We start from the raw sequence: 57,671 nt of genomic DNA on the forward strand, positions 1-57,671 counted from the left end.
CCTATTAAAACATCACATTTATTGATGAGCAAACTACCCGCCTCGTTCATTGAGGCCCCTGTAGTGTACACATCATCTATAATAATAATATTCTTAGGAGGAGTTTGTAGTAATTTTATCTTATTTTTAACGTTTTCATTTCTCTTTCGATAATTCAATTGGGCTTGCCTTTTATGAGTTTTTGAGGAAAAGAGATTTATTAAAGGGAAACCTAAAAGGTCAGAAAAATGCTGACCAATTAAGCGGGCTGGTACAAAGCCTTTTTCATAAATACTTGAGTAATTTGAAGGCACGTATGAAACGGTATAATTTAGTTCAGGAAATTTTAAATCTATAAAAAACTTTGCGAGCATATTCCCCAAAAGTCGGGCAATCTTAGGATGTGAATGATATTTGAACTCTTTTATTAAGTTGGATAGAGGATACTCATATTTTCCATAATGATAAACTTTAAAATCACCTTCTGAGAGAGAAGGTGAGTAAAATTTTTCTGTGCAATTGCCGCAAATAATTTCTCCAAAAGCTATAGGTTTTTCACAAACCATGCAATGAGGTTCAAAAATTGTTGTCATTATTTTTTTAAAAATTGACTACCATCTCCGCATTTAAACGTAGAAGTGCATTTAACGCAGCGAGTTTTAAATTCCCGTTTTCATAAGGGTCTTTTAATATCTGATTTGGGATTTCCCAATAATCTTTAGCTTTAAAAAATTTCAGTAGGTTGACGGCAGCTTTTCTTATGGATATAGGATACATTTTGTTGAGAGCGATTAATGATATCTCTTCTATAAAATTATCCAATTTTAATTTTCTTATTATTTTTAATCCTTCCCTTATTCGTTTGGAGGATAATGAATTGAGAAAGTTAGGCACGTAATCTTTAAGCATATAGTCTTGAAAATAAATGAGATAGTCACTTGCTCCGATTACTAAGTCATCATCTATAGCAGACAACAAATCCCTACAAAAGTCTACATAACTCATGTCTTCCTTTTCGGTGGCTAATTTCAATCCAAACTTTACAACTTTTGCCTCTTCACTGTTCACCAATTGGTCGATCAACCAGGTAGGAATAGAATCGATCCCACATACTTTCTTTGAGGTATTTGCAGCCAGTTGAAGAATGTGGATATCTTTTTCTTCTTGAATGATTTTTTCTATGAATTTATTAATAATTTCACACGGTAACCCTGAGAAAAATTTTATTATTATTCCTTTAGTTTCATTGCTGCAATCAAAATAAGTTTCTTTTAAGGAATTAAAAAAGGTATAGGCATCTTCCCTTTCATAGAATCTTCTTAAAGCCATAACTTTAACGCTTTTATCTACTTGCTCGAATTTTAAAGTTTCAGAGATGTTATCCAAAGCAGAAATCAGCTGTTTTATCTTAACGTAGGGGTCATTTTTCATTTTACTAATAATCTTTTCTGAATCTTCTGGGTAGAATTCCAAAAATGTGGATATCAGTTGATACCTAACCACAGGATCAGGATCTTCGGTAAACTCCAAAATGAATTCTATCGGTTTTATACCCATTTGAATATAACTGATAATTGCTTCTTTTCTAATGTTTGCTGATATGTCTTTCAAAGCCACTTTTATAGAATTTTCATCCAAAACACCCATTTTATCTAAGTACCTATATGCAGAAAACCTAACGTTTTTATCCGGATCTTTTAAAAATTCTTTTATTTTTGGAACATCAATTTTTTGCTTTGTTAATTCTTGAATAGCCTTCGATTTAAAAGAAGGATAAGGAGAATCCAACATGTCAAAGTATATTTGAATATTCTCTGATTTTATTCTTTCTTCTAAAATCTTATAGGTTTCGATTATTTCATTGGCCATTTATTAATGATTTCCTCCTAAGTTTTGTCTGTGTTTAGCGCCATTCGCTCCGCTCCCCACCCATTTAAGTATCTTTTTTTAGAAACTTTAAAAAGGGATAAAAAGTTTTAAATTATGTTCCTCATTCCATATTACATTTAAAAATTTTCCATCGTATGAAAAAGTTGTTATGTTTCCTGAAATTAATGTGGATCCTTTATCCCATCCGGAATCTTTATAACGGTTAATCTTTTGTGTTAATTTATTGTACGAAAAACCAACTAGTTTGCCATCAGATGAATTCCCAAGGACAGTTGAAGAATCATAGGAGGTCACATTTTTCATTTCGTTCTTAGCAACAATTATCACTTCTATAACGGCGTTGGAAATAAGATTTAGATTAACCATTTCATCTAACGAACTTTTTAAAATGTTGAGTGTACCCGACAAAGTACCTATTACGATCAGCATTGATAAAGAAACAATAAAAATTTCAAAAACACTTTCTATCATTAGAAACCCTTGATTTTTATTCATTTTACAAAGGTTCTACTAAAAATATTGAAAAATCAATTCTTCCATTTACTACCCTTAAATCTAACTTTAAATCATCGATGAAATCAGCAGGTTTTGGAACGACATAACCTATTTTTAGTGCAAAATAGTTCAAAGGGTTGTCAGTATTGTTGAATGGGTAACCTACGTACAATTTTCCAAGGATGTTGTTAAAATTCAAATTAAAGCCACCGTATGCCAATGTACCTGGAAAGTTTTCACCATAAACCCATAACAAACCGGCATCTAAAAAAAGGTTTGGGTATATATCAAAAATTTTAGCAGATACATCAGTAATGGTAATTAAAGAGAACGTTTCTCCAAAATTTGGACTAAGATCGAAATCAAGATTGAAAGAATCTGATTCCAACCCCCCCCTTAGAGCAAATTTGAAACCGTCGGGATAATTCAGCAAAGAGAAACCAGCGTCGTAATACGTTTGAGAATAAATACAAACAAAAAGAGAAAGTACAAAAAAAACAACAAAATTCTTTTTCATGGTTATTCCTCCTCTGATACTTCCAAAATTAAATTAACCGTCTGTGCTTCTATTTCGTTGGTCTGGGTATTGAAAGTGGCATATGTTGAAGTCATATCAATTTTTTTTACAGAATTTATGATATGAACATTTTGGGAAAGGGTGAGCATGTTTTCGCTTTCGACAAAAACGAAGGTTTTTGCATTTATTATATAATCTTCTTTTTTTATCAAAACTAAATCTTTAGAACTTCCCTCGTATTTTTTGTTATTGTTATCTATTTGAAGTTGGTCAGAATTTATCTCAATCTCTGATTCTTCCATAAAAATCTTAGCTAAAACATTCCCCAAAAGTGTTCCCTTTTCAGTTTGAAGGTCAAAGTCCATAGATGTAGATGTAGCTTCAAAAGTGTCACCAGTAATATAAACATTGTTGGTGTTGACTTTTCGCCATTCATCGTTAATAAGGGTTATGGTGGCAAAATCAGTTAAAATAGTAAGGTCATCTTTTTGTATAAGAACATTGTTTTTCAATATGTACCTACTTTCTTCCCCTTTAACTTCATCTGCTTTTACATTTATTTGTTCAGAATAAATGATCAAATTTGTTAATATGAGCATTAAAAAAAATACAGTAAAACGCTTCATACTTTGGCCTCCAAAAAATTATTAGCTTGATTTTGACCATCAAAAAAAGCGGACATATTAAAATAATCTTTCAATTGTTTTTGTGGCTCGATAGTATTAAAACCTTCAGTTAATAAACGATAGTTTTTTAACGTTCTGGAATAAGAGACTTTTAAAAGAATTTCAACGGTATTTTTTGGATATGGATAAGTTAAAATAGGATCAAAAGAAATTATTACAGCATCTTTTGGAAATTTTTGAGGAACAAAAGAAATATATGAAGTTGGAATAAAAAATCCGCCTTGATATTCATAATAACTATAATAAGGTGGAAACGCTAATTCCATCATTAACATATCAACGATTCTTGTTTCTTTTTTCAGTATAATTACTTCTTTATTTTTTAGCTCGAAGACTTCGAAACTTACGTTTGCTGCAAGTGAAGAAAGTGTTTGGTTGCCAAAATAACCTTCCAAAAATTTTTTTAAATTATCAGGGTTGTAAAGGGACATTTTCCCTCTTCCCAATTTTATCAATGCCGTTGTTTGAGCATATCTACTGTTGTATAATTCTGTATTGGTTATTACCTCGCGTAGAGGATTATTTTTTTCGTATATGAAATCTTTTAAACGGCCAAAGAAATTTACTCCGTACAGTGAATAGAATAATCCTCTTAAACTTCCTAGACTAGAAGTATATAGATTTAAGGCTTTTTCTTTTTTTGCTATAGACTCTAAAACTCCAGACTCCCAATAAAAGCCTTCAAAAAAGCCGCCCATTACTAAGTTCAAAGTTGTTCCCTCACTTTATTTTGTATAGATTTTAAAAATTTTTTAGCATCTTGGTATATTTCATTAAAATAAGAAAAACCTTCCCACGAATATTCTATCGGGAATGTGTAAACTTCTTCTGCTTTATTTATTTCATAGTTAACCATCAGATCATTTTTAAAATCTTCTATGGAAATGATATAATCTAATCCGTCGTTAAATTTAAAATCATTCTTAACCTCACCATTTAAATTACTTGCTATTACATAATCTGCTCCTAGTTTTTTAGTTAACTCTACTGGAACGGGTGTTAATACTCCTCCGTCCAAGAGGCTCATACCCCCTAACCTTAAGGGAGGGAAAACCCCAGGAACACTTGAAGAAGCCATAACAGCATCGATTATGTACCCTTCGGTGATCTCAACTTCTTCACCGCTTTCTAAATCATATGAAACGATTCCTAATTTTATCTTACAATCGGAAAAACGTTTGCGTCCATACAATTGCTTGTAAATATCGTAAACGAAATCACTTTTTAAAAAGCTTTTACCTGCAACCATTTTAGGGACATTAGTAATTCTGTTGTTTAGAGTTCTAAACTGTGAATCTATTGTCTTTTTCTTTTTAAGTGTCAAGTCTTTGAATATTTTAAATAGATCCACATCAGGATTTAAAGCGTAGAGGCCACCAACTAAAGCACCTACGCTCGATCCTGTTACTACTTCAATTTTTACGGCTCTTTCTTTCAGTTCATCTATTAAGGCAACGTGAGCGGCTCCTCTTGCGCCACCACTTCCTAAAGCTATTCCGTAAACCATTGTTCCCTCCAGAAATTATTGGAATAATAAAACAATTCCTGCACCAACCAATACTCCAATAAGCCCTACAATTATTGATGAAATATAATTTTGTTTGGGTTTTTCTATCTCTTGTATAAAACTTTCTAAATTATTTATTTTTTTTACGTTCGCATCCGTTTTTTGAGAGAGTGTGGAAATACTTTCATCGTGAAAAAAAACGGTTTTTTCAATATTAGAAAGCCTTGATTCAACACTTGAAAGTTTATCTTCGATATTTTTTAATTCTTTTTTAAAGGAAACTAACTCTGTAGCTAACTGCTGAGATAATTCTGCTTTGAGATCGTTTTTTAACACCATAGGATCGTCCAAATATTCAGACTCACTTTTTATCTCATAATATTTATCAAGTAACGAATTATAAGTGTTTTTAAGCTCTTCTATTTCAGAGGAAGTTATTTGAAAATTGTTCAAAGTATTTTCAATATTGGATAATCTGTTCTCTACTTGTATTAGATCATTCTGTAATTGCGCATTTGTTCTATTCAAATTTTGGTAGTTGTCATTCAAATAACCAACAGTTTCAGCTAGTTTTGTAATATCCCCTATTTGAGCTAAAGTATCTTTATTTAAATTAGTTAAAGTTGCTAAAGATGATATTTGAGCATTCAATGTTTCTGTTTTTTTCTTTAAAGTTTGGATATCCCCGTTATTTTTTTCTAATGCAAAATAAAGTTCATTCAAATTATTTTTAAATTCTTCGAACATAGTAGCATATACAGTCATTTCACCAATTTGATCATAATAAACACCAATCGTTCTTTCTAAACTTGTAACTCTTTCTTGAAGATTTTTTATATCCACAGTGTATTGAGGAGCAACCATCTCTGATGGAGTTGGAGTGAGTTTTGATAATTCAAAAATTATGTTATCCAATTTTTTGTTCTGAATTATTATTTGGTCAGAAAGGGTGTTGTATTTATTTTGCATATCTAATATTTTGGAGTTGTAGTAGGTATGTCTTGCATCGAAAGTTTCAATGTAAGATTGGTTTGAAGCTACTTGGTCATACAATACAGATATATCATTAGCGAGATTATCAGTTTTTACTTTTAACCCTTCGATATCAGTTCTTGCTCCAAACAACAGTTCATAGCTTAATGTTTCTGTTGAAATACTTGTTGAAACGTTTGAGAGAATGAAATTCAACTTTGCCTCGTTTTCATTAATCTTTTTACTCAGTTCATTATAACTGTTTTCATATGGAACTATCTCACTTTCTACCCTTGCAATCCTTTGATCAAGATTATTTAATGTAACCGACAACGTTTCGTTAAAAAGAGAAACTTCGTTTTTAGCGATGTTTGTCAAAGAAATTTTCAACCCATCTATTTCGAAATTTAATCTCATGTCTATATAATTTTTTAATTCTTCCTTATTCGACTCGGTTGAATCGACTAATACAGATTTCAAACTCTCAATGCTGTTATCGTATTTATTGTTTAAGTTTATTACCTCTTGTTCGAAACTATTAAGTCGTTCTTGATAAATTGTCAAGGATGCCATTGAAGAATCGGCAATTCGTTGAACTTCATCTTGTGAAGTTTTTTTTGCAATGTCAATCGCTCCTTGAGCAATCTCTTGGAAAATAATGTTGTCTTCGTTAATTGGTTGACTGGGGTCAATTACTTCTAAAATATCTGATACATATCTCCCTAAATTTTGGATAGTGGAGTCCAGATAAGATAGTCGGTCATCGTGGGCAAAAACAGTACTTTCTAAATTGTACAATCTTTTTTCAGCATTTAAATTTTCGAGGTTGAGCAATCTATTACTTATTTCTTCGAGTTCTTGACCATAAAGTCCATCTACATAATCAAGCATATTTGAACCAAACTCTGCCAAATCATATCTTAGAACCTGCTGAGAGCCTCTGAAACGGCCTTGATTGTCAAGAAACATAATTCCTGATTCGACCATCCTCACCACTTGAGGATAGATCGGTGAGGATGGTTGTAAATCTACTATGTTGGTTTGGGATAACAAACTTAATGAAATAAAAGTAACAAGCAAAAATAAAATTATTTTTTTCTTCACGGTTATAACCCCCTAAAAAGCTTATCTAAGTCAATGTACATAGGTTCGTGTATAAAAAGCACTACTGAAGCTTCTCCATTTGAAAACAAAGTTGGTCCTGTGGGTAAATAGAATGCTTTCTTCGTGTTAGTATATTTTTCGCCATTGATAGTATACTTCTCCCCCGTAAAATCGACCTTTACAGGTACCCGGGAGTCAAATTCAAAATGCACGAAACTCTTTTCACCTGAACTTATAGTCACTTTTTGTTGTTGAATTTCATTAAACTTTCTAACCTCTACAGTATGAACTCCTGGTTTTAACGGGTAACCAAAGCACTCCTTAGAATTTAAATATTGGCCATTAATGTATACAAGAGGATCTTTAACGTTTGTAGTAATAAATAGACTGCCAAAACTACTTTCAGTATAAATATCAACACTGTTAGAAGGTTCCACAAGGGCACGGTAAGTTCTATTTAATGTCCTTACGTTTACAAACTGCGGATTGTTTAACATATTGTAAAGAAAAAATGCAGGAGTCTTTTGAGCTTTTCCTAGAAAGCTTACAAGCGTATTATGCGGTGAATAAACATTTACTGTACTCAGTTTATTTAAATCTATACTTTCCGTTCCATCATAAAAATCTCTATAAATTGGAAATTCTAAACTATTTTTTCCCGATATAATTCTAACAAAATGTGGCAGATCATCCAAAATAATCTTATCAATTTTTTTTCCTAGGTATTTGCCATCGATATTGAATTCGTAATTTTCAGAATTTAGAAAACTTATTGTATTTAAACTTGGGTTCAGTTCAACATAGTATTCGTTCAAACCGTTTTGGGTTAATTCAATCATCAAATCTTTGGATTCGTATCCCAGTTTCGATAACGTTAAATTATATGTCCCCGTGGGGAATAAACCTCGTATTGGGGTACTTCCTACATATTCATTATCCAAAAATACCCCCACATCTTTTGGCTCACTATCAACAAAAAGTTCTATTCCTTTTTCTAATTCAACGACTATTCTTTCATCTTGAGGTAAATTTTTTAATGTCTTAACTAAATAACCCTCTTTTTCCACCAAAATTATATTGAAATTACTTCTTTTTACAGTAATCGGTGTTTTACCAATTAACTTTCCATCTACAAAAACGTTTGCTTGAGAAGGATTTGATTCGATAAGTATTTCATCAATTGGGATTAACGTGACACTTAAATTTTCCCTGTCAAATGGTTTCAATTCAAGGTCTAATTCTTTAGCAAAAAAACCATCTTTTTCTATAATTAACTTTTCTATGTTGTAGGGGATATCAACTTCATTAGATGTTGGTAGGAGTATATTGTAATTTTGGTTTAAAAAGCTGTATTTTATATTAGCAGAATCAACGTTGATATCAAAAATAAGTTTAGCTAAAGGTACTTGTTCGGCTGTTATTTGTGATTCGATTCCTAAAAGCTCTACATGAGTAATAAAATTGCTGTATCCAGGTTTTATTATTTTTAAATAACCGGGCTTATCATCAGGTATTTCGATTGTAAAAGGTGTTTCAGTAACGGTTCCCATAAATTTCGAATCAAAATAAACCTCGCTACCACTCAATGCTATTATATTTACTTCGTAAGCAAAAAGAAATGTGCCAAAAATTAGTAAGAGAAGCAATATCAACTTCCTATTCACTGTTAAATCTCACCTCGTTTTTCATTCAAAATCTTATTGATCTCGTTTAATATTTCTATACTTTTTTCTTTTTCTCCCAATTTTTCATATACTTTTTCCATCAATTTTACCCTGTTTTTTATCACGTTTTCTATTATATTAGTTCCTTCTTGAGTTATTTGAACAACGTATACTCTTTTATCCTTCTTGGATTTTTCCCTAACTAAATATCCTGCAACCTCTAATCTTCTAATGAGGCCGGTTGTTGTGCTTTTTGTTATCCCTAATTTTTTGCTGATATCACTGAGCATTTTAGGGCCTTTGAAATAAACAGTTTGCAAAACATCAAACTGAGCCGGAGAAATGTTGAACTCTTTTAAAACTTTCCTTCCTTCACTTTTAACTTTTGAACAAATTTCTCTAATCAACTTTTCCATTTGAATTGAAGGATTATTTTCCATTTTATTCCTCCTGAAATTATGAAATAATACTCTAGTTCCCTGACTTCATCATAATCAAAATGAAATATAAATATATAATATAGTATATCATATTCTTGAAAAATCAATCAGACAATTTTCCAACTTGAGTTATTTCAATATCAATGGTAAAATAATCGAAGGCTCTTAAAAAGGTTTTTTGGGCGAAGAGGTGCTATTACTCAATTTTAGAATTTCTAAAGCCAGGATTTTTAATGATTGTGGGAGGAATGTATGGAAAAAGATTTAACAAAAGGTAGTATAATAAAGAATATTTTGGTGATGGCATTACCCACAATGATTGGTATGGCAGCCCAAATGGTTTATGATTTGGTGGATATCTTTTGGATAGGTATGATTTCCAGTGAAGCGATAGCTGGGGTGACAGTTTTTTCCACTATATTTTGGATGGTTGATGCATTAAATGAGATTATTGGTGTGAGTTCAATTTCTTTGGTGTCTCAAGCTTACGGTAAAAAAGATTATCACCAAACTACAAGATCAATTGAACAAACGATAAGTTTCAAATTTTTGGTTGCATTGATAGCAGCAACTTTCATGGCAATATTTTTGAAACCATTAATGTCTCTTTTTGCAGATGAAACGGTAGTAGGCTACGGTTTAGATTATGGTTATTTAAGATTATTCTTTTTGCCGATAATGTTTTCTTCTTACTCAATAAACACTGTTTTTAGATGTTTAGGCGATGCTAAAACTCCTATGATTATAATGATAGCTGTGAGCATACTGAACCTTTTTCTTGATCCAATTTTTATCTTTGAGACAGTTCCTTTTATGAACATAAATGGGTTGGGTTTTGGCGTTTTTGGTGCAGCAATTGCAACTGTGGTTTCCCAAACCATAGCTTTTTTTATTGGTTTTTTAATACTTTTTACCAGGACTCACGAAGTAAAACCTCATATAAAAGGTTTGTTTAGACTAAATAAAGATATTGATATAAAGTTAATAACTATAGGGTTACCCAACGGTATAGAAATATTTTTTAGAAATCTTTCAAATGTAGTTCTATTAGGTTTTGTCTCACTTTTTGGTAATGAGGCTATCGCAGCAAATGGGATCGCTGGCAGGATATTTGGCTTTGCCTTTGTTCCTTTGTTTGGCCTTACTATGGGAGCATCTTCTGTTGTTGGTCAAACCATAGGAGCCGGAGATATACCACGATCGGAAAAAGCGGCAAATATTACAGGAATACTCGGATCAGTTGTAATGTTATTTTTTATTCTAATCGCTTTTGGATTTGGTGAAAATGTGATTTCTCTATTCACAAACGATCCTATAGTGATTAAATATGGGACAGAATTTTTAAAGTATGGATCAGTAGGTTTAGTAGTACTAGGTTATGGACTGGGTCTCACAAGCGCTTTTTCTGGGTCCGGATACAACTTTCCGTTTCTTTTTTCCAGTATTATTTCAAGGTGGGGTATACAATTATGTGTTTTAATAGTAGCTATTAATATTTTTAATCAGTCCTTAACATGGGTATGGCTCTCTTATATGTTCGGAGATATTGCAGAATCTCTTATTCTCCTTTATTTTTATAAAAAAGGAAAATGGAAAAAGAAAAGAGCTTGGTAGTAAAATATAAAACCAGAAAATATTAGTTGCACATTCAACCAAATCTTAACGGGGAAATGGTTGTATATGCAACAATTTTTTTTTATAATTATTTTTGTTCCCTTTCCTTTCTTATGGACGTTTTTAAAAGGAGGCGAAAATCAAAAATTGTTTAATTCTGAACAAGATCCATCGGTTATTAGCAGGATATCATGTTTATTCAGAACGATGAATTCAATGATGAAAAAAGAACTTGAAAAGTATGACATTGGAAGGGGTCAATTTCACTTTCTTATGTATTTACTTAAAAATGGAGATGGAATAAGTCAAGAAGAATTAAATGAACATCTAAATTTCGACAAAGCTACCACTGCCAGAGCGATAAAAAAACTTATGAAAAATGGTTATCTCACCAAAAAAACCGATGAAAAGGATCATAGAATCAATAGGATATTCTTGACTAATAAAGCTTACAATATTTATAATGAAATGGAAAAAATGAATAACTATTGGGAGAAAATTTTAACAGACAATCTATCAATTGAAGAAAAAGAAATGGTTCGGGATATATTGAATAAAATGCTAGATAATATACTAAGATACAAAGCCAAAGTTCATCAGGAGGTGTCGTAATTGGAAGAAAATACCAAAAAGCTTGAAAACGAGAAGATAGGGAAGTTATTAATGGAACTATCATTACCAGCTATAGCTGCCATGCTGATACAAGCTTTATATAATTTCGTTGATACTATATACATTGCAAGAGGTGTTGGCACACTTGGAATAGCTGGAGTATCTGTTGCCTTTCCAATTCAAATGATCATTATGGCTTTTGGCGGAATGATAGGAATCGGCGGGGGGACTTTAATATCCCGAAGTTTAGGAGCTAAAGATGTTAAGCGTGCAGAAAAGGCTTTAGGGAATATTTTTTCTACTATATTTGTTTTAAGCATAAGTCTTACTATTCTTGGTACCATTTTTTTAGATCCTATTTTAATTCTCTTTGGTGCTACCCCTGATATTCTTTCATACTCGGAGGATTACATGAGTGTAATCCTTTATGGAGCAATGTTCTTTTCAATTGCAATGGCAGGTCACAACGTTATGAGAGCAGAAGGTAATGCAAAATATGCAATGATATCTATGATCATTCCTGGAATATTAAACATTATTCTTGATCCTATTTTTATATTTGGATTAAATATGGGAGTAAAAGGAGCAGCAGTAGCTACAGTGCTTTCTCAGTTTGTAGGTGTTGTTTATATAGGATATTATTTTTTCAGTGGGAAAAGTTCTTTGAAATTTCACACGAAGAATTTCATATTAGATAGACATATCATGTCTGAGACGCTAGCGGTAGGATCTTCTGCTTTTGTTAGGCAAGTTGCTGGAAGTTTACTAGCAATAGTTTTAAATAATTTGTTAGGGACGTATGGGAGTTCTCTGCATATAGCAATTTTTGGAGTAATAAATAGACTGTTTATGTTCTTTTTTATGCCTATGTTCGGTATTGCACAAGGTTTTTTACCAATCGCTGGTTATAACTATGGAGCCAAAAGATTTGATAGGGTAAAAGAAGTTCTCAAAAGAGCAGCAATCGCTGCTATTATATGGTCAACAGTCTCGTTTGTGTTAGTTCAATTGTTTCCAAGTTTTCTACTTTCTATATTTTCAACGGATCCATCTTTGATTAACGAAGGAATTACGGCTTTAAGGATAGACGCGATGTTTATATGGATCGTAGGTTTTCAAGTTGTAGGGTCTTCTTTATTTCAAGCCATTGGTAGAGCTGGTCCTGCGCTACTTTTATCAATTTCAAGACAAATATTGATATTTATTCCGATGGTTTTTGTTATGTCGCACTTTTTTGGATTAATGGGCATATGGTACACATTCCCTATTTCTGATGTTTTATCAGTGTTGTTGACATTATTTTTTGTGATCAGGGAGATAAAAATTCTGAATTCTCTGCAGAAAAAACAAATTCAAATTATCTATAAAAGAAATGAAATTGAAGAATCTTATATGCCTGAAGATAAACATGAATACCAGCCTCAAGAAAAATAATAAGGCTCGATAAAAATATATCGAGCCTTTAATATATGCATTTTCTATGCTCTTTCTAGGTATTCCCCTGTACGGGTGTCTACTTTTATTTTTTGACCTCTTTCCACAAAAAAAGGAACAGAGGTTTTCAATCCTGTTTCTAACGTCGCTGGTTTGCCTCCACCGGACACTGTGTTTCCTTTAAAGTTAGGCTCAGTGTCTGTAACGGTTAGAACCACAACGGTAGGAAGTTGAATAAAAATAGGATTCCCGTTAAAAAAGATTAGATCAACTTCCATATTTTCGGTTAAATAATATTTTTCATCTTCTAAATCTTGGGCAGGCAAAGAATATTGTTCATAGGTATCAAGTAACATAAAATAAAAATGGTCACCATCGTTGTATAAATACTGGGCTTTCCTAAAACTTATATCCGCTTCTTGAACCTTTTCACCACTAGAAAAACTAATCTCTTTTATCAAGCCTGTCATGACATTTTTTAAACGAGTTCTAATTAATCCGCTACCTCTTCCCATAAAATGCTTATTGGATTCAACTACACGATATACTTCGTTTTGATAAACGATAAAATCTCCTTTTCTTAAGTCTCCTACGTCGATCATTCACGTTCCTCCTTGGTTTTTCAGTTGTTAATCTTAGTTAGGGCAATAATAAGAATCTACAGCTGGGATATCATTATAGCCTAATGAGCTTAAAAATAGACAGAACTTTATTACACAATAAATTTAGCAATTATTTCTTAACTTGTCAAGTATTTTCTTGTATATTTGTTTAAAAACTTGTACCTAATTATCTTTGCAGGAAGTTTACTTATAATTCATCTAATGTTTATTAAAAATTAACTTGCATTCCCTTTCTTTTTGTATTATAATGATTTTGGAACACATTCCGTATGCTGCAATGGGTGGCACGGTAGAAATTTGGAGGTAACAAAGTGAAAGGTAAAGTAAAGTGGTTTGATTCAAAGAAAGGTTATGGCTTCATCACTGGGGAAGATGGGAACGATGTATTTGTACACTTCTCAGCTGTTCAAATGGATGGCTACAGAAAGTTAGAAGAGGATGAGGAAGTTGAATTTGAAGTAGTCGAAGGCGACAAAGGTCCTCAAGCTTCTAATGTAAGACCCTTATAAGTGTATACCATAATCTAAACCCAAAATACACTAAGGAGCGCCGAAAGCGCTCCTTTGTTTATATTCTCCCCTGAATTATCTTTAGTCCCGAACTCGTTCCTATCCTATCTGCTCCACAGCCTATCATTTTTAAGGCTGTTTCTAAGTCTCTGATACCACCAGATGCTTTTACTCGCATATCCATTCCTGCAAGAAACTTCATCAAAGCCACGTCCTCCAATTCGGCACCCCCACTCCCAAATCCAGTAGAGGTTTTAACAAAATCAGCCCTGGCTAATTTTGAAATTACAACGGCAGCTATCTTTTCTTCCTTCGAAAGATAGCAGGTTTCAATAATAACTTTTAAAAGTTTTTTAGAATCTTTAGTTAAAGAAGAAATAGCTTGTATTTCATCGTAAATATAATCATATTGTTGTGCTTTAAGTCTTCCTATATTTAAAACCATATCTAATTCATCTGCACTATTTTTAATCGCATTTTCAGATTCATAAACTTTTGTTTCTATAGTATTAGCTCCCAAAGGGAATCCGATTACTGTTGCCACTTTCACATTACTATCTGTAAGAATTTCTTTTGATAAATTTACGTAAGTTGGATTAACACAAACTGCATAGAAACTGTTATCTTTCGCTTCTTTGCAAAGTTTTTCTACATCTGAAGGTGTTGAGGTTGCTTTAAGCAATGTGTGATCAATATATTTTGCCACTTCTTGGGGTTTTAAATTTGCCCGTCTTTCCTCAAAAGTGAATTCCTTTTCAACTCTTCTTATTTCATTTTTTATGATCTTTTTTAATTCTGCAATTTCCATTCTTATTGCTCCTTTCATTAAAATTAATAATATTGTTTTCAAAAATAATTACTAAAATATTTTACCATATTTGAAAAAATATGATATAATAAGTATAAAAGTTAATAATAAATGGCCAGGGGAGCTGTAAGGCTGAGAGGATGCCAAAAAGGCATCGACCCTGACTACCTGATCTGGATAATACCAGCGAAGGGAGGCTAAAATATGTATTTAATTTGATCCTGTTCTCACTTTGTTGGTGAAGAACAGGATTTTTATTTTGCATAACAGGAGGTGAGTATTATAAAACTAGGATTAACGATAGCCGGTTCTGATTCAGGTGGAGGTGCCGGTATACAAGCAGATATTAAAACTTTTTCTGCCCATGGCGTTTTTGGAATGAGTGTTATTACTTCTGTAACCGCTCAAAACACGATGGCTGTTTTGGGCATAGAAGATTTAACTCCTAAAATGGTATTGTTGCAAATGAAGGCTGTTTTTGAAGATCTCTTTCCCGATGCAGTGAAAATAGGAATGGTTTCCAATGAAAAGATAATCAAAACTATAGCAAATGGATTAAGAGAGTACAAGCCTAAAAACATTGTTTTGGACCCAGTAATGGTTTCCAAAAGTGGAGTTCATTTGTTAAAAGAGGATGCTATTAATGCTTTAAAAAGAGAACTCATTCCGTTGAGCTTGGTAGTAACTCCAAACTTGATGGAAGCCGAAGTATTAACGGAGATAAAAGTTGATTCTGTAAAGGATATGAGAAACGCTGCAAAGAAAATTGTGGAGCTTGGAGCTCAAAGTGTGGTAGTAAAGGGAGGACATTTGATAGAAGACGCCATCGATGTATATTATGATGGAAAGGATTTTTTTGAAGTTTCTTCCGAAAGGATACAAACCAAAAATACTCATGGCACAGGCTGCACTTTCTCTTCCGCAATTGCTGCTAACTTAGCTTTAGGATATGAACTTTTTGATTCTATTAAAAGAGCTAAAGAATACATCACGAGTGCAATTAGAAATTCACTATCTATAGGTCATGGGGTAGGACCAACAAATCATTTCTGGAGGTGGAATTTGTGAATGTGGAATTTGTGAATAGGGATATCCAATCTGTAAAAACATTGATTAATAATCCAAAATACTGTGATGAAGAGATTGAAGAACCCATTCCAGGTTATAAGAAGGTAGCTATGTAGTATTTAAAGGAGTTAAATGAAATGGATTTTTCTCATATTAAAGATCACACAAAAAAAGAATTAGAGAAATTAATTAACCATCCTTTTATGGAAGAACTCTATACTGGAGAATTATCTTTTGAGAAATTCGTATTCTTTTTAAAACAAGATTTTCATTATCTAGAGCAATCAATGAAAAACATGGGGATTTTGATAGCAAAAGCGGAAGATCTGACCGCCAGGAGGATGTTAATAAATATTTTATATAACGAATCAGAAATAGAATTTAAAAATTATTTAAATTTGCTCGATTTCTTGAATATAGATTCCTCAAAATTAAAAAGTATAGATCTTACTAGAGCGAATATTGCTTATAGTAATTATCTTATTTCTCAAAGTGCACAAAAATCTTTTGTAGTTGGTATAGCAGCCCTTTTGCCTTGTTATTATAGTTACTTAGAGATATATCAATATCACAAAGACAAGCTTAAAAATAATGAAAATGAAATATATTTAAAATGGGCATCGACTTATAACGAAGCAAAATACAAGAAGTTAGTTGAAGATTTAATTTGTATTTTTGAATTATATCTAAATTCAGAAAAAGAAGAAGAAATAACCCAGACATATAAAAACTCTCTTAAATTCGAATACGAATTTCTTGAAGATGCCTATTATCGAAAGATTTGGAGGCTTTAGAGAGATGAAAAATATGAATGTGAAGTTCTATGGAATAACTGACAGATCATATCTAAAGGATCATAATTTGATTGACGCAATAGAAAAAGCAATAAAAGGGGGCATAACTGTACTTCAACTCAGAGAAAAAGGTTTAAATTCAAGGGATTTTTACTATCAAGCATTGAAGGTTAAAGAAGTAACGGATCATCATGGTATTCCGCTGATAGTAAATGATAGAGTGGACATTGCTTTAGCTGTAGTAGCTGACGGTGTACACGTTGGGCAAGAGGATCTTCCTACAAAAATAGCTCGAAAGATCATAGGAAAAGAAAAAATATTAGGAGTATCGGTTGAAAATGTTGAACAGGCTATTCAAGCACAAAAGGATGGAGCTGATTATTTAGGAGTAGGTCCGGTGTTTCCATCTCCTACTAAACCAGAAGCGAAAACAATTAGCATCTCTGAAGTTAAAAAAATCAAGGAGTCTGTCAACATTCCTGTAGTAGCGATTGGGGGAATAACTGCTGAAAATTTATATGATCTCATGAGAGAAACAAATGTGGATGGCGTTGCTGTTATATCGGCACTTTTTTCAGGTGATGTTGAAGAAAATGCCACACGTATACGCAAGGTAATTGAAAAAGTTGAAATAGTTAAAATAGTTAACGAAAGGAGCCAATAAGATGGTAAATAACATTTTAGATACAGTAAAAGTGAAAAAACCTCTGATACATCATATTACAAATATGGTAACAATAAATGATTGCGCCAATGTAACTTTAGCGGTAGGAGGGCTTCCAGTGATGGCCCATGCCATAGAGGAAGTCGAAGAGATGGTATCTAATTCCCAAGCGCTCGTACTTAATATCGGTACGTTAACTTTAGAACAAGTAAAGGCCATGATAAAAGCTGGGAAGAAAGCCAATTCACTTAATATTCCAGTCATCTTTGATCCTGTTGGTGCAGGAGCAACAAAAATAAGAACAGAGACTTCAAAAAAAATATTAAATGAAGTACAAATATCCGTTATAAAAGGGAACAAAGCAGAGATTGGTATTCTAACGGGTTCTGGTGGAAAAATCAGAGGTGTAGAAGCAGAAAGTAACGATGAAAATATAGAGTCATATAAAAACTTTGCAAAAGAATATAATTGTATAGTTGCAGCTTCAGGTGTTACAGATGTTGTTACAGACGGTAATTCAGTCTATAAAGTTGATAATGGACATTCTATGTTAGGGAAAATCTCAGGTACAGGTTGCATGTTAACGTCTATTATTGCTAATTTTTGTGCTGTGGAAAGTAATCATTTACAGGCAACCGTTTCAGCAATGGTTGCATTTGGACTAGCTGGTGAATTAGCTGCTTCACGTTCAGAGGTGAAAGGCCCTGCTTCTTTTAAAGAAGCGTTCTTTGATGAAATATTTAACTTAACAGACGAAAAATTAAATAGGGGTATAAAGGTACGAGGAGAAGTTAACTAAATAAATTTTTAAAAGAGGTGAGTTAAGGTGAAGAAGTTTTTAGCGATGTTGGGTATTATAGTTGTTTTGTTATCTTTTGCTTTTTCTAAGGAATTGACTGTCTATGTTTACGAAAGTCTTAGTTGGATTGAAGAAGGAACGATTCAAAAGTTCGAAGAGATGAACGACTGTGAAGTAAAAGTGGTAAAATTGGGTGATGCAGGTAACGTTCTTACACGGCTAGTTTTGGAAAAGAAAAATCCTCGAGCGGATGTCGTCATTGGTCTTGATCAGTCTTTAGCTGCAAAAGCTGTTGGAGAAGATTTATTGATCCCTTACAAACCAAAAAATATTGAAAATGTTAGAGACAAAGCGTTGTTATTTGATCCGGAATGTTATGTAATTCCTTATGACTATGGAGCTATAGCCATTATTTACGATCCAGAAAAGATACAAGATGAATTAGAATCTTTTGAAGATCTAACTAAATATAAAAACTCATTGATAATACAAGATCCAAGAGCATCAAGTACTGGTCAAGCCTTTTTACTATGGACAATAGCCGTGTATGAAAATGAGTGGAAAGACTTTTGGGAAAGACTTATGCCTGCAATATTAACAGTAAGTCCTGGCTGGAGCGATTCCTTTGCAAAATTTGAAATCGGTGAGGCACCCATGATGGTCAGCTATGCAACTGATAGTGCATACTCACAATATTATTATGGATCTAGTAAGTACAAGGTTTTCATACCCAAAGAAGGTGCTTATGTTCAGATAGAAGGTGCCGGTATCGTTAAAGGAACTGATAATTTAGTTTTAGCTGAGAAATTTATAGAATTTATGTTGACAGAAGATTTTCAAAAAGAAATACCTTTAAAACAATGGATGTTCCCAGTAATTGATGTTGGACTCCCTGAGGTTTACCAATATGCAGTGGTTCCCGAAAAAATCCTGACGATTCCAGCCCAAGAAATTTCAAACAATCTAGAAAGATGGTTGAAAGAATGGGAGGCTCTATTATACTGATCTTATGAACAATATAAGAAGCAAGAATTTACTATTTATTTTATTTTTGTGTTTGTGGTTAATACCTTTTTCTTTTTTATTTAAAGATTTTTTTCGTTTAGAAGGTTTAGTGAATTTCTTGGATCCGCGTACGTGGCGGATCCTTGGTTTTACTTTTTATCAAGCTATTCTTTCATCTGTGTTGTCATTGGTGATAACTTTAATTCCCGCGTATTTTGCTTCAAGAAATGAAGGGATCATATCTAAATTATTAGACAATACTATTTTTATCCCTTTCTTTTTCCCACCGATCTCGGCAGTTATGGCTTTCACTCTTGTTTATTCTTCAGTAGGTATTCTTTCAAAATTGGGTTTTAGTTTTGATATTATGTACACCTTGAAAGCAATAATATTAGCCCATGTATTTTATAACTCTCCCATATTTGTTCGTTACATATCGGAAGCTCTTAGAAGGGTACCTGCAAGTTTTACAGAAACAGCCAGTATTGAAGGAGCCAGTAAATTTAAAACTTTTATTAACGTAGAATTACCTTTGATAATTCCGTCTATTTCAAGGGCTTTATTCTTAGTATTTACATATAACTTCACAAGTTTTGCGATTGTTTTAAGTTTAGGTGGTGTAAAATATTCGACTTTGGAAGTGGCTATTTCTAAGACATTGAGAAGTACCTTGGACTTTCCCAAGGCATTATCTTATGCTTTAATTCAACTTATAATCCTCACGATGCTTAATATCGTTATATCAAAATTTGAACCTATCTCTTTTGAATATGAACCATTCTCTCAAAAAAAATCCGGATATTTAAGTAGAACAATATCCGCCTTTTACTTGATCTTTGAATATTCAATTGTCTTGGTAGGCATTGCAGCTTCTTTTTTTGATTTTATAAACATGAAATTCGATATATCTTCATTTCTGCATTTATTCTCTAAAGAGTTGAATCGTGTATATCCCGTGGTTAGATCAATCATAAATTCTTTTTTAGTCTCGGCAATTGCAGCTTTATTTGCTGTAATAACAGCATATTTTCTATTGAAAAATTACAGTAAACTCATCAATGTTAGCGTAATGGCTACTTTAGGAATATCATCTGCTTTTTTGGGTATGGCTCTGCTTTATTTAAATATATTGTTTGATATTCCATTCGTATTGTTATTGATTCTGGGATATTTCTTAATAACCATACCTATCGCGTATTCATTTTTGTTCCAACCGGTACGTGGATTTGACGATAAAATAATTGAAGCTGCAAAAATAGATGGGGCAAACAACCTAATCATCTTTCTAAAAATAGAATTGCCCCTTCTGTTTTCTTCGTTTATAAGTGCGTTTCTGCAAATATTTGCAATGATTTTTGGTGAATTCACCATCAGTTATACGATGCAAGTGAGGGATTACTTTCCCCTTGCAAGTGTTGTTAATTATTCTCTTTCCTCAGGGAGATTATACCAAGAAGCAAATGCTTTAAGCGGACTGAACATACTTTTAATCTTCTTTATCTTTTATATAAGCAATAAGTTTGTAAAAAAATCAGAAATTTAAATACCATCTTTTTCAACTACAGCAATAGCGAATTCCGTAATAAAATATGCTTTCATCATATAATATTTTTCGCTTTCCTCGTCACTTAAAATTTCTTCAAACAATTTACTGTTGGGAATACTAAGTTTGTTTCTCAATACAACTAACATATTGAATTCTCTGATCTCACCTATTTCAAAATATTTCACGAGCCCCGTAGCCTTTAAATAATTATTTACAGCAGTTTTTATGTAATTGTATATCTTTTGTTTTATTGGTAAAAATTTAAAAAAGTTGTTTCTCATCAAACTAGCGATCTTCATTGCGCCGATTTTTCTAATAGATAAAAGTTCAAAAATGTTGTCGTATTTAAAATTGATGTACATACCAAAAAATTTTCCACTCAATCTCCCTTTGATATCTTTTTCTTTTAACATCTCACTGTTGATAGTCAGTGCGAACGGAAATATAGTTATTGTTTCTAAAAAGTTATCGAAATTAATTTCTAAATCATCAATACCGTAGTTTAATTTTTCCTCAACTTCAGATCTTACACTGATTTCTGCTTCTTTGAATTTATAAGCAGCTTCCTTTAAATTTTCTATAATTTCGTTCATTTCACTTGGATCAGCATTTTTTAAAAATTCAAGATTAAACTTTTGAAGCTCAGGGTGTTCCTTAAACAATCTATTTAAAAATTCTCTGAATTCTTCACCATCGTGATCGCTCATAATAAATTCCTCCAAGCAAAGTTTCGGTGAAAATATTTCTTTTTCATATTAATTATAACATATTTTGTGATTTCTACAGAATTTTTTGAAGCCAAATAAAAAAGTGATATAATTTTAAAGGTAAAAGTAATTTTGTGGGGTGCAATATATAGAGTTTCTAAGGAAGAGAGTAAAATCAAAAATAAAAAGGAGTGAAACTAAATGCAAGATTACCATGAACCTTATGAAGAACTAAGTGACAAAGATCGTTCTTATGTCTATGCATTAAACAGTTTAAAAGAAGAGATTGAAGCAATAGATTGGTACAACCAAAGGGCAGCTGTTTCTAAAGATCCAACCATCAAAGAAATTATGGAACACAATAGAGATGAAGAAATTGAACATGCGGTAATGCTTATCGAATGGTTAAGAAGAAACATGGATGGATGGGATGAAGAACTGAGAACATATCTTTTCACAGATAAACCGTTGTTGGAAGTAGAGGAAGAAGCTGTAGAAGGAGAAAGCAAAGAAGAGACTTCTTCAAAGAAAAAAGGCGATTTAGGCCTAAAAGGATTGAAGTAGAAAAAATTTCAAAGATGAAGGAGGGTAAAAAATGGATTTTCTTAAAAGAGATTTAGCTCCAATAACGGAAGAAGCATGGGAAGAATTAGACAACAGGTCTAAAGAGATTTTTAAGAATAAATTAAAAATAAGACCAATTATCGATGTAGAAGGCCCTTATGGCTTGAATTATTCTTCATACAATTTAGGCACAAACGAACTTGTTGAAAACCCAAGAGATGGATTAGGATGGGGAATAAGGCAAGTTTTACCTCTAGTAGAAATTAGAAACCCATTTGTTTTGAAACAATGGGAGCTCGATAATATCGAAAGGGGTTTAAAAACTCCGGATTTGGAAGGGTTAGAAACCGCTGCTAAACAGTTGGCTTCATTTGAAAATAAATTGATTTTAAAAGGTATAGAAAAAGCAAATATAACTGGCTTACAAACTTTAGCTAAGCAGAATTCTGTAGAAAGCTCCAAAGAAAGCGTAAAAGATTTTGTTAAATCATTATTTGAAGTAAAAAAGCGATTCATGGATCAAGGTATTGAAGGACCATATACATTGGTTATTAACAAAGAAATATGGCAAGATTTATTTGCCATGAATCTATCTTATCCTTTGGATTTAGTTGTAAAAGAAATTATAGATGCCAAAGTGAAACCTGTACATGAAGTGGATGAAAGTTTTGTAATTTCTAATCGTGGGGGAGACTTTAAATTAATTTTAGGCCAAGATATTTCCTTAGGTTATGATAGTAAGTTTGATGAGCAGCTTAAATTTTTCTTCACTGAAAGCTTAACTTTCCATGTAGTAACTCCAGAAGCTATTGTTGGGTTAGAAATATAAGTCACTTTTAAAAATCATTTGTTGCACCAATCTGTATAGTAAAAAAAAATCGGCCTCGATTTGTTTTTATCTAAATCGTAATTTGAGGCCGATTTCTTCTGTTTTTAGATTGTAAGAATCCCTTTTTCATCTTCTAATTTATTTTTGATATTATTGATTTTATTTTTTATCATTTCATTTCCCATCAACAAAGAATGTTCTATTTTTTTTACGGAATGAATAATAGTGGAATGATTTTTATCTAATTTCTCGGAGATATCTTTAGTTTTCAACTTCATAGTAGTCTTAAAAAGATAAGCTAAAACTTGACGAGCTAAAGCTATTTCTTTTTTTCTCGATGACGAGAAGATATCCTTACGATTTATATTAAATTCAGTGGCGACCAGATCTATAACGGTATCTATTTTCACTGTTTCAAGAACTTGGGGTGATTGGAGCCTAACTTTGTTTGTGTTCATCCTGATCATTGAATTGACTATCGTTTTTGCAGATTCAATATTTACTGGTGTACCCGAAATTTGGCTTTGTAAGAGAAGGTTCATTATGGCTCCCCGAAGTTTTCTTAAGTTTGTATCTACATGTTCGGCTAAATAATAAGCGACGTCATCGGTTAGTTGAAGTGAAATCATTTGTGCCATTTTCTTTGCTATTAAATACTTTGTGGTTTTATCGGGTGCTTGTATGTCAGTTATCAAACCCATCTCAAATCTACTAATCAATCTAGGATGAAAGGTGGCCAGTTCATCAGGTGTTCTATCAGAACAAATTACTATCTGTTTTCTCGAGTTAAAAAGAGAATTAAATGTATGGAAGAGTTCACTTTGTACGGTATTTTTTCCGATTAAAAATTGAACATCATCTATCAATAAAAAATCAACATTTCTTCTAAAGCGTTCTCGAAAGTTCTCCATTTCACTTGCTCTTATTCCATCCATCATTTGATTCATAAATTCCTCAGCAGTTACATACTTCACCTTCAAATCAGGGGCGTTTTCCATCAAAAAGTTTCCTATTGCATGTAAAAGATGGGTTTTACCTAGTCCTACATCTCCATATATGAATAAAGGATTATATTTGCCAGGATTTTTGCAAACTTCCAGGGCTGAATAATAAGCTATTCTATTGGAATTTCCAGTAACAAAGCTATCAAAAGTGAACTCAGGATTAAACTCTGATAGTTTCAAAGGCCGGTTTTTTATTATTGGACCATTTACTGCATTTTTCTGTTCTTTACTAATGGGTATTTCCTTGAAAACTACCTCTAGAGGCTTACCAGCGATATTATTTATAGTTTCTTTTATTATCGAACCAAACCTTTTCTCGACGGCCTCTTTAATAAATAGATTTCCCAATCCAACGATGACCTTTTTGTCGTCTAATTCTAAAATTTGAGCCGTCGAAAGCCAGTTATTCCAGGTATCTCTAGACATGTTGGAACGTAGTTTTTCTATTAGTTCGTGCTTTTCCATTATTTTCACCCCTTGGAATAAAAACCACTATATACTTTATCATAAGGGGGCAACTTAATCAAGAAAATTTTTGATTAAAAATCTGGTTAAACGCTATTTATGCTTGATATAGAACTTATCTTTTTTAGATCCCTCATTTTAAAGTGATTTAAGAACAAAATTGAGGAATTAAAATTGTTAAATCTTTGTTGTAAAAAATAGAAATGTATAATATACAAACGTATTAATTTTAGAATAATAAATAATGTTAATATTTAATTATGTTAATTTAAAATAACTTAATTTAAGCATAGATCTATCGATAACTATAAAAATGTTCAACGCTTAAATCCAATCTTATGATATTTTTTATTCCTTCTCTCGCTAGTTATGGTTTTTTTGTTACTTGACTCTCAAAGATATTAATTATATAATAGAGATAATTAAAATAATTTTAATTAAGTTACCAAATATCGCTTTATTTTTGAAATTTTTGTCAATAAAAGAATCTCTATGAAATTCTTTTCATGTTTTTGTAAAACTAGTTATGGTTTTAATAAGTAATCATCATAAGGTATTGTTGGAGAACGACTGTTTAAGTGTTACATATCAGCACATTTTACGAGGAGGGATTTTATGAAAAGGTATTTGGTGAGTTTATTTGTTGTGTTGGTTTTATTTGTTGGAGTTTGGGCACAATCTACCATTGTTGTTGGGACAACAGACAAGATTAGAACCCTAGATCCAGCTTTGTGTTATGACTACTTTTCTAGTAACATATTACAAAATGTTTTAGCTGGACCAGTAGACTACAAGGTTAATTCTACGGAAATTGTGCCCAATTTATTCGAAAGTTGGGAAGTATCTGAAGATGGATTAGAGTATCTTTTCCATGTAAAAAAAGGTGTTGTTTTCGAAGATGGTACCCCTATAGATGCATCTGTTTTTAAATTCTCCTTCGATAGGGTGATAAAACTTGGAGGAGATCCTGCGTTCTTACTCTCAGATATAGTTGAATCAACCGAAGTGGTCGATGATTATACCTTCAAAGTAACTCTTCAGTATCCTTTTTCAGCTTTTGTTTCAGTATTAGGTTATACCGTTGGATGGCCAGTTAATCCAAAGGTATTTCCCGCAGATCGTTTTTATGATGGAGCGCCTTCCGCTTCTGGTCCATACAAAGTCACCGAATGGATAAGGGACGTAAGAATTACATTGCAAGCAAATGACAAATATTTTGGTAAAAAACCAAAAACGGATAGAATCATCATTTTATTCTACGAAAACGCTGCAACGTTGAGATTGGCTTTGGAAACCGGTGAAATAGATATTGCTTACAGACATTTAGACCCAAGAGACATACAAGATTTAAAAAGTTCTAAAAGTGTTCAAGTTATTCAGGGGGAAAGTCCACAAATCAGATATTTAGTATTCAATACACAGAAAGAACCTTTCGACAATCCTTTGGTAAGACAAGCGATTTCCTTGGCTGTTGAAAGAGATGTAATCGTCGAAGAGGTATTTTTGAATATGGCATCACCCCTATACTCTCTAGTACCAATGGGAATGTGGAGTCATGAAGACGTCTTCCAAGAAGGAGATCTTGAGGCTGCAAAACAACTTCTGTATCAAGCCGGTTACGACGAAAAAAACAAACTGGTGATTGATCTTTGGTACAGTCCTACTCATTATGGGACAACAGAAGCAGATGTAGCCCAAGTTTTAATGGAATCCTTAGAAAAGACAGGAATTATCGATATCAACTTAGAATATGCGGAATGGGCAACCTACGTTGATTATTTTTTAAACGGAGTTATGGGTATGTTCTTATTGGGTTGGTATCCTGATTACATAGACCCTGATGACTATCTCTGGCCATTCTTAAGTGAAAGTGGAGGTAGATCGTTGGGTAGTTTTTATGTTAACCCAGTAACTGAAAGTTTGATGAGAGCAGCAAGAGTAGCGACTGACCAAGAAGTTAGATCTCAATTGTACAAATTGGTCCAACAAGATCTAGCTTTCAACGCACCATACGTTTCACTTTGGCAAGGTGTAGAAACGGTAGCTGCCCAAAATAATATCAAAGGAATTTTGTTAGAACCTTCTCAGGTCTTTAGGTATTATTTGCTTTACAAGGAATAATTTTCTTAAGAATTTTTTGAACGCTTGAAACTACAACAACTGCCCCGATTTATTTAAGAATCGGGGCAATTTTAAGAAAACCAACCTCAGAAAAGAAGGGTGATCTAAGTGTCTCTGAGAAATTATATTATTGTGAGAATCTTGTTGGCAATTCCCATGCTTTTTGTTCTTTTAGTAGTTATATTTTTCGTTATTAGGATAATTCCCGGAGATCCTGTTGCAGCAATGTTAGGTGGGAAAGCCTCTCAAGAAGTTATTGAAGCCAGAAGGGCAGAATTAGGACTTAACGATCCCATACTGGTTCAATTTTTTAAATATGTAGGGGGGCTATTCAAAGGTGACTTGGGAACTTCAACAATGACGGGAAGGCCCGTACTTGATGAGATATTAGAAAGATTTCCTGCCACACTTGAATTAACGATTTTTGCATTTATTATAGCTGTAGTTATAGGGATCTTTTGGGGATCAAAAGCCGCACAAAAAAGAGACAAACCCGTAGATATAATTGCCAGAGGATTTTCGATGCTCATGTATGCTGTACCGGTATTTTGGTTTGGTCTGATGATGCAATTCATTTTTGGAATGCAGTTGAAATGGTTACCCATTGCCGGGAGGATCGGAGCTACAGTTCAATTTGAAGAAATTACAGGTTTGTTTTTACTGGATTCTCTTTTAAGAGGGAACTGGGCATCTTTTCAGGCTGCCTTAAAACATTTATTGTTGCCTGGTATTACTCTTGGCCTAGTTATCTCGAGTATTTTTTTAAGAATGGTTAGAAATAATACAATTTTAACGTTAACCTCTGACTATGTTAAATCTGCTAAAGCAAGAGGGATACCTGAAAATAGAATACTGTACAGACATGCTTTAAGGAATGCGTTGGTTCCTATATTAACGGTCATGGGATTACAGCTTGCATTATTGATGGCTGGAGCTGTTTTAACAGAAACAACTTTTTCTTGGCCAGGGATTGGAAGTTATCTCATCATGAAAATCAGATACAGAGATTTTCCCGCTATTCAAGGAGCGATAGTCTTTTTCGCCATTTTCGTAATAATAATTAATATAATAGTAGAAATTATCAACGCTTTAATAGACCCAAGGGTAAGGTACTGAGGAGGGTATAAAATTGGAAGAAAATAAATTCATTTCATCGAAGATTGGAAAGAGCTTCTCCAGATTCTTTAGAGGTTCAAATGCTTGGCTTACCTTCATAGGTATGGTTATTTTGATTTTTTATATTTTCTTGGCTATTTTTTCCCCTCAAATAGCTCCTTACGACCCCACAGAAAGGGTTGGAAGATCTTTAACCCCTCCGAGTAATGAATTCTGGTTTGGAACAGACAACCTTGGTAGGGACGTATTTAGTAGGGTTGTTTATGGGGCCAGAATTGCCTTAACAATAGCTTTTGTTTCCGTAGCAATAGCTTCAGCAATTGGTATACCGTTAGGTTTATTATCAGGATTTGTGGGAGGAATATTCGATAGAATAATGACCATAGTTATGGATGCTATATATTCCTTTCCAGGTTTAATTCTCGCCATAGCGATAGCTGCATTTTTAGGGCCGGGTATTATGAATATCGCTATTTCCATAGCCGTTGTTTACATACCCACATACTTTAGGGTCATTAGAAATCAAGTATCTTCAGTAAAAAATGAACTTTATGTCGATGGAGCCAGAGCTATAGGTGCTTCGAACTTATCTATTTTGGGGAGGTATATACTTCCAAATGTACTTCCATCCGTTGTAGTTGTGCTTTCGATGAACCTAGCAGACGCCATAATGACAGAAGCTGGATTGAGCTTTTTAGGATTGGGAATAGCTCCTCCAACTCCCGATTGGGGTTTTGATTTGAGCAATGGTCAAAGATTTATTTTGAGTGGTGCTTGGTGGGCCTTGACATTTCCAGGTGTTGCTATAATGACTGTTACACTCGGATTTTCTATGTTCAGTGAAGGTCTAAACGAGATGCTGAATCCAACAATTAGGGAAAGAAGGTAGTAAGCGTGCTTGAAGTAAAAAATCTTAAAGTCTATTATAAAAGTGAAGATGGAATTATAAAAGCGGTTGACGATGTTAGTTTTAATGTAAAAGATGGGGAAACACTTGGACTAGTGGGAGAATCAGGCTGCGGGAAATCCACCTTGGGACAAGCTATAATGAAAATATTGCCTTTAAATGCACAATTGTATGGAGAAATTAAATTAAATGGTCAAAATATAACTACAATGAACGAAAAACAAATGAGAGAAATTCGTGGTAGAGATATAACCATGATCTTTCAAGATCCGATGACTTCCTTGAACCCAATTATGAAAGTCAAAGACCTTTTTGTTGAAATTGTGAAAGCTCATTTTCCTGATATATCCGAGCAAAAAGCAATAGAAATGGGAGGAAGTGTCTTAAAAGATGTGGGAATAGATCCTAGCAGGATGAACCAGTATACATTTCAATTCAGTGGTGGTATGAGGCAAAGGGTGATGATCGCCTTAGGGCTCGTTTTAAAACCGTCTTTTGTTATTTCTGATGAGCCAACGACTTCTTTGGATGTCATAGTTCAAGCTCAAATAATAGAGTTGATGAATAAATTAAGGGACGAATACCAAATGTCCATGTTGCTTATAACACATGACTTAGGTGTAGTTGCTCAACTTGCAGATAGGATTGGAGTCATGTATGCAGGTCATTTGGTGGAAATATCTTCAAAGGAAAATATTTATTACAATCCCAAACACCCATATACAAAAGCCCTTTTAGATTCAATCCCAAATACGGATATCAAAGATAAAGATTTAAAATATATTCCTGGAAGTCCTCCAGATTTGGGTAAACCTCCGAAAGGATGTCGATTCGCACCACGGTGTGAATACGCAATGGACATCTGTCACAAACAAGAACCTAAAAGTTTTTTAATTGAAGGATCTGAAGTTAAATGCTGGCTGTATGAAAAATCTCAAGATTTAAAAAATGTAAATGTAGGTGGTACTAATGACTGAAAATACAATCTTAAAAGTTGAAGGATTAAAAAAATATTTTCCTTTAAAAAGAACGGTTGGTGAAGTTTTGACTAGAACCTCTCCTAAATATGTAAGGGCGGTAGATGAAGTTAATTTTGAAGTAAAAAAAGGTGAAACTCTTGGTTTGGTTGGGGAATCAGGAAGCGGGAAAACCACAACAGGTAGGTTAATTACAAGATTAGAAGATCCCACTGAAGGAAAAATTTTATTCAAAGAACAAGACATCAGTACCCTAACAAAAAAGGAATTAAAACACATAAGAAAAGAGATTCAAATAATCTTTCAAGATCCACTTGCAGCCTTGAATCCTCATATGAGGATTGGTGAAGCTGTGATGCATCCTCTACAAATACACAATATGGGAAAGAACCGTTATGAAAGGCAGAAGCTTGTTATGGAAATGTTGGAAAGGGTACAGTTATCCCCTGCGAATGAGTATTATTATAGATATCCTCGTGATTTATCAGGTGGCCAAAGACAAAGGGTTGTAATAGCAAGGGCTTTGATCTTAAAACCTATCTTTATTGTAGCTGATGAAGCAGTTGCGATGCTAGATGTCTCAGTTAGGTCCCAATTGTTGCAACTGATGATCAACCTAAAGAAAGATTTTGATTTGACTTATCTTTTTATCACACACGATTTAGCTACAACCAAATATATTTGTGACAGGATTGCAGTAATGTACTTGGGTAAAATTGTAGAAGTTGGAAATTTTGAGCAAATATATACAAAACCCAAACATCCATACACTCAGGCTCTAATATCAGCGGTTCCTGAGCCTGATCCAAAGAGTCAGAAAAAAAGAATAATACCTCAAGGAGAAGTTCCCAATGCCGTTAACATTCCTACAGGTTGTAGGTTTCATCCTAGATGCTCATATGCAAAAGAAATTTGTAAAATTCAAGAACCCATTTTGAAAAATGTTGAAAATCAACAAGTTGCGTGTCATCTATATGATTCGGAATACGAAAAGAGTATTGTATAGACTTTATTTCCTTTTAAAGAAAAGGTTTATAGCTAATTTTAACTTTTTTGAACCTATAATATACGCTGATAAAAAATAAACGAGGGCACTAAGAGCAATCAGAAAAACAACTAGCACTCGAGTATCAAAAAATCCTTTACAAGACACAATAAATATAGACATTATAGCGCTTGCAATGAAAATTTTAAATATTTCTACCCAATCTTCACCAGTCAAACCTTTAATAATATTGAAACCCGTCATAAACATGCCAACAATACCGGAAATAGCAGTTGCAAATGCGATACCCACAACACCAAATTTAAAAGCCAACAAAACATCGAGAAATGCGTTCACTAAAAGCATTACAACTGCCACTAAAGAAGGATACCTTGTATTTAATTTAGAGTGATAAGTTCTAATAAAGATGGTATGTAAAGAATAAAATGGAAGCCCCAGAGAATAATATAACAAGGTTTTTGCTGTTATCAACGTATCTTCAAAGGTAAAGCTACCGTGTTGATATATCAAAGCGACGATCTCTTTGTTCAAAAATATTAAACCAAACATAGATGGAATTGCCAAGAATAAAGTCAGTTCTATACTGTCTCTCAAATTCTTATTGTATTCTTTTTCATCTTTTATACTTGAAGAATACGATAATTTAGGTAAAAGGGCGTTTGCAACACTGATGGCAAATATGCTTAAAGGAAGCTGATAAATTCTTAGGGCGTATTGAATAGTTGAAACACCACCCGTACCGGTCCATGTTGCGATATTGGTATCAACCAAGGTATTCAAGGAAGCCACAGCTACTCCTAATAATGCGGGACCAAACAAGTTCATTATACTTTTCAGATCTTTGAAATTAAAATCAAGTGTCATCCGGAAAAGAATCTTTCTTAAGATATAAAAAACTAACACAAACTGTAAAACTCCTCCCACTGTGAATCCTATAGTTGGTCCTAATATTCTTGGGGAAAAGTAAGAAGATAAAAAGATAAACACAATACTGCAAATGTTAGATAAAGCCGGAGCGAAAGCAGGTCCAAAATAAATATCGTTACTATTTAAAACACCTGTAGCTACTGCCCACAAGGAGATAAAAATTATAAATGGATATGTAATTTTCAACAAATAAGAGGTTAATTCCATCGTTGATTCAGATAAACCGGTTCCCAAGACTAAAACTATTTGGTCCGAAAAGATATATACAGGTATATATAATAAAACAGTCGTTATTAATACAAACCATATTGTGGTACTGAGAAACACCTGAGAATCTTTTCCTTGTTTTCTTGTAAATAAAGGAATAAAAGCTGAGGAGAGAGCTCCATCAGCGAAGATTTTCCGAAGAAAGAAAGGGAGGATAATGGCTACTAAATATGCATCATACTCTGCACTAATTCCAAAATAATGAGCAAAGGTAGCATCCCGTAAAAGACCTAAAAATCTACTTATAAGAGTTGCCAAAGAGAAAAGAAATGTATGCCTCAACAATTTCGACATCTAATTGCCCCCGATATTCTTTATTTTGTTCTATACAGTCTATCTCCTGCATCTCCCAAGCCAGGAACGATATACGCTTTTGAATTGAGTTTACTATCCAAAGCAGCGGTGTAAATAATCACATCTGGGTTTTCACTTATAACTACGTTAACTCCCTCGGGAGCTGCTATCAAGGACATAATAGTAATATTCTGCCCTCCCTGTTTTTTCACTTGCTTTATAGCGTGGTTCATAGAATGTCCTGTGGCAAGCATAGGATCGAGAATAAAGATTTGATGGTCTTCTGTCAAAGGTGGAAACTTCACATAATACTCTATTGCATTGAGAGTTTCTGGGTCTCTATACACTCCTAAAAAACCCACACTAGCATTTGGAACTAATGAAAGTACACCATCCAACATACCTAAACCCGCTCGTAATATAGGAACTATAGTAACTTTTTTGTCTTCAACAATCTCGCCCTTCGTCAGTGCAATTGGTGTTTCAACTTCAATCTCCATAGTTGGAAGATTTCTGGCTGCTTCATAAGTAAGAAGAAGAGTTATTTCATTTAAAAGTTCCCTGAATTCTTTAGGTCCTGTTTCTTTATTTCTCATTATAGAAAGTTTGTGTTTTATCAAAGGATGATCAACGACCTGAAGATTATCCATGTAGAAAATCGCACCTCCCGAGTTATTGTTAGAAATATCTATCTAAAGCTGGATTAAACGTGATTGTAAATATCATAAAAATCAACTCCTTCACGGTACATCATGACCTAATGCAGCTTCATAGATTTTAAACCATTGCTCCCTTATCATTTCTATGTTCAGAGCTTCAACGGCATTCTTGAGTCTTTCTAATCTACCGCTTCCTGAAATAGGGATTACTCCCACAGGATGGTTTAAGAGCCAAGCGTATACAACAGTATCAATCGAATCGATACCGAGTTCTTTGCCGACTTCTTTCAACGTTGTCAATATTCTTACCGACTTGTCGTTTGAGGCATCGAATAATTTCCCACCGGCCAAAGGTGACCATGCCATAGGATTGATATTTTTTCCTTTTAGAAAATAAATATTATCGTTTTCAAAATGTTCTAAGTTAAAAGGGGAGATTTCTATTTGATTGGTCACCAAAGGAAGATTCAATTTGGATTGTAAAGCTTCAAACTGATTGATGGTGAAGTTAGATACTCCGAAGAAACGAACTTTACCAGATTTGTGTAACTCTATGAAGGCTTCTGCAATTTCTTCTAGGTTCATGAAAGGATCTGGGCGGTGTATCAAGAGTAAATCGATATAGTCGGTATGAAGATTGCGAAGGGAATTATCTACAGATTTCAGTATATGGTCTTTGCTGGTATCGTAATAATGGATTCTTTTTGTTTCTTTGTTGGGAAGAACTATACCACACTTGGTTACAATCTGGATCTTATTTCTAAGAGAAGGATTTAATTTTAAGGCTTCTCCAAATAAGCTTTCACAAGTATAATTTCCATAAATATCAGCATGATCAAAAGTAGTTACTCCTAAGTCTATCGCTTTCAAAATAAATTCTTCTGTTTCTTTTGTGGAAAGATTCCAGTCTCTAAGTCTCATCATTCCTTGTACTATTTTTGATAAGTACAAACCACTATCAGAAACGTTTATTTGCATTATTTTCACCTCACAATTTAAAAGAATTTTCACACTTTTTGTTCGATTTATTATAACATATTTTGTTCTTAGCTGTTTTTTGAAATAAAAAAAATCAATAAACTTTTAATTTTTTGATATAATCATATGTATTACCTGAATCCGTGATATAAAAGATCAGAACAATCTCCAAACATTAATAACACAATGTTTCTAGAGCATTTAATCTTTCCCCCAATAGGTGATATAATAAAAATATAATAATATACAAAGGGTGAAAGATATACAAAGATTTATACTTGTTCAATCTAATGAAGAAATAATACCTATAGGAGGATTATCTCTTGTAGGTGCACTCTTGGATAAAACTGGTTTAAACGAAAGACTCAATAAAGTTCCTCTAAAGGATCTATCTAGTATGAGAATTAGTAATAGTGATATCATAAGAAGTTAGTTGGGTCTTTTATGCCAAGGTAAAAATGATTTTCAATATATAGAAGAATTTCGTGAAGACCCTTTTTTCGAAGTCTCACTGGGTTTAGATAAAGTACCATCATGTTCTCGGATAAGGTAGAGAATGAATTTAGCATCAGAGATATTTAAGCCCATTATTAAAGAAGAATCTGAAGGTCTTCTAAGAGCGATGGATATTAAATTAACTGCTTACGCAGATAACTATATTCCACTGGATATAGATGTATCCCCCTTGATAATACGGGTACCAAAAAAGAAGGAGTAAGTTATACCTACGTCTTATCGGGCAAAGCAGCCTAAAAGACCGGAATGCACCTATTCAGAAGAAAGTGCAGAGAAGGAGACTAAAATCCGTAATACGTGATATGATTTTAATGGCTGCAAAATTAGTAAAGCACGGTGGAAGATATTTTGTAAAGTTTGGTAAACGATGCAAATGGTTCCCGGTAATAAGAAATGTATGTGATTCTATTGTTCTTAAATGCTAGAAATATTGTTGATAAGGTCATAAAATAATAAATGAAAACATCAACAGTGTTCCTAGAACAGAGTGCGTAGGCGTAGTATGCCCTTTTTTAGGCTAATATTCCTCAGATAATTAGAAGTTCTGATATTATGATGTTTTTTGTTGTTTTCTATACAATTTAGAACAAAAGTCTTGCATATTTTATTCATGTTTTTGAAGATATTTTTGACTGAATTATAATTATCACGGATTCAGGTATAAACCAGGCTACGTGGTAAAATCTTTTGCTCTTCCTTATAGGCAAACTGCGAGTCAAAAGGGTAAAGACTCCTTTTCCTTAGATGGATGGGGAGTGTGGCAAAGGGAGCGCTATTAAAACGTTTTAGAGTTTCTAAAAACAGTATTATATTTAAAAAGGTGGTTTTTACTCTGATAAACGATATAAAAACAATCGAAAAATTACAACAAATAGAACTCTTCGTTTTAGATATAGACGGCACTTTTTATGTCAGTCAAAAGTTAGTTAACGGTGCATTAAAATTCTCAAGTCTTTTGAAAAAGCAAAATAAAAAACTTGTTTTCTTAACCAACAATTCAAACAAATCAAAGAAAGAGTACCTACAAGAGTTTGACGCTTTAAACTATCCTATAAAAGAAAACGAAATCTACACCGCAGGCATAACTGCTGCAGAGTACATAAAAGATAAGTTTGGCGCAAAAAGGATTTTTTTGGTGGCTACTCCCTCAATGATACAAGAATATGAAAGATTAGGCCATTCAATTGTTACAGATTCCCCTGAGATGGTGGTAGTTACCTTTGATAAAAGCTTAACCTATGATAAGTTGGCAAAAGCTTCCATATTTGTATCTAAAGGGGCGTTCTTTTTTGTTACCAATCCAGATTTGAACTGTCCAACAGAAGAAGGCCCTATACCTGATTCAGCTGCTATTGCAAGTGTAGTATCTAGAGCATGCAATAAAGAACCTGACGTTATCTTCGGGAAACCAGATCCGAAGATCTTAGAAATGATAATGAAAGATTATCAAGTAACGCCTGAAAAAACTTGTATAGTTGGAGACAGATTGTATACCGATATATTAATTGGAATAAACGCTGGTGCATTATCCACATTAGTATTAACCGGGGAAGCAAAATTGGAAGACTTAAAAGATTCTGCAATAAAACCGGATCTTGTAGTTGGCGATTTAGGCCAACTTGCAGATCTCATCATGGGTGGAGAGCGTGGCTAAAGGCATAATCTTTTGTTCTTCCGTAGATGGTTTGGGGGACGTGGCTAAAGGCCTAGCCTTTTATTTTTTCCTTAGATGGGTGCGGATGGTTTTGCTGGGTTGTGCAAAAAGATTTTTTAAAATAAACTTCGATTTTGAACTTGGGGTTCTTAAGGGGTTTGCCCCTTAACGCACGGGCGAAGGGGCGCTATCATGTGACTTTCTAAAGATGTTATTATTCAAATAACAGGAGGGAAAATTATATTAAAATCTACATTCCAGAAACTTATGAAATAATGCCTCAAAAAAAAATATACCTACTCAGAGCTGGCTTCAATGGGTCTAAATTCCAAATCAACGAAAAATTAAAAGAAGAAATAAATAAAATATATAAGCTTGGTTTAGAATTAGCACAACCAAAAGCCGTATGTGAAACGTATAAAGTAGACTCACTTCCTAAAGAACTGATTCCTAAATCTTTCGAGGGTGTTAACTCTATCACTTTTTTTGTATCCACCTTAGGATACGAAATAGACCATTATATATCAAACGCAAATACTCTCTTTTCCATGCTGATGGATGCTTGGGCTTCCGAAGCTATAGAGGCTTTCAACGAATCTATCGATAAAAGGCTGAGAAAAGATTTCGGTAAAGGTACCAGGAGATTTTCCCCTGGATATTCTGATATAGATGTTAGAAAAAATTGGGATATAGTCAATAATTTACTCAAAACAGAGATAGTAGTTGTCAACAAAGATACTGGTATTATAACTCCAAGAAAAAGTACGGTATGTATGATAGGGTGGTACGATGAATAGAAAAGATTTCGAACAATTATTAAGTAAAAAGATACTTATTTTAGACGGGGGATATGGAACTGAATTTATAAAAAGAGGATATAAAGATATTCCTGCTGAGCTTTTAAACATCAGATATCCTGAGGTAGTATATGATTTACAAAGTGAATACGTAAAATCGGGAGCGGACATCCTTTTAACCAATACCTTCAGTGGAAATCGAAAAAAACTCAAGGAGTTAAATTATGAAGAAGCGTTCGTCAAAGTTAACGTCAAAGCTGTTGAAATTGCCAAGCAAGCATCGAAGGGCAAGGCTTTGGTCTTTGGAGATCTATCCTCTCTAGGAGAGTATCCAAAGCCTATGGGAATGCTTGAAATGGACGAAGCTATAGACGAGTATTATCAGCAGGCAAAAGTGTTGTTTGAAAATGGTGTAGACGGTTTTATCGTTGAAACCATGACTGATATAAAAGAATTAAAAGCAGCTGTGTATGGAATAAGAAAAGTCACAGAGGATTTACCTTTAATAGCTCATATGACGTTTGAAGAAAACGGCCGTTCCGTTACAGGAACTTCTGTGGAAATCTTCGCTAATGTTTTCAATGATTTGGATGTCGATGTTTTAGGAATTAACTGTACTTTAGGTCCAGAGGATCTTTTAAAGGTTTTTGAACGTCTATCGCTCTCAACAAACAAGTTTTTATCAGTCGAACCAAACGCTGGTAAACCCATTTTCGATGGAAAAGATTTGGAATACAAAATGACGCCTGAAATATTCGGAATGTTCGTGGAAGACTATTTAGATTTAGGAGTAAATGTAATCGGAGGCTGTTGTGGTACCTCTCCAGAACATATAAAAGTTATTAGAAATATGGTAAAAAGAAGACCTAAAAAAATAATAAAAGAAATACCTATTATGTACTCTTCAAGAACAATATTAAACAAATTACATCCGTTTAGTGGTATCGGAGAAAGAATAAATCCTGCCGGGAACAAAAAATTTCAAAATGAAATCGAAGAATTCAACTTCGAAAATGTAATAAAAAGAGCTAACAGTCAAAAAAAAGCCAAAGCACATGCAATAGACGTTAACTTGGGTATCGAAAAGATTTTGAATGAAGAGCATTTCAAGCAAGTTATCATAGAGCTAGACAAGCACTCTTCTCTTCCGATTTCTTTTGACATTCAAAATATAGGATTTTTAGAAACAGCTTTAAAAGAGTACCCAGGAAGACCGATAATCAATTCTTCCAAATTAAGTAAAAAAGATCTGAACAGAAAACTCGAGTTGATTAAAAAATATGGAGGATTACTAATAGTATTAGCGCTTGAGAAAGAGATTTTAGAATCTGCTGAAGAAAGGTTACAACTAGTGTTAAGAAAATGGTCGTACATTGAAAGTAAAGGAATAACTAAAGATAGAATTATAGTTGATCCATTAGTGTTGTCCCTTGCTGCCAATAATGATCCAAATATCACCATTCAAACGGTAAAATTGCTTTCACAAAATGGGTTCAATACCACTATTGGTCTTTCGAATCTTAGTTTTGGTTTACCAAACAGAAATTATATAAATGCAGCCTTTCTTTCAAGGGCAAAAAGTAAAGGCTTGACTTCAGCCATCTTAAATCCTGAAGATGAGTTCCTTATGAATACGTTGAATGGTAACCTGTTGTTGGATAAAAATATTGTAATACCAAGTCAGGTTGAAAAACAAGACACATTAACCGAGAAGATCCTACAAGGTGAAATAGCTGAAATAAAACGAATCATTGAAAATCAGTTAAAAGAGAAAAATCCATTGGAAGTTAGTCAAAATGTGCTTGGTAAGGCAATGGAAAATATAGGAGAACTCTACGCACAAGGGAGTATATATCTTCCTGAGTTGTTGTTAGCTGCTGAAACTGTCAAACCCATTTTTGATTACCTAAACAATTTGATTCCTGAATCTCAAAACGATAAAAAAGCTAAAGTCGTACTAGCCACGGTAGAAGGGGATATACACGATATTGGTAAAAATATAGTAGCAGCGGTACTAAGAAGCGCTAACTTCAAAATTATAGATCTTGGCAAGGATGTGGAAACTTCTGTAATAATCAACGCTGTCCAAAAAGAAAAGCCGAATATTTTGGGGTTATCGGCTATGATGACAACTACCGTGGGAAAGATAGAAGAGGTCGTAAATGAATTAAAAAAATTAAGTATTAAGGTGAAAGTTATTGCCGGGGGCGCTTCTATGAACAAAAAACTTGCTGAAACCTTTGGATGTGATGCCTACGCTAAAGATGCAAGCGAAGGGCTCAAGATATGTAAAAGTTGGGTCAATTTGAATTCATAATCGTTATCTTCCGAGGGTGTGGGTCGGAGCGAAGTCCTACTCCCTTATGGGTGGGCAGCGGGGCGAAGGGGTGCTAAAACAAGTTTTAGAGTTGCTAATAACAAAATTTTACTGGGAGGGAAAAATTTATGACAAAAGAGGAACTATTGGAACAGATAGAAGGTCAAGGTATAAAGTTTATTAGACTTCAGATTACAGATATAAATGGTGCCCTAAAAAACGTTGAAATTCCATCTACAGAGTTAGAATCTTCCTTGACTAATGGGACTATGTTTGATGGTTCATCGATTGAAGGACTAGTGAGAATCAACGAATCCGATATGTTGCTTAAGCCTGATATAGACACATTTACAGTTTTACCTTGGACCGTTGAAAGAGAAAAAGTTGGTAGATTCATTTGCGACATTCACACTTCTGATGGAAAACATTTCCCGGGGGACCCGAGGTATGTGTTAAAGAAAGTCATGAATGAGATGAAAGAGTACGGTTATATTCCCTACGCTGGTCCTGAACCAGAATTTTTTATTCTTCCGAGGGATGAGAAAACGAGGCAACCAGTGTTAACTCCTCTTGATAAAGGAGGTTATTTCGATTTACTTCCTATAGATTTAGGGGAAAGGGTCAGAAAAAATATGGTAGAAACTCTACAAAATATGGGGATTCGAGTAGAGGCCGCTCACCATGAAGTAGCAAATTCCCAACACGAGATTGATTTTAGGTACGACAACGCCCTAAGAACCGCCGACAATATTCAAACTTTTAAATTGGTTGTAAGGACGATAGCTCTATTGAATGGATTGTGGGCAACGTTTATGCCAAAGCCATTTTTTGGCATGAATGGTTCAGGGATGCATACCCATTTGAGTATCTTTAAAGACGGGAAGAATATCTTTTACGATCCATACGGTACTTATCAGTTGAGTGATGAGCTTAGATGGTTTGTTGGAGGAATTTTTAAGCATATTGATACAATAACCGTTTTAGCAAACCCAACTATAAACTCATATAAAAGGTTAGTTCCCGGATACGAAGCTCCTGTTAACATCGCATGGTCCGTATCAAACAGAAGTGCTTTAGTGAGGATACCGATGCCGCGGGGGGAAGGCACAAGGTTAGAATTGAGATCTCCTGATCCAACAGCAAATCCTTATTTACTATTAGCAAGTGTTTTTTCATCTGGTTTAGAAGGTATAAAAAACAAGATTGAACCTCCTCAACCCGTTGATGGAAATATTTACGAAATGGACTACAAAGAAAAGAATGAAAAAAATATTAGATATTTACCTGGTTCGCTCCAAGAATCTTTGGAAGCATTGAAAAATGATAAACTTATAAAAGAAGTTTTGGGAGAACATATATTTGAAAAATTTATAGAATTAAAAGAAAAGGAAATTGAAGAGTTTAAGATTGCGGTAACAGATTGGGAGATTAATAAGTACATAAACCAATTTTGATAAAAACTCTATAAATACAATAAGGGAAGAACTAGTCAGCTCTTCCCGTTTTTGTATTTTTAAAGAGGCTCATTCGAATTATCCATCATTAGAATTTTTGAATATTTTTTAAATTATTTATCAGATCTTGAGTAATATAAGGGTTGCAGTAAAGAGCGTCCGACCGAAAAATATTTACATTTTTTCCATCGATATCTACAATTTCACCGCCGGCCTCTTTTAATATTAGATGGCCTGCTGCTACATCCCAGGGATGTGATCTTATAGATATGAAGGCATCCAAAAAACCCGACGCCACATAAGCGATTTGCAAGGCGGCGGTACCAAACAGTCTAATCCTCATAACTTTTTCTTCCAACGCTTTAAAATATTTATATGTTTTTCCTCTCTCATTTCCAAGGGAAATCATAGCATCTTCAAAATTTTTAGCCCAGTGAGGTCTCAATCTTTTATCATTTAAATAGGCTCCGTTATTTTTTGTGGCTGAGTAAAAAAGGTTCATGAAAGGTGAATAGATAATCCCTATTGTTGGTTCTTGATGTTCAACATAGGCAACCGAGATACAATGTTCTGGTAATCCCCTTGAAAAATTAACCGTACCGTCTATAGGGTCTATAACCCAATATTCGTTTTTATCAGGAGTTTTAGTTAACCCTGATTCTTCTGCTAAAAATGATGAATTTGGAAAACTTTTATTTATCTCTTGTATTAGGTATTCCTGTATTTGATAATCCACATCGGTTACAAGATCGGTTCGAGATTTTTTTGAATTAACATGAAAATTCTCGGTACTCCGCATTTTTAATTTTTCACCGGCATCAGAGACTATCCTTTTTATTTCGATGAAATCATTTTTTGTCAACTAACTTTCCTCCTAAAAAGGTTTTGACTATCTTTAGAAACTTTATATATAGCGCCCCTTTGCCCCGCTCCCCACCCATTTAAGGAAAGGACCTGCGGTCCCTAACCCAGCAAGGGAAAAGGTTTTCCACCTTCTCACCACAATTTGTTCCTCGGGGCATTTTAACTTATTTTCCAAAAATATTTATGAGGTTGTAAATTGATATTTTCTACTAATTTGCTTTCAGCGGTCAAGTTGTTATAGATAACAATACTTTTATTTCCTTTTTTTCTTGTAACTTTAAATACACCATCTATATTTTCATACGTAGGTTTTTCTAAAAACAGGTCTTCATTGGCTTGTTTCAAATCAAGCATCTTTTTTATTCCGTGAAAAATCTTATAACTATCGCTGTTTTGATTGTTCAGAGCATCTTTTCTTTTCTTTTCGTCAAAAGGTCCCCTGTTGAAAAATCTTGAATCTTTGTAGCCTATTTTTTCAGTCATTTTTTTATAAAATTCTTCGTTATTTTCCATTCCTATTTCATCACCATAATAATTAATAGGTGTTCCATCCAAAGAAAACAAAATTGAATAAGCTAAAAGCACCTTTTTATAATCCTTACCCATTTGGTTGTACAATCTTCCTGCGATTCCTTCTCCTTCTCTAAAGTTCCATCTTTCATCGAGTAAGTAATATTTCAACATCTTCGACCTTTCTTCTGGATCGACGAATTCTAAGGTTAATTCGTCGTGACATCTTAGAAAAACGAACCATTGACAATCTTCAGGAATAGGAGGAGTAATTCTTTCAGAAAGGGTATCTATTATATAGTTTGGATTACCCTCAGCTATAGCCAAAAAAATTTTTGGCATAACCGGAAAATGGTATGCAACCTGGCATTCGTCAGAATTACCAAAGTATGCAACAACGTCTTTAGGAGGTTGATTAGCTTCTGCGATCAATGCTGTTCCTTCTTTTAGGTAATCTAAAGCTGTCCTGAATATTTTTAAAATCCAGTGAGTTTGAATTAAATTTTCGCAGTTAGTACCTTCCTCTTTCCATAAAAACGGTGCTGCATCCATCCGAAAACCATCGACACCATGTTCTTTCCAGAAGGTGAAAACTTTGATCATCTCTATCAGCACGTCAGGATTTCTGTAGTTTAAATCCGGCTGTATTTCGTAAAATCTATGAAAATAATAGTCACTTGTTTCAGGGTTGTAAGTCCAGTTGCTGTTTACCATTCCTTTAAAAAGCAGTCGGGCTTGAGAGTATTTTTTATCGGTGTCATTCCATATATAATAATCTCTATACTTAGAATCTTTTGATCTTTTTGCCTCTTGAAACCATGGATGTTCATCAGAAGTATGGTTTATTGCTACATCAAAAAGGATCTTTATACCTTTTTCGTGGGCAAGATTGATGAATTCAAAAAAGCTTTCATTGCCACCTAATTCGTCTCGAACATTGTAAAAATCAGAAATATCGAATCCTTGGTCTTTCATTGGGGACTGTAAAATAGGAAGAAGCCATAATATAGTTACACCTAAATTACTCAAATAATCTAATTTTTCTTTCATTTGGTCAAAATTACCAGCAAATAAGTCAACGTAAGTAGAATAGACCAAACCTTTTTTATACCAAAATTTATCTCTTGGCGCATACGTAAAAGAATCTTTTTTTGATTTTAAAAAGCCTAAGAGCGTTACCAATTTATTGTTATCAGGATACAATTTGTTCCAAAGCTCTGTTATTATCTTTATTTTATCGTTCATTATTCTTACCTCCAAGATAATTATCTATTATTTTGGTATTTGTATATTGCTATAATCACCTATCACTAATTTTAGTGAATATGGTTTCCTTTCTGTTGAATAAATCTTTGAATTTTCTCCTATAATAGACGATTCTATCCTTATATATACATTTGAAATATTTGCATAACTTAAGATTATACTGTTTTCAATCTCTGAAGAGTTTATATAAGCACTGTCACCGATGCTTGTGTATGGACCTATGTAGGCATTACTTATTGTAACATCTTCCCCAATTATCACAGGCCCTCTGATGATAGAGTTCATTATCTTCGTATTTTTCCCAATATGTACCATTCCTTGAACTGAGGAATCTGATCTTATTTCTCCTTCTATTTTCTGTTCTTTTAAAGTACTAAGAATCGTTCTATTCGCCTCAATCAAATCTTCAGGTTTCCCTGTATCTTTCCACCAACCCTCAACTATGTGAGCTCCAACGTTTTTTGAATTATCTATTAACCATTGGATAGCATCGGTGATTTCAAGTTCCCCTCTCCACGAAGGTTGAATATTTTGAATTGCCTCAAAAACCTTCGGAGTGAATATGTAAACCCCAATTATTGCGAGATTTGATGGAGCATCTTTTGGTTTCTCTACAACTTTTGTTACTTTTGAATCTTCCATCACTGCTATTCCAAATTGTGAAGGGTTATCAACGGAAGTCAAAAGTATAAAAGATTCATAATTTCCTTGTTTAAACTGGTCTATAAAATTTTTAAGATCAAAATTTACCAGGTTATCCCCCAGGTACATTATAAAGTCATCATTATCAAGGAAGTCTTTTGAAACCTTTACAGCATGCGCCAAACCTTTTGGATGCTCTTGTATAATATACGATAATTTTATACCTAATTGACTACCGTCACCTAAGACTTTTTTAAAGTCTTCTATATTTTCTGAATTTACTACCAAACCAATCTCTGTAACCCCAGCGTCCCTTATTTTTTCTAAGCTATACATAATGGTTGGTTTGTTAGCTATCGGTATCAATGGTTTAGCGTTTGTGAAGGTTAGTGGTCGAAGTCTTGTTCCTTTCCCTGCACAGAGTATTAATGCTTTCATAGCTTTTTGCCTCCTTGTTTGATTGTTGTAGTTGTTAGTGTCCCTTCGCTAATCTTTGAAATATTTGAATCTGGAATGTAATCTTTTATTATCTCAATAGCACTGTTGTAATCATTATTTTTTATCATAATATTTATTCGGTCTATCAATTCATTTAATTTCTCTTTATTTATTTCATGATTGTTAGATTTTGAAATAAAGATTCGTTTGTTTCTAGTTTTCTCATAATCTTCATCTTCCAAGAATATTTCTTCGTATAGTTTTTCACCAGGCCTGACCCCTGTGTAAACTATTTTGATATCTTGATCTGGTATGTACCCGGAAAGCCTGATCAAGTCCCTTGCTAAGCGATCAATATTGACAGGCTCTCCCATTTCTAAAACAAATATTTCAGCTTTTTGAGCGAACTGTCCACATTGTAATACTAAAGAGACAGCCTCCGGAATAGTCATGAAATATCTTTTCATATTTGGATGTGTGACCGTAACGGGACCACCCTTTTGTATCTGTTCTTTGAAAATTGGAATCACACTACCTCTACTTCCTAAAACGTTTCCGAACCTGACAATTCCATACTTTGTTTGATAAAAGTTGGACAATGTCTTTACTATAATTTCCCCAAGTCTCTTTGAAGCACCCATTATGGATGTTGGTTTGATGGCTTTATCCGTGGAGATAAATACAAATCTTTCTGCGTTATATTCTCCAGAGAGTTTTGCTACGGTGTAAGTTCCAATCGTGTTGATCCTAAAGGCCTCTGTTGGGTTTTTTTGCATGAGGGGAACATGTTTATGAGCAGCGGCATGAAAAACAACATCAAATCTATATTTTGAAAATAAATACCTCATTCTATTTTCATCAGACACATCCGCGATAAGTTCTTCTATAAACGCATCTGAGAACTTGTCTTTCAATTCATTTGATATTTCAAAAATACTGTTTTCACCTTTTCCTAGTAAGAAAAGAGCTTTGGGTCCCATTGGCATAACTTGTCTGCATATTTCAGAACCTATGCTCCCTCCTGCACCAGTAACCAGTATCTTTTTGCCTTTTATGTAATCTTTGATCTCTTTTAAATCAACACTAACTTCCTTTCTACCAAGTAAATCGGAAATATCAACTTCTCGTAGAAAGCCAAGTGATAACTTGTTATCTAAAATTTCCAAGATTCCTGGCAAAGTTTTCAGCCTAACCTTTGATGTATCAACATAATCTATGATTTTTTTTATCTGATCAGATGAAGCACTGGGAATAGCTATTATAACCTCTTCAACGTTGTATTTATCTACAAAATCCATAACTTGATTTATTTTCCCCAGTACAGGATAGCCTCGAATGTTTCTTCCTATCTTTTCTGGATCATCATCCAAAAAGCCTACTACCGATCCCTCTTCTGGATGCCTCTCGTACTCTCCCAACAATTCAGTTCCTGCATCCCCAGCTCCAATTATAAGGATATTTTTAATTCCACTTATCTGTTTTTTATAATTTCGAGAGTGTCTTGAAAACCAATATATCCTACTAGCTGAAACAAAGACCACTCCAACTACAGATGCGGTTGCTGCCACACTGAAAGGAAGAGTGAAAATGTCGCTTATATATCTTCTTACAAACTCAAAAACAAAAAAGTTGATAAGAAAACCTATGAAACCACTATTAAATACAGGCCTTAATTCGTTAAGAGTGGCAAATCTCCAAATGTATCTATATATTCCAGAGTAATAAAAAACAATTACCATAATCAAGGGAAAGAAAAAAATGGGGGAGATGTACTTTCTCATCTCCACAAAGTCAAACTGAAACCTTATGAACATCGCAACAATGTATGCAAGGAAAAACAAAATATAGTCTATTATCATCAATCTAAAAGATCTTTTAGTCAAAAGTTTCATTTTTCATCTCCGTTAAGCTATCTGTTATTATTCGATATACATAATTCTGTTCTTCAAGACTGATATTGGAGAAAAATGGGATCGCAAAAGTTAAAGATGAGATGAGCTCTGTGACTGGGTAATCTCCTTCTTCATAACCAAACATTTTTCTATAAAAAGGTTGTAAGTGAACAGGGTAAAAGTAATTTTTAGATTCAACACCCTTTTCACTCAATTTTTTTAAGAAGGTTCGTAAGACTTTTCTTATCTTATTTACTAATTCTTTCCATTCTTTTCTATTTTGTTCCCCTTCAATTTTCATAGGTAGCTCAAAATTTCTAACCCATTTAGGTATATGAATTAACTCTGATACCCAATCTAAGTTCAGTCTCAAAACGAATACAAACCAACTTTGGGAAGTAACTTCTTTAGGAATGAAAGGTAAAACTACTCTTTCTTCACTTTTAAACAAATCAAAATAATTCATAGCTTTCTCTTTTCTTTTAGAACTTATTTCTTCTATCCGTTTCATTTGAGCAAAACCAAGTGCGGCAGACATCTCATCCATGCGGTAATTGTATCCGAGTCTCTCGCTTACTAGCCATTCACCGCTTTTGCCTCTACCTTGGTTAGACATGGACTTACATAACTCAAATATTTCTTCATCATCAGTAACTATAACTCCTCCTTCACCGGTGGTTATCTGTTTATTTGGATAAAAGGCATATGTACCAGCTTTTCCAAAAGTTCCTAATTTACGCCCTTTATATTCTCCTCCTAATGCTTCACAAGAATCTTCAATTATTTTTATTTTATCTGGAAGAATCTTAAGTATCTCATCCCACTCTAAGGGAACTCCAAAAATATCTACACCCATAAAAGTTGTAACGTCGTCTTTGTAATCTTTGTCTATGAATTCTGTTAAATTTTTGATAGATAAGTTGTAAGTATGAGGATCAATATCAACAAAGACCGGTATTCCTTTCTCAAACAAAGCTGCGTTAGCCGAAGAAATAAAAGTGAAAGGTGTTACGATCATTTTTTGATTTTGTTGAAAATCCAAAGCCTTTAAAATCAAATGTAAGGCTGATGTCCCACTATTCACAGCAAGAGCATATTTTGTATCAGCGTACTCTTTTATTATTTCTTGGAATTTTTCTAAGTAAGGTCCCAGAGCAAGTCTTTCAGAATTTAAAACATCCATAATGGTTCTTTTCTCGAAGTCAGTTATATCTGCACCTGATAATGGGACAAACATTGTTGGTTATGTCACCTCCAAACGTTAAGGGGGTTCCCCCCTTAAGATCCCCAAATTCAAAATCATACTTTATTATAAAAGAGCTTTTTTTGCACACACCAGCAAAAATTACAAAAATTGTTGAAGTTTTTTGTATTCTTCTTCTTCTATATAACCATCTTCTAATAACTTTTCTAATATCTCCTCAGCTTTCTTTTTATCTGATATAGATGTAACATGAGAAAAAATAGTACTATATCTTTCATCTTTCCCAATATTTTTAATTTGATGGGTTATTTTTTCATAAAGGTCCTCTTGTGCTGGTTTTTCAGCTGTGTCGTTTGTTGATGATTCGTTTTGTGTTTCTTGGTCATCTTTTTTGATAAGTTCAAGATACCTTCCGGTAGCAGTTCCATCCTCAAAGTAATGTATGGTTGTTTCTCTTAGTAAGAAAAACAAAAGAAACCACTGGTATATATCGAGAGTAACAATTCTTAATAACATTGCCACGTTTCCGTCTCTCAATTTGATGAAACGATTTTTAACTATTTTGTTGCTAATTTCAGATTCTTGAAGTTGCCATTGGTCTTTGTCAATCCTATTTATCATAATGGCATATGAGATCCAGCTTAATAGAAAGCTTCCCAAAAATAAATAAATCTGCCAACTTGGTAGTGTGAAAGTTTGCATCTCCTCAAAAGTTAAACTTCCTACTTGTTGTACCAAATATAGATAAAAAACATTTAATACCAAAAAAGAAACCATGTACAAAACAAACCAAATTGTGGGACTACTTTCTTTTAAATCAGGAAAACTCAAATTATTAGTTTCGTAGACCTTCTTCATTCGTTCAATGTGAAGATTTCTATTTCTGATTAAAACGTGGTAAATAAAAAACAATAAAGCCAGTCCGATGAATTGTAAAACGGGAATGTAAGATAATACAAAGGTTATAAAAATAATAAAAGGTCTGAGTAAAATCATTCAATTTCCTCCAATTGAAAAGTTTTTATTCTTCTCTTAATTTTTCAATAATGATTTCAGTTACCCAATTTCTTTCGATTTGGGTCTGTTCTCCGGTTTTCATATTCTTTATTGTCACTATATCACTAGAAATCTCTTCATCTCCTATTACAACCACATATTTAGCTTTTAATCTATTGGCATGTTTAAATTGTCCAGATAAATTCCTTTTTGATATATTTAAATAAGTATTTATGCCTTTCTTTCTCAGCTCTTTTGATAAAGTAACCGCCGCCATTTCACCTTTTTCTCCTTGGAAAGAAACATAAACGTCTATTTCGCTTTCACTTTCAACCTCGATATTCTCTCTTTTTAAAGCTTCTATCACCCTTTCAATCCCTATCGCAAAACCAACCCCTGGAGTTTTAGGGCCATCTAATTGTTCGACAAGATCATCGTATCTGCCTCCACCTGCAATGACAGCTTGCTCACCCAAATCGGAATGTTCTACTTCAAAGGCCGTTTTGGTATAATAATCTAAACCTCTAACGATCTTTGGATCAACTTGAAAGGGTACACTGTAAGCCTTCAAATATTTTTGAAGGCTTTCAAAATGTTCGTGACTTTCTTCGTCTAAATAATCTAAGATTGAAGGAGCATTTTTTGCCGCTTCAACGTCAATTTTGCAGTCCAATAACCGCATAATATTCGTGTTGAACCGTCTTTGACAATCTTCACATAGGTTGGGTAACAATGGCTGATAATAAGTTTTCAATACTTCTTTGTATTTTCCCCTACTTTTAAAGGTACCAATGCTATTGATTTTAATTTTAAAATTGTTCAATTTTAGCTTATTAAAGAAATCGTAGATAAATGTGATTAATTCTGCATCTGCTAAAGGATGGTCTGTTCCAAAAATCTCTGCTCCTATTTGATAAAACTCCCTATAACGACCTGCCTGAGGTTTTTCATATCTGAACATAGGACCTATGTAAAATAATTTTTGAGGAGATCCAAACGTTATTAGCGAGTTTTCTATGTAAGCCCTTGCTACTGAAGCGGTTCCTTCAGGCCTTAAGGTCAGTGACCTTCCTTTTTTATCATCAAAAGTGTACATTTCTTTTTGAACAATATCTGTTTCTTGGCCTATTCCTCTGCTAAAAAGTTCGGTTTTTTCAATTAACGGGGTTCTTATCTCTTTGTACCCGTATATTTTAAACAGTTTCTTTGCGGTATTTTGAATGTATTCCCAGTACTTAACTTCTGCTCCAAAAATGTCTTTGGTACCTTTTATCCTTGTATAAGTACTCAAATGCTAATCCTCCTTAGATCTTTTTTGTCCTCTATATATGTACTTAAAGCTAATTTTAGCTTCTCTTCACCCGGCTCCCATCTTTCTTAATTATTTTACCACAAAGTTTGTTACTTTAAAAAGAAAAGAGCAGAGTTTAGAATTTTCAAAGACCTAAAAAATAATTAAGAGGGAGAAATTCTCCCTCTTAATGATTATTCTATATATAATCTATAAATCTTATAATTAATTATCTTCTTCTTGTATTCTTTTTCTTATCTAAATGCTTTTTATACTCGGATATCTTCTTTTCGCTGTCCTTTAGATACTGGTTCAATCTTTTTTCGAAATTATGTGATTTTCCAGTATCCTCTTTTTCTTCATCGAAATCTTTTAAAGACAACTCATATTTTCCGTCTTTTGTTCTTCCTATGATTTTTCCTTGAACTTCATCACCAATTTTTAAAAAACTGGATATCTCTCTAACATACTTTTTTGAAATCTTTGAAATGTGTACAAATCCTTCTTCACCATTTTCAAGTTCTAAAAAAGCACCAAACTTTTTGATGTCGACAACTTTACCTTTCACAGAATCCCCTGCTGCTAAACTTTCGTTTACCAAAATAATTACCTTGCCCTTTTTTCTTAATCACGAGAACCTTGCTAAGTCGTGATATCACCCTTTATATACGAGTGGCCTGGGTCCGGGCGTTGGTTTTCACCTCCGAGATTTTTTGTTGTGTTTCCAATTGGATATTGGCAAAAATTTACCAATAGCAAGGACCAACTGGATAACGCTTTTTATCTCTTGAAAGATTTATTCCTTAACTCTAACAAATCCCCCCCAAATAAGATAATTAGAGATTTTAGTGTTCAAGGAAATCTTTGTATTTGTTCTTAAATTTCTGTACTCTACCTTCAGTATCTAATATCTGTGAACCTAATTTTCCTTTGTAAAAAGGATGACACTCTGAGCAAACATCTAACCTGAAATTGTCAACCGTAGAATACATTGTATGTTCGGCGCCACAAGCACATTTTACGGTTATAAGCCTCATTTCTGGATGAATACCTTGTTTCACGTCTAACACTCCTTAATCTATATTTCTTCCCAAACTATTGTATCATACTCTGATAATTATGTCAATTAAAAAGAAGTTATAGATTAAAAGTTATATACTATACCTAATCCTCCACTTAAATCAAAATCTGTGCTGGGGAGAAACATAAAGCCAGGTGCGATTTCTAAAAATGTTAATACTGGAGTTTCCGGGATAGCAAAATTCAAAGCCAACGGGAAACGTATACCTAAATTTAGATCGTCTTGTACACCAACATGAATACCTCCACCATAACTAAAATCGATATCACCAAATACATTTGGAGAAACAGCATTATAATCTGCTTGTATGGTGAAGCTGTTGTGAGAAAAAGACCATGCAGCAGTGATACCGGCAAAACTCATTGAACTGGTATAACTTCTTATATACAACCCACTTGGTTCACCAATCTTTACACCTATACCTAATGGAGCAGAAAAAACAGCTACAGATAAAACTATTAATACGAATAAAGAAACTACTATCTTTTTCATCTGAATCCCTCCCGATATCTAATTTTTATCAAAAATTTAAACAACGTTACACAAATATAATATCATAACTATATTAAATTTCTATTAATTTCTTTAAATATGCTTACGTTGTTCACATTACCATAACCTAACGTTGCCATAGAAACCTAAGAACCAGATTTCACCACTTAATCAAGAAATAAAAAGTGAGATTATTTAATAAAATGTCCCCAAACAACAACAATCTAAAGACAACGTTAGCTTCCTCTAAAGAAAAACTTTTGTGTGGATTTCTCCCCTTTCTTTTAGGATCCTCTGGGCATTCTTACTACCAATATTTCTCACTTTGGTCAGAGGAATCCTCAAATATTCCCCTTCAATTTTAAAAACCTTTGCTTCGCTCTTGTAAAGATCCGGTCTTAAAAAGCCAAAACCTCTTTTTCTCATCTCGTAGGCGGTCTTAAGCGTGGAATAAAAGTTGGACTCTTCGTAATTATGTTGGTATTCGTTTTTTGAAAGTTTTTTAATCGCCTGAACCGTCAATTCTTCATTCATTATAATATCAATATCAAAAAACCTCGCTCTGATAGTGAAATAAACCATGTAAAACTCAAGAGGATAATAAAGCTTGTAAAACGCTATCTTGTACGCCATTATCATGTAAGCAACCGCATGTGCCTTTGGGAATAGATAATGAATCTTCTTCAGAGAATCAAGATACCATTCGGGGGCTTTTGAATCATCTATCGCCTTCAACTCTTTCTCTGTAAGCTCTTTCCCTTTTCTCACTTTCTCCATAATCATAAAGGCTGTTTTTGGTTCCACTCCGAAATATTCAAGCGTTATCAAAATATCGTCACGGCAACTAACGATCTGATCGATATCTGCAACATTCTTCAAAACTATCTCACGGGCGTTGTTGAACCAAATATCCGTTCCGTGTGCAAGCGAATTTGTTCTACACAGATCGTAAAAAGTTTTGGGCCTCGTCTCGGTGAGCATCTTATGGGAAAAAGGTGTCCAAACTTCCGGTACACCCAACGTTCCAATCTCCGTACCTATCTCTGAAAGATTCACTCCCAGCTCTTTTGTAGAAGAGAAAAGTGAAAGGACCTGCTCATCGTACATTGAAATATCGTTGTAATCGTAACCGGTTAAATCCTTAAGCATCTTTAAAAATGTTGGACCATCGTGAGACAACACATCTATTTTCAACAAATCATTTTCTAATGCCTTAAAATCGTAATGTGTCGTAACGATACCAATCTCGGGAGAATTAGCAGAATATTGGTAAGGAGTGAAATCATGAACATCGTACTCTTGAGGGATTATTATCATAGCCGAAGGATGTTGACCTGTATTCAACTTTGTTCCTTTTATTTTCTGGGAAATCCAAAAAAGATGCGCAAAATTCATATCTTTATCCTTGAAGTAATTAAGAGCCATCTTCATAGCGTTGTACCTTGAGATGGTACTAATCGTACCTGCCTTGTAACAATAATTCCTACCGAATTTCTCTTCCAAGAACCTCTGTATATCGGTGAAAATCTCAGCCGAAAAATTCACGTCTATATCTGGGATCTTCTCGCCAGAATACCCCATAAAAACCTCAAACCTTATATTATGCCCATCGGAGTTCAAAATCGCACCACAATTTGGGCATGACTTCTCTTTTAAATCAAACCCACTCAAATTCAAATCCTCCACGAACTCTATAAACCTACAACTCTCACAAAAATAATGTGGTGGCAACGGATTAACCTCCGTTATCCCCAAAAGAAAAGCCACAAGCGAAGAACCAACAGAACCCCTCGAACCGATTGGGTAACCCATCTCTAAAGACTTCTTGACCATATCGGCTGAGATCAAAAATATCACCGCATACCCGTTATCTACTATACTTTTCAATTCCTTTTCTATCCTATCTATAATTATACGGTGTAACTTTTCCCCATACCTCTTTTTTGCGTTGTTATATACGATATCTCTCAAATTTTGGTCGGCAGAGGGGATATAAGGCGCCTTCAATTTAAAATCAAAAGGAGCAAACTCCTCTATCTCACCAGCGATTTTATTCGGATTTTTCACCACAATTTCTTTTGCAATGCCACGTTTTTTGAAGATCTCAAACGCCTCATCGTACATCTGAGAAGTGCTTCTAAAATAATTAACACTTCGCACAGTCTTTCTTGGTTTGTTCTTTGTGGATGTACCAACGATCATAGCGTTTAAATACTCTCGATCTTCGTCTCTCAAATAATGAACATCCCCGGACATAACAACAGGCTTTCTGACAACTTTTGCCAGATCATAGACAGTTCTAGAATAATCGATAATCTTACCCTTCTCCAAACATAAATCGTTATAACAATCCACAGGGAAAAGCTCTATATAATCAAAAAAAGTGACCCATTCCTTTAAATCGTCAGTAGAATACTTGTTCAAATAGGAGTAAAGCAAAAATCCATCCAGTGAAGAGCCTAAAAGTAGTCCTTTTCTCAAATTCTTCAAATCAGAAAGTGAAATTATCGCACTTTTATTCACAACGTTCATATGTGAAATGGATACTATCTTATAAAGATTCTTCAACCCCTCTTTATTCTTAACCAGCACATTCACATGTTTTACGATCCCTCTTCTCTCATCGTGCACATTCAACTCACAACCAAAAATAGCTTTTATACCCTTTCTTTTAGCATACTCATAGAAATAAGGAATTATCTGTACGTTCTCGTTATCTGTAATGGCAACCGCCTTTTGTCCAAACGAAGAAACAGCATCCACTAACTCCTCCATACCCAATATAGACAACTTTGAGCTCATCTTTGAATGCGCATGAAGTTCAACCCTCTTTTCTACCGAAAGATCGTGCCAAGCCGATGGAACAGCAGCTTTTATTGTAACCACATTCAAACAATAACTCCCCATTTCGCTATCGTACTCTAATACCCCTTCAAATCTAAACCATTCACCTTTTTCTAATTTACTTTTGGATTTACACAAAAAAGAATAACTATAATCAGTAACAAACAGATAATAAAAATCCTTTGACTCATTAACATGAAAAATTTGGCCTTTTATGCTTATCTCCTTATTAAAAAACTCTTCCTCCCGCCCTTTAATATCCAAAAGACTCTCAAAAAAATACATAGAACTTCCTCCTTAGGAATACGTATATATATTATTATACATAATTCTACCTAAGAAGTCAACATCGTGCTGAAAGGGAGGGTGGGAAGCGGGGTGAAGAGCCCTTCCATTCATCCTTATAGGGTGGGCTGCGGGGCGAAGGGGCGCAAATGTAGATAGAATGATTATTTTAGAAACTTCGTAATTTTCAAAGAATTCCGTGCGCACTAAAAATTAAAAGCAACAGTTTTTAGCGAAATTTTTGGGTGAAAAAATCACTTTTAAAAAACTCTGCTAAAAACTCTCCAATTTTAGTCGATAAAAATAGGATTAACAATTGACTAAAAAGAAATATTAAAAGACAATAAAAAACTATCATCCTTAGAGGGTGGGCTGCGAGACGAAGTCAAACATTTTAATTCCTTATGGGTGGGCATCTGAGCTAAAGGGCGCAAACATAGTAAGATTCTTATTTTAAAAGGGTCACAGGGCGGAGCCCTCTCCCACCCTGCTGGGTAAAGGGACCGCAGGTCCCTTCCTTAAATGGGTGGGGAGCGGGGCGAAGGGGCGCTAACACAAGTTTTTAGAACTTCTAAAGACACTAAACTTCAAAAGCTAAGGAGGATTCCCATGTACGAAGAAATCTTTGAATTGATAAACAAAGGAGAAATAAACAAAGCTCAAGAACAAATAGAAAAAATATCCGATGATGACCCAAAAAAATACAACTTAAAAGGACTAATACACTTCAATAAAAAAGAGCTCGAAAAAGCCAAAGAACAATTTGAAAAAGGATTAACAATAAACCCCGTTGACCCAGACCTATTATTCAATTATGGGTATCTACTAAAAGAAATGAACCAAGAGATGGAAGCATGGAGATACCTCATGAGGATACACGACAAAGACTGGGCAACTTATGACCTCTTAGGAGACATAGAATTCAAAAACAGAAGCAAACTAGCATCTTTAAGATTTTACCTAAAAGCAGCTCAACAGACTGATAATCCACAAATGAAAAAGAAATTCTTAGAAATAAGAAACAAGATAAAAAAAGACACGAAGATAGCCTTTCTTTGCTTACCTGGCTTAGACAACTTCCTAAAAGACATAGTAGAAACCTTCTCGCTCGGATACGATGTCAAACTCGTAGTATCAACAGACGCAAACGAAATAACACAAGCGATAAAATGGGCAGACATAGTCTGGCTTGAATGGGCAAATGACTTAGCGATATTTGCAACTAACAAAGTCCCTGAAATAGCAAATAAAAAAGTTATTTGTAGATTGCATGGGTATGAGGCTTTTAATGTAAATGTGCTTAAAAAAATAAATTGGAATTTTATTGATAGGATGATTTTTGTCGCCGATCATGTTAGAGAAGATGCTTATGAATCGTGCCCTCAGATAAAGAATGTTCCATATACAATGGTTTATAATGGAATTAATTTAGATAAGTTTGTCTTTAACAAAAGGGCAAAAGGTAAAAGAATATGTTTTAGTGGACACGTTAACTACAAAAAAAATCCAATGCTCATAATCCAAATATTAGAAAAACTTTTAAAAATAGATGGAGAGTACAGGATAGATTGGATAGGAGATCATCAGGACATAAGAATAAGGAAATATTTAAATTACATATTAAAAGATATGAAAATAGAAGATAAATTTACTTTTCACGATTGGACAAATGACATCAATTCATGGTTGGAAGATAAAAATTATTTTTTATCAACCAGTATTCACGAAGGTTATGGGGTAGCAATAATGGAAGCGATGGCACGAGGGATAAAACCAATAATTCATAATTTTTATGCTGCTCGAGGATTTTATCCGGATGAGCTTATATACAATACAATCGATGAAGCGGTGGAAAAAATAACCGAAGAAAGTTACTACTCAGAAAGTTATCGTCGGTTTATCGAAGATAATTACACGTTGGAGGAACAGATTAATGCATTAGAAACCGCACTAAATACATTAGAAAAAGTCAACAAGAAAATAAATAAAAAAGTTGCCGAAGATCTGAAGGACTCATTTTTAGATTATATGATTCCTAAATTTATAGAATTTACACCATACACAGACAAATATATTGATTCTTTCGATTTTGAAGGTTCTAAAATTAGAATTGGAAAGGTAGAAAAAATTACAGATGAGATTAGCCTTATTGAATTTATAGTAAAAAATAAAAAGGGTCAACAATTAGCATTGCAAAATATTTGGTATAATCACTCTACTAAGCAAATAACTTTCCCAAATTATATCTCATTAAGTAAAAATAAAAAGATAATTCAAAATTTTGTATATCAGATACTCGAATCCAGGTTAAGTTACATTGGTAATATGTTTAGATTTCCAGGAAGTAAAAAATATTGGGAAGAAAGATACAAAACAGGAGGTAATTCAGGACATGGTTCTTATGGAAAATTAGCAGAATTCAAAGCAGAAGTAATAAATTCTTTTGTAAAGGAGAAAAGAATTAAATCCATTGTAGAACTTGGATGTGGAGATGGGAATCAAGTATCTTTGTTTGACTTTCCAAAGTATACTGGTTTGGATGTTTCAGAGACTGCTGTTAATTTGTGTAGAGAACGTTTTATGAAAGATAAAACAAAAAGTTTTTTCTTATATAATCCAGAAGAGGTAGAAAGCAACAAATCACTTTTTAAGGCTGAGCTGTCGTTGTCATTGGATGTGATTTACCACCTGGTTGAGGATTTGCAGTTTGATTTATACATGAAAAACTTATTCCTATCTGCAGAAAAATTTGTTATCGTCTATTCTTCAAACACAGATAAAAATCCAGAAGGCACGCCCCCTCACATAAAATACAGAAGGTTTACTGATTGGATTGAAAAGAACTCTCCAGAATGGGAATTATTCCGTAAGATTAAAAACAAATATCCTCAGGAGTCTCTCTCTGATTTTTTTATTTTCTGCAGACGCCAAAAAGGTCTAAACAATCATTGATAATGTAACGGTCATTGTCAATATATAAATTATTTATATTTTCTGATTTATATAATATTCACTAATCTCTCCACGACCTTTGAGAGTTCTTAACACTTTTCTTCTGAAAGAAAAAGGCAGGAATGTTCGAAGGCTTAAAGAATCAAGTTTGAGTATAATTGATGCTATGGCTAACCCGTTGAAGAAGTAGAAGGTCTTTCAAAAGTGTTGTACGAAAAGATTATTCAAAGATACCCAGTTATTGAAAGTATAATAAACTTACTAAATGAATTCAAACAGATGTTGAAATCAAAGAACGTTAAAAAAGCTGAAGAATGGATAGAAAAAGAACATATAAAAAATGCTAAAGTTTTTGGAAAACTGTTCGATAATATTTATGAAAATCCTTAGCGCTAAGGGAAAAATCCTTGTCCAAGGAAGGGCAAGAAACAAAAAAATCACATGGAGGTGTATGAATTATGAGGATTAACCACAACATCAGTGCATTGAATGCATGGAGATCGATGGATCAAGTAAACCAATCTATGGGTAAAACACTTGAAAAACTTTCTTCTGGTTTAAGGATCAACAGAGCAGGAGACGATGCAGCGGGATTAGCAATATCCGAAAAGATGAGAGGTCAAAT

At 33.7% G+C, this 57,671-nt stretch carries 53 protein-coding genes and 1 riboswitch (1 of these 54 running past the window's edge); of the genes, 25 read left to right on the forward strand and 28 right to left on the reverse strand.

From position 1 onward, the window contains the following. The 10 genes from AD60_RS08850 to AD60_RS08895 form a co-directional block, all read right to left on the reverse strand. Positions 1 to 545, reverse strand: a 545-nt coding sequence (locus AD60_RS08850; protein ID WP_146048839.1) for a ComF family protein, incomplete at its 3' end; no start/stop codon positions are given. Positions 546 to 579: 34 nt separating this feature from the next. Continuing rightward, positions 580 to 1,848 (reverse strand): HEAT repeat domain-containing protein, encoded by a 1,269-nt coding sequence (locus tag AD60_RS08855; protein WP_103877402.1) that lies wholly within the window; start codon positions 1,846 to 1,848, stop codon positions 580 to 582. Between the two features lie 87 nt (positions 1,849 to 1,935). After that, positions 1,936 to 2,340, reverse strand: a complete 405-nt coding sequence (locus tag AD60_RS08860) for a hypothetical protein (RefSeq protein WP_103877403.1) — start codon at positions 2,338 to 2,340, stop codon at positions 1,936 to 1,938. Positions 2,341 to 2,365: 25 nt separating this feature from the next. Next, a complete protein-coding gene (locus AD60_RS08865) occupies positions 2,366 to 2,881 on the reverse strand; it encodes a hypothetical protein (RefSeq protein ID WP_103877404.1) in 516 nt (171 codons plus the stop codon). Between the two features lie 2 nt (positions 2,882 to 2,883). Then, the gene (gene lptC, locus AD60_RS08870) at positions 2,884 to 3,507 is read right to left on the reverse strand and encodes an LPS export ABC transporter periplasmic protein LptC (RefSeq protein ID WP_103877405.1); all 624 of its coding nucleotides are present in this window, start codon (positions 3,505 to 3,507) and stop codon (positions 2,884 to 2,886) included. Continuing rightward, complete coding sequence (locus AD60_RS08875) at positions 3,504 to 4,277, reverse strand: patatin-like phospholipase family protein (RefSeq protein ID WP_103877406.1); 774 nt, start codon at positions 4,275 to 4,277, stop codon at positions 3,504 to 3,506. The genes lptC and AD60_RS08875 overlap by 4 nt, the downstream gene beginning before the upstream one ends. Beyond that, on the reverse strand, positions 4,274 to 5,074 hold the full coding sequence (locus tag AD60_RS08880) for a patatin-like phospholipase family protein (protein ID WP_103877407.1): 801 nt from the start codon (positions 5,072 to 5,074) through the stop codon (positions 4,274 to 4,276). The genes AD60_RS08875 and AD60_RS08880 overlap by 4 nt, the downstream gene beginning before the upstream one ends. 15 nt (positions 5,075 to 5,089) lie before the next feature. Then, positions 5,090 to 7,150, reverse strand: a complete 2,061-nt coding sequence (locus AD60_RS08885; RefSeq protein ID WP_103877408.1) for a hypothetical protein — start codon at positions 7,148 to 7,150, stop codon at positions 5,090 to 5,092. A gap of 2 nt (positions 7,151 to 7,152) precedes the next feature. Then, positions 7,153 to 8,814 carry a PEGA domain-containing protein gene (locus AD60_RS08890; RefSeq protein WP_103877409.1) on the reverse strand — a complete coding sequence of 554 codons (1,662 nt, stop codon included), beginning with the start codon at positions 8,812 to 8,814 and terminating at the stop codon, positions 7,153 to 7,155. 2 nt (positions 8,815 to 8,816) lie between these two features. Next, complete coding sequence (locus AD60_RS08895) at positions 8,817 to 9,254, reverse strand: MarR family winged helix-turn-helix transcriptional regulator (protein WP_103877410.1); 438 nt, start codon at positions 9,252 to 9,254, stop codon at positions 8,817 to 8,819. A 252-nt stretch (positions 9,255 to 9,506) separates the two neighbouring features. On the opposite strand from AD60_RS08895, the gene AD60_RS08900 reads away from it, so the two are divergent. The 3 genes from AD60_RS08900 to AD60_RS08910 all read left to right on the forward strand — a co-directional run bounded on the left by AD60_RS08900 (position 9,507) and on the right by AD60_RS08910 (position 12,914). Beyond that, positions 9,507 to 10,868 (forward strand): MATE family efflux transporter, encoded by a 1,362-nt coding sequence (locus AD60_RS08900; protein ID WP_199177883.1) that lies wholly within the window; start codon positions 9,507 to 9,509, stop codon positions 10,866 to 10,868. A gap of 147 nt (positions 10,869 to 11,015) precedes the next feature. After that, positions 11,016 to 11,480: a MarR family winged helix-turn-helix transcriptional regulator gene (locus tag AD60_RS08905; protein WP_158248418.1), complete on the forward strand. Its 465-nt coding sequence runs from the start codon at positions 11,016 to 11,018 to the stop codon at positions 11,478 to 11,480. Further along, positions 11,481 to 12,914, forward strand: coding sequence for an MATE family efflux transporter (locus AD60_RS08910; RefSeq protein WP_103877412.1), 1,434 nt, complete (start codon positions 11,481 to 11,483; stop codon positions 12,912 to 12,914). It begins immediately after the preceding gene. Positions 12,915 to 12,958: 44 nt separating this feature from the next. Here the strand turns inward: AD60_RS08910 and efp are convergent, their stop codons facing one another. Beyond that, complete coding sequence (gene efp / locus AD60_RS08915; RefSeq protein WP_103877413.1) at positions 12,959 to 13,516, reverse strand: elongation factor P; 558 nt, start codon at positions 13,514 to 13,516, stop codon at positions 12,959 to 12,961. Positions 13,517 to 13,848: 332 nt separating this feature from the next. Between efp and AD60_RS08920 the strand changes: the two genes are divergently transcribed. After that, positions 13,849 to 14,046, forward strand: a complete 198-nt coding sequence (locus AD60_RS08920; protein WP_103067547.1) for a cold shock domain-containing protein — start codon at positions 13,849 to 13,851, stop codon at positions 14,044 to 14,046. 58 nt (positions 14,047 to 14,104) lie between these two features. Here AD60_RS08920 and deoC read toward each other — a convergent pair whose 3' ends face one another. Then, entirely contained in the window at positions 14,105 to 14,854 is a 750-nt protein-coding gene (gene deoC / locus AD60_RS08925; protein ID WP_103877414.1) for a deoxyribose-phosphate aldolase, read from the reverse strand. Between the two features lie 107 nt (positions 14,855 to 14,961). Next, a riboswitch (TPP riboswitch) is annotated at positions 14,962 to 15,066 on the forward strand. Positions 15,067 to 15,136: 70 nt separating this feature from the next. Here deoC and thiD point away from each other — a divergent pair. From thiD to AD60_RS08955, 6 genes are all read left to right on the forward strand, one after another. Beyond that, positions 15,137 to 15,922: a bifunctional hydroxymethylpyrimidine kinase/phosphomethylpyrimidine kinase gene (gene thiD, locus AD60_RS08930; RefSeq protein WP_103877441.1), complete on the forward strand. Its 786-nt coding sequence runs from the start codon at positions 15,137 to 15,139 to the stop codon at positions 15,920 to 15,922. A 137-nt stretch (positions 15,923 to 16,059) separates the two neighbouring features. Next, positions 16,060 to 16,716 (forward strand): hypothetical protein, encoded by a 657-nt coding sequence (locus AD60_RS08935; RefSeq protein ID WP_103877415.1) that lies wholly within the window; start codon positions 16,060 to 16,062, stop codon positions 16,714 to 16,716. A 4-nt stretch (positions 16,717 to 16,720) separates the two neighbouring features. Beyond that, positions 16,721 to 17,380: a thiamine phosphate synthase gene (gene thiE, locus AD60_RS08940; RefSeq protein ID WP_199177885.1), complete on the forward strand. Its 660-nt coding sequence runs from the start codon at positions 16,721 to 16,723 to the stop codon at positions 17,378 to 17,380. A gap of 1 nt (position 17,381) precedes the next feature. Continuing rightward, positions 17,382 to 18,179, forward strand: a complete 798-nt coding sequence (thiM, locus tag AD60_RS08945) for a hydroxyethylthiazole kinase (protein ID WP_103877416.1) — start codon at positions 17,382 to 17,384, stop codon at positions 18,177 to 18,179. 27 nt (positions 18,180 to 18,206) lie between these two features. Continuing rightward, positions 18,207 to 19,184 carry a thiamine ABC transporter substrate binding subunit gene (locus AD60_RS08950; RefSeq protein WP_103877417.1) on the forward strand — a complete coding sequence of 326 codons (978 nt, stop codon included), beginning with the start codon at positions 18,207 to 18,209 and terminating at the stop codon, positions 19,182 to 19,184. A 4-nt stretch (positions 19,185 to 19,188) separates the two neighbouring features. Continuing rightward, the gene (locus AD60_RS08955) at positions 19,189 to 20,727 is read left to right on the forward strand and encodes an iron ABC transporter permease (RefSeq protein ID WP_103877418.1); all 1,539 of its coding nucleotides are present in this window, start codon (positions 19,189 to 19,191) and stop codon (positions 20,725 to 20,727) included. Here the strand turns inward: AD60_RS08955 and AD60_RS08960 are convergent. Continuing rightward, on the reverse strand, positions 20,724 to 21,437 hold the full coding sequence (locus AD60_RS08960; RefSeq protein ID WP_103877419.1) for a hypothetical protein: 714 nt from the start codon (positions 21,435 to 21,437) through the stop codon (positions 20,724 to 20,726). The genes AD60_RS08955 and AD60_RS08960 overlap by 4 nt on opposite strands. A gap of 201 nt (positions 21,438 to 21,638) precedes the next feature. Here AD60_RS08960 and AD60_RS08965 point away from each other — a divergent pair, with 201 nt between their 5' ends. Further along, positions 21,639 to 22,001 carry an encapsulin-associated ferritin-like protein gene (locus AD60_RS08965; RefSeq protein ID WP_103877420.1) on the forward strand — a complete coding sequence of 121 codons (363 nt, stop codon included), beginning with the start codon at positions 21,639 to 21,641 and terminating at the stop codon, positions 21,999 to 22,001. 31 nt (positions 22,002 to 22,032) lie between these two features. Beyond that, entirely contained in the window at positions 22,033 to 22,830 is a 798-nt protein-coding gene (locus AD60_RS08970) for a family 1 encapsulin nanocompartment shell protein (protein WP_103877421.1), read from the forward strand. Between the two features lie 104 nt (positions 22,831 to 22,934). On the opposite strand, the gene dnaA is transcribed toward AD60_RS08970, so the two are convergent. Continuing rightward, positions 22,935 to 24,299 carry a chromosomal replication initiator protein DnaA gene (gene dnaA, locus AD60_RS08975; RefSeq protein ID WP_103877422.1) on the reverse strand — a complete coding sequence of 455 codons (1,365 nt, stop codon included), beginning with the start codon at positions 24,297 to 24,299 and terminating at the stop codon, positions 22,935 to 22,937. 615 nt (positions 24,300 to 24,914) lie between these two features. Between dnaA and AD60_RS08980 the strand changes: the two genes are divergently transcribed. The 5 genes from AD60_RS08980 (at position 24,915) to AD60_RS09000 (ending at position 30,426) form a co-directional block, all read left to right on the forward strand. Further along, positions 24,915 to 26,420, forward strand: a complete 1,506-nt coding sequence (locus AD60_RS08980; protein ID WP_103877423.1) for an ABC transporter substrate-binding protein — start codon at positions 24,915 to 24,917, stop codon at positions 26,418 to 26,420. 108 nt (positions 26,421 to 26,528) lie between these two features. Further along, positions 26,529 to 27,536, forward strand: coding sequence for an ABC transporter permease (locus tag AD60_RS08985; protein ID WP_103877424.1), 1,008 nt, complete (start codon positions 26,529 to 26,531; stop codon positions 27,534 to 27,536). Positions 27,537 to 27,567: 31 nt separating this feature from the next. Continuing rightward, complete coding sequence (locus AD60_RS08990; protein WP_103877443.1) at positions 27,568 to 28,425, forward strand: ABC transporter permease; 858 nt, start codon at positions 27,568 to 27,570, stop codon at positions 28,423 to 28,425. Between the two features lie 5 nt (positions 28,426 to 28,430). Continuing rightward, positions 28,431 to 29,420, forward strand: coding sequence for an ABC transporter ATP-binding protein (locus AD60_RS08995; protein ID WP_103877425.1), 990 nt, complete (start codon positions 28,431 to 28,433; stop codon positions 29,418 to 29,420). Further along, entirely contained in the window at positions 29,413 to 30,426 is a 1,014-nt protein-coding gene (locus AD60_RS09000) for an ABC transporter ATP-binding protein (RefSeq protein WP_103877426.1), read from the forward strand. The genes AD60_RS08995 and AD60_RS09000 overlap by 8 nt, the downstream gene beginning before the upstream one ends. 3 nt (positions 30,427 to 30,429) lie before the next feature. Here the strand turns inward: AD60_RS09000 and murJ are convergent, their stop codons facing one another. From murJ to AD60_RS09015, 3 genes are all read right to left on the reverse strand, one after another. Then, positions 30,430 to 31,914 (reverse strand): murein biosynthesis integral membrane protein MurJ, encoded by a 1,485-nt coding sequence (murJ, locus tag AD60_RS09005; RefSeq protein ID WP_103877427.1) that lies wholly within the window; start codon positions 31,912 to 31,914, stop codon positions 30,430 to 30,432. 20 nt (positions 31,915 to 31,934) lie between these two features. After that, positions 31,935 to 32,564 carry a uracil phosphoribosyltransferase gene (upp, locus tag AD60_RS09010; RefSeq protein ID WP_103877428.1) on the reverse strand — a complete coding sequence of 210 codons (630 nt, stop codon included), beginning with the start codon at positions 32,562 to 32,564 and terminating at the stop codon, positions 31,935 to 31,937. A gap of 90 nt (positions 32,565 to 32,654) precedes the next feature. Continuing rightward, positions 32,655 to 33,551: an aldo/keto reductase family oxidoreductase gene (locus AD60_RS09015; protein WP_103877429.1), complete on the reverse strand. Its 897-nt coding sequence runs from the start codon at positions 33,549 to 33,551 to the stop codon at positions 32,655 to 32,657. A 556-nt stretch (positions 33,552 to 34,107) separates the two neighbouring features. On the opposite strand from AD60_RS09015, the gene AD60_RS10220 reads away from it, so the two are divergent. From AD60_RS10220 to glnA, 5 genes are all read left to right on the forward strand, one after another. Next, a complete protein-coding gene (locus AD60_RS10220) occupies positions 34,108 to 34,269 on the forward strand; it encodes a hypothetical protein (RefSeq protein WP_158248419.1) in 162 nt (53 codons plus the stop codon). A gap of 555 nt (positions 34,270 to 34,824) precedes the next feature. Beyond that, entirely contained in the window at positions 34,825 to 35,721 is an 897-nt protein-coding gene (locus AD60_RS09025) for an HAD-IIA family hydrolase (protein ID WP_233186876.1), read from the forward strand. 275 nt (positions 35,722 to 35,996) lie between these two features. After that, entirely contained in the window at positions 35,997 to 36,518 is a 522-nt protein-coding gene (locus AD60_RS09030; protein WP_103927582.1) for a methionine synthase, read from the forward strand. Then, positions 36,511 to 38,835, forward strand: a complete 2,325-nt coding sequence (locus AD60_RS09035; protein ID WP_103927583.1) for a homocysteine S-methyltransferase family protein — start codon at positions 36,511 to 36,513, stop codon at positions 38,833 to 38,835. Before AD60_RS09030 ends, AD60_RS09035 begins: the two co-directional genes overlap by 8 nt. Positions 38,836 to 38,963: 128 nt before the next feature. After that, the gene (gene glnA, locus AD60_RS09040) at positions 38,964 to 40,289 is read left to right on the forward strand and encodes a type I glutamate--ammonia ligase (protein WP_103927584.1); all 1,326 of its coding nucleotides are present in this window, start codon (positions 38,964 to 38,966) and stop codon (positions 40,287 to 40,289) included. Between the two features lie 88 nt (positions 40,290 to 40,377). Here glnA and AD60_RS09045 read toward each other — a convergent pair whose 3' ends face one another. The 11 genes from AD60_RS09045 to AD60_RS09095 all read right to left on the reverse strand — a co-directional run bounded on the left by AD60_RS09045 (position 40,378) and on the right by AD60_RS09095 (position 54,094). Then, the gene (locus tag AD60_RS09045; RefSeq protein ID WP_103927585.1) at positions 40,378 to 41,151 is read right to left on the reverse strand and encodes an inositol monophosphatase; all 774 of its coding nucleotides are present in this window, start codon (positions 41,149 to 41,151) and stop codon (positions 40,378 to 40,380) included. 161 nt (positions 41,152 to 41,312) lie between these two features. Then, complete coding sequence (locus AD60_RS09050; protein WP_103927586.1) at positions 41,313 to 42,908, reverse strand: alpha-amylase family glycosyl hydrolase; 1,596 nt, start codon at positions 42,906 to 42,908, stop codon at positions 41,313 to 41,315. Positions 42,909 to 42,935: 27 nt separating this feature from the next. Continuing rightward, positions 42,936 to 44,009, reverse strand: coding sequence for a glucose-1-phosphate thymidylyltransferase (locus tag AD60_RS09055; RefSeq protein WP_103927587.1), 1,074 nt, complete (start codon positions 44,007 to 44,009; stop codon positions 42,936 to 42,938). Continuing rightward, the gene (locus AD60_RS09060) at positions 44,006 to 45,901 is read right to left on the reverse strand and encodes a nucleoside-diphosphate sugar epimerase/dehydratase (protein WP_103927588.1); all 1,896 of its coding nucleotides are present in this window, start codon (positions 45,899 to 45,901) and stop codon (positions 44,006 to 44,008) included. Before AD60_RS09060 ends, AD60_RS09055 begins: the two co-directional genes overlap by 4 nt. Further along, positions 45,885 to 47,138, reverse strand: coding sequence for a DegT/DnrJ/EryC1/StrS aminotransferase family protein (locus tag AD60_RS09065; RefSeq protein WP_103927589.1), 1,254 nt, complete (start codon positions 47,136 to 47,138; stop codon positions 45,885 to 45,887). The genes AD60_RS09060 and AD60_RS09065 overlap by 17 nt, the downstream gene beginning before the upstream one ends. A gap of 108 nt (positions 47,139 to 47,246) precedes the next feature. Beyond that, positions 47,247 to 48,101, reverse strand: a complete 855-nt coding sequence (locus AD60_RS09070) for a hypothetical protein (protein WP_103927590.1) — start codon at positions 48,099 to 48,101, stop codon at positions 47,247 to 47,249. 25 nt (positions 48,102 to 48,126) lie between these two features. Next, entirely contained in the window at positions 48,127 to 49,392 is a 1,266-nt protein-coding gene (hisS, locus tag AD60_RS09075) for a histidine--tRNA ligase (protein WP_103927591.1), read from the reverse strand. Positions 49,393 to 49,621: 229 nt separating this feature from the next. Then, positions 49,622 to 49,993, reverse strand: coding sequence for a S1 RNA-binding domain-containing protein (locus AD60_RS09080; protein ID WP_103927592.1), 372 nt, complete (start codon positions 49,991 to 49,993; stop codon positions 49,622 to 49,624). Positions 49,994 to 50,237: 244 nt separating this feature from the next. Beyond that, a complete protein-coding gene (gene rpmE, locus AD60_RS09085) occupies positions 50,238 to 50,453 on the reverse strand; it encodes a 50S ribosomal protein L31 (protein ID WP_103927593.1) in 216 nt (71 codons plus the stop codon). 83 nt (positions 50,454 to 50,536) lie between these two features. Further along, positions 50,537 to 50,965: a hypothetical protein gene (locus AD60_RS09090; RefSeq protein WP_103927594.1), complete on the reverse strand. Its 429-nt coding sequence runs from the start codon at positions 50,963 to 50,965 to the stop codon at positions 50,537 to 50,539. A 246-nt stretch (positions 50,966 to 51,211) separates the two neighbouring features. Next, on the reverse strand, positions 51,212 to 54,094 hold the full coding sequence (locus AD60_RS09095) for a PolC-type DNA polymerase III (RefSeq protein ID WP_103927595.1): 2,883 nt from the start codon (positions 54,092 to 54,094) through the stop codon (positions 51,212 to 51,214). 609 nt (positions 54,095 to 54,703) lie between these two features. Between AD60_RS09095 and AD60_RS09100 the strand changes: the two genes are divergently transcribed. The 3 genes from AD60_RS09100 to AD60_RS10630 form a co-directional block, all read left to right on the forward strand. Continuing rightward, positions 54,704 to 57,046, forward strand: coding sequence for a glycosyltransferase (locus tag AD60_RS09100; protein WP_158248420.1), 2,343 nt, complete (start codon positions 54,704 to 54,706; stop codon positions 57,044 to 57,046). 204 nt (positions 57,047 to 57,250) lie between these two features. Next, positions 57,251 to 57,436: a hypothetical protein gene (locus tag AD60_RS09105; RefSeq protein WP_103927597.1), complete on the forward strand. Its 186-nt coding sequence runs from the start codon at positions 57,251 to 57,253 to the stop codon at positions 57,434 to 57,436. A gap of 68 nt (positions 57,437 to 57,504) precedes the next feature. Then, a protein-coding gene (locus AD60_RS10630) for a flagellin (protein WP_103927598.1) crosses the window boundary here: on the forward strand, positions 57,505 to 57,671 show its start. 1,000 nt of this gene lie beyond the right edge of the window; the window shows 167 of its 1,167 coding nt (coding positions 1-167); its start codon is at positions 57,505 to 57,507; its stop codon lies off the right edge, out of view.

Origin of the sequence: Petrotoga sp. SL27 (assembly GCF_002924605.1) — a bacterium.
Taxonomy (GTDB): Bacteria; Thermotogota; Thermotogae; order Petrotogales; family Petrotogaceae; genus Petrotoga; species Petrotoga sibirica.

Bases quoted from the DNA above. Each gene is read 5' to 3' on its own strand.
- AD60_RS08855 (WP_103877402.1), bottom strand. From the start codon at position 1,848: ATGGCCAATGAAATAATCGAAACCTATAAGATTTTAGAAGAAAGAATA.
- AD60_RS08860 (WP_103877403.1), bottom strand. From the start codon at position 2,340: ATGATAGAAAGTGTTTTTGAAATTTTTATTGTTTCTTTATCAATGCTG.
- AD60_RS08865 (WP_103877404.1), bottom strand. From the start codon at position 2,881: ATGAAAAAGAATTTTGTTGTTTTTTTTGTACTTTCTCTTTTTGTTTGT.
- lptC (WP_103877405.1), bottom strand. From the start codon at position 3,507: ATGAAGCGTTTTACTGTATTTTTTTTAATGCTCATATTAACAAATTTG.
- AD60_RS08880 (WP_103877407.1), bottom strand. From the start codon at position 5,074: ATGGTTTACGGAATAGCTTTAGGAAGTGGTGGCGCAAGAGGAGCCGCT.
- AD60_RS08895 (WP_103877410.1), bottom strand. From the start codon at position 9,254: ATGGAAAATAATCCTTCAATTCAAATGGAAAAGTTGATTAGAGAAATT.
- AD60_RS08900 (WP_199177883.1), top strand. From the start codon at position 9,507: ATGGAAAAAGATTTAACAAAAGGTAGTATAATAAAGAATATTTTGGTG.
- efp (WP_103877413.1), bottom strand. From the start codon at position 13,516: ATGATCGACGTAGGAGACTTAAGAAAAGGAGATTTTATCGTTTATCAA.
- deoC (WP_103877414.1), bottom strand. From the start codon at position 14,854: ATGGAAATTGCAGAATTAAAAAAGATCATAAAAAATGAAATAAGAAGA.
- AD60_RS08935 (WP_103877415.1), top strand. From the start codon at position 16,060: ATGGATTTTTCTCATATTAAAGATCACACAAAAAAAGAATTAGAGAAA.
- thiE (WP_199177885.1), top strand. From the start codon at position 16,721: ATGAAAAATATGAATGTGAAGTTCTATGGAATAACTGACAGATCATAT.
- thiM (WP_103877416.1), top strand. From the start codon at position 17,382: ATGGTAAATAACATTTTAGATACAGTAAAAGTGAAAAAACCTCTGATA.
- AD60_RS08955 (WP_103877418.1), top strand. From the start codon at position 19,189: ATGAACAATATAAGAAGCAAGAATTTACTATTTATTTTATTTTTGTGT.
- AD60_RS08960 (WP_103877419.1), bottom strand. From the start codon at position 21,437: ATGAGCGATCACGATGGTGAAGAATTCAGAGAATTTTTAAATAGATTG.
- AD60_RS08965 (WP_103877420.1), top strand. From the start codon at position 21,639: ATGCAAGATTACCATGAACCTTATGAAGAACTAAGTGACAAAGATCGT.
- AD60_RS08970 (WP_103877421.1), top strand. From the start codon at position 22,033: ATGGATTTTCTTAAAAGAGATTTAGCTCCAATAACGGAAGAAGCATGG.
- dnaA (WP_103877422.1), bottom strand. From the start codon at position 24,299: ATGGAAAAGCACGAACTAATAGAAAAACTACGTTCCAACATGTCTAGA.
- AD60_RS08980 (WP_103877423.1), top strand. From the start codon at position 24,915: ATGAAAAGGTATTTGGTGAGTTTATTTGTTGTGTTGGTTTTATTTGTT.
- AD60_RS09000 (WP_103877426.1), top strand. From the start codon at position 29,413: ATGACTGAAAATACAATCTTAAAAGTTGAAGGATTAAAAAAATATTTT.
- murJ (WP_103877427.1), bottom strand. From the start codon at position 31,914: ATGTCGAAATTGTTGAGGCATACATTTCTTTTCTCTTTGGCAACTCTT.
- upp (WP_103877428.1), bottom strand. From the start codon at position 32,564: ATGGATAATCTTCAGGTCGTTGATCATCCTTTGATAAAACACAAACTT.
- AD60_RS09015 (WP_103877429.1), bottom strand. From the start codon at position 33,551: ATGCAAATAAACGTTTCTGATAGTGGTTTGTACTTATCAAAAATAGTA.
- AD60_RS10220 (WP_158248419.1), top strand. From the start codon at position 34,108: ATGAATTTAGCATCAGAGATATTTAAGCCCATTATTAAAGAAGAATCT.
- AD60_RS09030 (WP_103927582.1), top strand. From the start codon at position 35,997: ATGCCTCAAAAAAAAATATACCTACTCAGAGCTGGCTTCAATGGGTCT.
- AD60_RS09035 (WP_103927583.1), top strand. From the start codon at position 36,511: ATGAATAGAAAAGATTTCGAACAATTATTAAGTAAAAAGATACTTATT.
- glnA (WP_103927584.1), top strand. From the start codon at position 38,964: ATGACAAAAGAGGAACTATTGGAACAGATAGAAGGTCAAGGTATAAAG.
- AD60_RS09050 (WP_103927586.1), bottom strand. From the start codon at position 42,908: ATGAACGATAAAATAAAGATAATAACAGAGCTTTGGAACAAATTGTAT.
- AD60_RS09055 (WP_103927587.1), bottom strand. From the start codon at position 44,009: ATGAAAGCATTAATACTCTGTGCAGGGAAAGGAACAAGACTTCGACCA.
- AD60_RS09060 (WP_103927588.1), bottom strand. From the start codon at position 45,901: ATGAAACTTTTGACTAAAAGATCTTTTAGATTGATGATAATAGACTAT.
- AD60_RS09065 (WP_103927589.1), bottom strand. From the start codon at position 47,138: ATGTTTGTCCCATTATCAGGTGCAGATATAACTGACTTCGAGAAAAGA.
- AD60_RS09070 (WP_103927590.1), bottom strand. From the start codon at position 48,101: ATGATTTTACTCAGACCTTTTATTATTTTTATAACCTTTGTATTATCT.
- AD60_RS09090 (WP_103927594.1), bottom strand. From the start codon at position 50,965: ATGAAAAAGATAGTAGTTTCTTTATTCGTATTAATAGTTTTATCTGTA.
- AD60_RS09095 (WP_103927595.1), bottom strand. From the start codon at position 54,094: ATGTATTTTTTTGAGAGTCTTTTGGATATTAAAGGGCGGGAGGAAGAG.
- AD60_RS09100 (WP_158248420.1), top strand. From the start codon at position 54,704: ATGTACGAAGAAATCTTTGAATTGATAAACAAAGGAGAAATAAACAAA.